Consider the following 56,378-nt stretch of genomic DNA (forward strand, 5'->3'; position numbering starts at 1 on the left):
GATCTTCTGGCGCGATTTCCCTGGCGTGTTCGGGCCGCCGACCTTGGCGCTGTTCGGTTGGTGGCTGGCACGGCGGTAAGTTCTTCTTAGCCATCACTATTAGCCAAGCCGCAATCGCCGTGCGGTAGAAGAGCGGCCATGAAATATGCGCTGCTCGTGGTGACCGTGATCGGAATCGTGATCGGCCTGGCCCTGCCGGGGGCGAAGCGCGCGCCGATCGCCGCCGCGCCGCCTGCCGCCGCGGCGCCCGCCGATCAGCCGCAGCCGACCGTGCTCGACCGCGCCGATAACGGCCATTTCTTCACCGTCGCCGACGTCAACGGCGAGCCGATCAAGTTCGTCGTCGACACCGGCGCGACCGAAGTCGCGCTGACCCAGGACGATGCGCGGCGGGCCGGGGTAAAGTTCGATCCCGGCCGGTTCGACGTCGTCGGCACCGGCGCGTCGGGCGATATCAGAGGACAGGAAGTCGAGCTCGAGGACGTCGTGCTCGACGGCAAGCGCGTCAGCGGCATTCATGCCGTGGTGCTCGATGGGTTGACCATCTCGCTGCTCGGGCAGAACTATCTCCGCCGTCTCGACAGCGTGGCGATCAGCGGCGACAAGATGACGTTGAAATAGTCTTCCTTATTCCCCTCCCATTTATAGGAGGGGTTAGGGGAGGGTATGTCCGAATAGTTGGCGGCGGGGACGAGCTAACACGCCCTCCCGCAGCCCCTCCCGCAAGCGGGAGGGGGGCTTTTCCACAAGCCCAGCTTCTCACCTCATGAGGGAAGGGGCTGGTGACGTAACGATCGCGTCCGGCTATCGCCGGGATCATGCCGCGCAGCCCCGCCTTCGTGTTTTCCGTCGCGGTGCTCGGCATCGCGGTCTTCTCGTCGATGGACGCGGTGATGAAGGTGCTGGTGATCGAGATCGGCGCCTATGACACCTTGCTGTGGCGGACCCTGGCCGGCGCGATCCTGACCGGGTTGATCTACCTGCCGCAGCGGCGTGGCTGGCCGTCGCGGGCGACGATCCGAGTCCATTTGATTCGCGGATCGGTGTCGGCGGTGATGGCGGTCACGTTCTTCTGGGGCCTGGCCCGCGTGCCGATGGCGCAGGCGATCGCGCTCACGTTCATCGCACCGTTGCTGGCGTTGTTCGGCGCGGGGTTCCTGCTCAAGGAGCATATCTCGCGCCGGGCCATCGTCGCCTCTTTGGTCGCCTTTGCCGGCGTGGGCGTGATCATGCTCGGTCAGGCGGCCTCGGCGCCGTCCCCCGACCGGTTCCGCGGTACCGTCGCCGTGCTGCTCTCCGCGGTCTGCTACGCCTATAACATCGTGCTGATGCGTCAGCAGGCCCTGGTCGCCGGGCCGCAGGAAGTCGCTTTCTTCCAGAGCGTGATCGTCCTCGTGATCCTGGCCGCCGGCGCGCCGTTCATGGCGCATGTGCCCGATATGCGGCATGCGCCCGCGATCGTCGGGGCGGCGGTGCTGGCGACGGTATCTTTGCTGCTGCTCGCCTGGGCCTATGCACGCGGCGAGGCGAACTATCTCGCGCCGACCGAATATACCGCTTTCATCTGGGCGTCGTTATGGGGCTGGGTCGTGTTCAGCGAGCAGATCGCGCTCTATACGCTGGCCGGCGCCGCGCTGATCATCGCCGGCTGCCTGATCGCCGCGCGGCGGCGGTCGATCGAAAATGTGGAGGCTGCGTTTTGACCGTCAATATTCGTCCCGCGACGCCGCAGGATGCGGCGCTGATCCTGCGCTTCATCCGTGAACTCGCGGAGTTCGAACGCGAGCCGGACGCAGTAAAGGCCACCGAGGAGAGCCTGGCGCATGCCTTGTTCGACGAGCGATCGGCCGAGGCGGTGATCGCCGAGCAGGAGGGAAAGCCGATGGGCTTTGCCCTGTTCTTTCACAATTTCTCGACCTGGACGGGGCGCAAGGGCCTTTATCTCGAAGACCTGTACGTGACGCCGGAGGCGCGCGGATCGGGTGTCGGCACAGCCTTGTTGCGGCATCTGGCGGGGATAGCGCTCGATCGCGATTGCGGACGCTTCGAATGGGCGGTGCTCGACTGGAACACGCCGGCGATCGATTTCTATACCGCCATGGGCGCCGAGAGCTTGGACGAATGGCGCATCCGGCGCGTCACTGGCGATGCGCTTGCCAAGTTGGCGGGGCGTGGCTGATGGCCTGGGCGGATTGTTCGAGGTCGGTTTCACCACCTGTCTTCGCCACGTCGACGGCTTTCGCAACTTGTGGTGGACATTGGGCTTCCTCGCTTCGGTAACCTTGTCGATGGCTCTACTGGAATATGCCTCGCGCTCGATCGCGATGGGCACGGCCTATGCCGTGTGGGGCGGGATCGACGCATTGAGGACGGTCATCGTCGGCATTGCATGGTATCAGGAGGCGGCGAGCCTGCCGCGACTCCTGTTGATCCTCGGCCTAGTCGCGTGCATCGCCGGACTGAAGATCACGGGAGCACGCTGATGGCGGCGGATGAAGGGCTGATCGACTGGGTGACCGAGGCGATGGAGCCGGTTGGCCGTGTCACCAAGCGCGCGATGATGGGCGGCGCGACGCTCTATTGCGACGGCACCATCTTCGCGATCGTCGCAAGCGGCGGCGGCCTGTGGCTCAAGGCCGACGCCCAAAGCGACGCCGTATGGGACGAAGCGGGCTGCGAGCGCTTCACCTACGAGATGAACGGCAAGACCGGCAGCATGAATTATCGCCGCGCGCCCGACGAGGTCTATGATGATGCCGACGAACTCAGGCGCTGGGCGGCGCTGGCGATCGAGGCGGGAAGGCGTGCGCCGAAGAAGGCGCCGCCGCGGAGAACGGCGAGGGCGGCGACGCGGGGCCCGCGTCCCTCGCGCAATTGAGCTAATATTCTCCCTCGCACGATGGGTGGAAATCGAACGGGGTGGGCGGCAGTCTCGGCGGTCGGCAACGCGTTAGCGGACGTTGGAACAAGGTGATCGCGCGCTTTTTCATCGCTTCGACCCCCGCGATATAATCATCCTGCGCCGCTGCTAGTCCCTGCGTGTAGGACGCGGCTTGTGCACGCGTCGTGCGCGGACATAGCCGTGTCAGCTCACGGAGCAGTTGGCCCATGCGTCGCCACAACGCGACCTCACCGAGGCGACGCTCATACCGTAAATAGGTCTGCACGCTTGAACAATCGTGGCCCGACATCTGGATCCCGAGGGTCGAGCCGTTATCGACAAGCTCCGCTTTGAAGTCGCCAGTTGGTGCTCGCCAGCGCAAGTGGAGACTGCTCCCTTCTGCCGGAATGTCGAGTATCGGCGGCGTTTGGGCATCAGCCGTGTTTTCGACGAGCGAGATCGACCCGAACGAGATGCTGCGCTCGGTCGCCATAGCAGGCGCAGCAGCACCGAGGAGTAGTATGATTGTGATGAGATGATGCAACATTACATGACTATGTAAGACATTACAGCAGTTGACAACGTAAAGTTAGACTCGCCGACGTGCGAAGACACTCGCGGCAAAGGATGCCACGATCGCCGTCACCAGGATCGCGAACCAGGCGTAGGTAAACCCCGCCATCATCATCGCATTTGGTAGTAGCCAGAACCCATCGACCGCCGCCGCACCGCCGACCGCGATGACCAGCCCGAACAGCATCGGCCACAGTTTGAACGCGCGGATCAATGCCAACCCGATCAGCGTCGTGCCGATCGCGAGCATGCCGAACTTGATGTGGACGGCCCACCACAGGCCTTGAAGCTGTGCTGGCGCCCCGGGCAGGTCGCCCATGATCCGCCACATCACCAGCCCTTCGATCTCGTCGCTGAGCGCGGCGATGAGCAGCATCGCGATGATCGCGCGTTGCACGCGACCGCGGCTCGCCGCGATCGCTGCCAGGACCAGGAACGCGGTGTAGGACGGGATGAAGCCGAGCGCGTCGAGCCACAATCCCGTATTCTGTGCGTCGATCAGGCTCGCGCGACACGCACCCGAACCGAACAACGCGGCAACATCGCCCGGCGTCCGGGCCAGCTCGAAGGCCAGAATCGGCCCCMGCTGCCCGGACCCGGCGAACGTCCCGCAGGCGACCAACCCGGGGATCTTCCCGAACGCAAAGGAACAGGCAAACGCCACCAGTCCCGCCAGCACGCACAAGCGCCAGGCGGTGCGTGGCCTCACGCCGCCTCGGTTGCCTTGGCGCGTTCGATCGCCTCGATCACGATCTGGCGGGCTTCGGCCGCATCGCCCCATTTGCCGACGCGCACCCACTTCTCGGCCTCGAGGTCCTTATAGTGGGTGAAGAAATGTTCGATCTGGGCGAGCACGATCGAGGGCAGATCCCCCCGCTCGCCGACGTCCGAATAATAAGGGAAGGTCGAATCGACCGGGACGCAGATCAGCTTCTCGTCGCCGCCATGCTCGTCTTCGAGATTGAGCACGCCGATCGGCCGCGCGCGGACGACACAGCCGGGGACGAACGGCGAGCGCGCGATCACCAGCGCATCGAGCGGATCGCCATCGGGCGACAAAGTGTGCGGAACGAAGCCGTAATTGGCCGGGTAGCGCATCGGCGTGTGCAGGATCCGGTCGACGAACAGCGCGCCCGACTTCTTGTCGAACTCGTATTTCACTGGCTCGCCGCCGACCGGCACTTCGATAACGACGTTCAGGCTCTCGGGCGGGTTGTCCCCGACCGGTATCAAATCGATCCGCATGTCATTCCCTATATGGCGTGGCGCGCCGCCCCGTCTCAGCGGGGCTGGAGCAGCAGGTCGAGACCGCTCTCCCCGGTCCCGGTCTTCACCAGATGCGGATAGCGCAGCCCGTCATGATAGTCGATGCTCACGCTGCGCACTTCTTCGCCCGCCTTGACCAAAAGGACGATGGGCGCCTTGCCGCCCTTGGCCTCGGTCACCGCCGCCTTCAGGCGATCGTCCGAATAAGCCAGGCCGTTCACGCCGACGATCGTGTCGCCGACGGTCAGCCCGGAGTCGAAGGCGGGGCTGCCCCAGCGCACTGATCCCAGGCTGGCGTCGCTGCCGATTTGGAAGCCGAGCGAATAATAGAAGTCGGTGACCTTGCGCCCGCGCTCGGCCTGCTTGCCGATCGCGGGCTGCACGTCGGTATAGACGAGCTTGTAGCCGTTGCGGTCGAACCCCCCGAGCGGTGCCGGCTCGCCGACGCCGTAGAGCCGCTTGGTCAACAGGCCGCGCCAGTCATAGGGCTGGATCTTGTCGAGCGTCGCGACGACATCGTCGAACGTATAAGTGACCTCACCCCAATCGCCGTCATTGATGCCGAAGAAAGCCCGGGCGAAATCGTCGATCGACTTGCTGCCCTTCGATTGCTGGCGAAGGATCGAATCGACCTCCATCCAGATCAGCAGGCCTTCGTTATAATAATCCTCCGACCGCTGGTTGCTGGTCCAGCCCTTGGGCCGGCGGTTGGAGATGATCGGGTCGTTGGTCGTGTCGATCATCGGGCGCCAGTTGCGGCCCGGCGTATTGTCGAGATTGGCCATGATCGCGGCATAGCCGTCGAGCGTATCCTGTTTCGACACCAGTCCCGACCGCGCCTGAAGCACATAGCCCCAGAATTGCGTCTGCCCCTCATAGACCCAGAGCAGGCTGTTGCGCATCGGATAGAGATAATCGGGCGTCCACAGATCGGCACCGCGGCGGAACTTGCCGTCCCAGCTATGGGTATATTCGTGCGGCAGCAGGTTGCGCGCGCCGGCGTTGTTCTCCCACTCGCTGAAATAGCCCATCCGCGTGCCGTTCTCGGAACTGCGATGATGCTCGAGGCCGATCCCGCCAAGCTCGTTCGAGATCGACAGCAGGAATTCGTAATGGTCGTAATGCTGCGCGCCGAAGGTGCGGACGGCCTGTTCGACCAGGCGCTTGTGCGCGTCGATCATCGCCGGGGTCGCCGAATCGAGTTCCTTTTGGGTGTCGGCATAGACGTTGAGATTGACGCGTTCGCTGAGCGGCCACTTCTTGTAATAGCGCCCGGCCAGGATCGGGCTGTCGAGCAGGATCTCGTAATTGGTCGGCTCGTAGGTGTAGGTCGACCCCGCAACCTTGGCGTTGAGCGCTGACGACGCGGTCCAGCCTTCCGGATATTTGACCGTCATGCGGATCGGGATCTGCCGCACGAAATAGCCGGCGGGGTAGAAGCTTGTGCCGATCGGCTCGAGGCTGAGCAGGTTGCGCGTGACCATCATGCGGCCCTGGTCGCCCTTGGTCGAGGTGACGTATTTGAACGTAACCTCGATCGACTTGGCGCCCTTGGGAACGTCGAGATGGAACGCATAGACCTCGGCCGGATCGCGCTTCCACGCGACCGCCTTGCCGGCGGCGGTGATATGCAGGTCGACTACCTTGTCGATCTCGTTGCGCGGCGTGTGTCCCCCCGGCACCCATTTGGGATAAAGCAGCACCATCTCGCCGCTCCCCGAAACCGGGATATTCTCCTTGATGACGTAGATGCCGCGCGCCGTGTCGGTCGCATCCACCTCAAGCGTCAGTGTTCCCGGATACGGCTTGTCGACCGCGACCGGGATCGTGTTCTCCACCGGTGTCGGCTGCGGCTTCGAATTTTCGGCGAGTGCGACGGTGGCGACAGAGGAGGCGAGCAGGACAGCAAGAGCGGCGCGACGGAGCATTGAGCAGAACCCCTTTTTGATGTGCGGCCGTCCTAGGACGGCGATACACCCGCCGTCCAGTAGCTAACGCTACGGAAACAGTAGAATTAACCGCCGCCGATCGAATTGATCGTGAAGGCCAGCACGCCCAGGTTGAAGACGAACGCGGCCAGGCAATGGCCGGTGACGACGCGGCGGACGCGGCGGCTCTTGATGTCGACGTCGCTGGTCTGGAAGGTCATGCCCAGGGTGAAGCTGAAATAGACGAAATCCCAATAATCCGGGTCGTCGCAATTGGGGAATTCGATCCCACCGCTGTCTTCGTTATCCTCTGCCGGCAGATAATAGAGATGCGCGTAGTGGAGCGCGTAGATCATGTTCGAAAAGGTCCAGGCGAGCACCAGCGACACCAGCACCAGCACGATCGTGAAGGGCGTCGCCTTTTCAAGCTTTTCGGTGACTACCGAAACCATGATGACGATCGACGTCACGACAGTGAGCAGCAACAGGAAGGAGCGATTGGCGTCATTACGCTGCGCCGCCGCGCGCATCTGATCGGCCGTCCCGCGCGCGAACAGCGGCATGATCGAGATGAGGAAGATCGCCGCCGCGATATCGAACGCGATCATCGCGCCCCGTCCATAACCCTGGGCCGGGATTGTAAAGAACAGTCCCACAACGAAGATCGCGACGAATGCAATGAAGCGGGGAGGCGCGAGCCGATGACCGAGATGCATGTTCGCCATGACGAAACGCTAGCGTAGGCGGCGTTGCTCTACTAGAGAGCGCCGCCAACATGGCGCGTATCGAGACACCCCGGCCGATCAGAGGCACCCAGGACATTTTCGGCGACGAGCAGCGGCGCTTCGCGCGCGTGCTCGAGGCGTTCGATCATGTCCGCAAATTGTACGCGTTTCAGCGTGTCGACCTGCCGGTGTTCGAGGACACCCAGGTGTTCGCGCGCTCGATCGGCGAGACCACCGACGTCGTTTCCAAGGAAATGTACACGTTCGAGGATCGCGGCGGGGACTCACTGACCCTGCGCCCCGAATTCACCGCGGGGGTGTGTCGCGCCTATCTGACGCAGGGCTGGCAGCAATATGCGCCGCTCAAGCTGGTCACCTCGGGGCCGCTGTTCCGCTACGAACGCCCGCAAAAAGGGCGCTATCGCCAGTTCCACCAGATCGACACCGAAGTGATCGGCGCGGCCGAGCCGGCGGCGGATGTCGAACTGCTCGCCTTTGCTGACCAGCTGCTCCACGAACTCGGCATTGCCGATGGCGTGACCTTGCAACTCAATACATTGGGCGATGCCGAGACGCGCGATGCCTGGCGCGCGGCATTGGTCGCGCATTTCGAGCAGCATCGCGGCGAACTGTCCGAAGACAGCCTCGTCCGGCTCGACAAGAATCCGATGCGGATCCTCGACAGCAAGGATCCGCGCGATCGCCCGATTGCCGACGCCGCGCCGGACATCGACGCGCATCTGACGAGTGAGGCGGGAGCTTTCTTCGAGAAGGTTACCAAAGGGCTCGACGCGGCTGGCGTGGCGTGGACGCGCAACGGTCGGCTGGTGCGTGGGCTGGACTATTATCGCCACACCGCGTTCGAGTTCGTCACCGACCGGCTGGGCGCGCAGGGCACCGTGCTCGCGGGCGGGCGGTATGACGGCCTGATCGAGTCGCTGGGTGGGCCGGCGACGCCGGGCGTGGGTTGGGCGGCCGGTGTCGAGCGGTTGGCGATGCTCCTTGAAGAGCAAGAGTCGGAACGCGTTGCCGTTGCGATCATTCCCTTCGGTGAGGAAGCAGAAGCCATCGCCTTATCCGTGTTGGCGGACTTTCGCCGGGCGGGCGCGTCAGCCGATATGGCGTTCAAGGGCAATCTCAAACGGCGTCTGTCGAAGGCGAACGCGCAAGGGGCGTCCCTTGCGATATTGCTCGGCGACGAAGAGGTGGCCAACCGGACATTGACGGTGAAGGTGCTGGGTACGGGCAAGCAATTGAGCATTGCGGGCAGCGATGTTGATGCTCTTCTGCATGCGGCGTTCCTCTATTCCACGGGTGTGGCGGACGCTGATGTCGAAGGCGATTCGGTGCTGGAGGAAATGCTCGAGGAGTGGCGTGAGGGGTTGTGGACAGCCGAGACGGGCGCCGCATGACCTCCATCTCTCCCGAGCGGATCGCGCAGATCGAGGCGCGGCGCGACGAATTGTCGGCGTTGATGTCGACCGGCGATTTGTCGGGCGAGCGCTTCGTCCAGGTGTCGAAGGAATATGCCGAGATCGAGCCGGTGGCCAAGGCCGCGGGCGAAGTGCGCCGGTTGCGCGCCGAACTCTCGACCTTGAGCCATATGGCCGAGGACGATGCCGCCGATGGTGAGCTGAAGGCGATGGCGCGCGAGGAGATCGAGGAGATCCGCGTCGCGCTGCCCGAGGCCGAGCGCTCGCTGGCGTTGGCGCTGTTGCCGCGCGACGCCGCCGACGAACGCGCGGCGATGCTCGAAATCCGCGCCGGGACCGGGGGTGACGAGGCGTCGCTGTTCGCGGGCGACCTGTTCCGCATGTACCAGCGTTATGCCGAAGGGCAGGGCTGGCGAGTCGAACTGATCTCCGCCTCCACCTCCGAAGCCGGTGGCTTCAAGGAAGTCGTCGCCTCGGTCGAAGGCAAGGGCGTGTTCGCCAAATTGAAGTTCGAAAGCGGCGTGCACCGCGTGCAACGCGTGCCGGTGACCGAAAGTGGCGGGCGCATCCACACCTCTGCAGCGACCGTCGCGGTGCTGCCGGAAGCCGAGGATGTCGACGTCCAGATCGACGAGGCGCGCGATCTGCGGATCGACGTCTATCGCTCGTCGGGGCCGGGCGGACAGTCGGTCAACACGACCGACAGCGCGGTGCGCATCACGCACTTGCCGACCGGTTTGGTGGTGATCCAGCAAGACGAGAAATCACAGCACAAGAACAAGGCGAAAGCGCTCAAGGTGCTGCGGACGCGCTTGTACGAAGCGGAGCGCGAGCGGCTCGCCGCCGAGCGGTCGGGCACGCGCAAGGCGATGGTCGGCTCGGGCGACCGCTCGGAACGCATTCGGACGTATAATTTCCCGCAAGGGCGGGTGACCGATCACCGCATCAACCTGACCTTGCACCGCCTGCCGGAGATTCTCGAAGGCGATATGGAGGAGTTGATCGGTGCGCTGATCGCCGAGGACGAGGCCGAGCGGCTGGCGACGCTGGATGGCTAAGTCCCCCTCCCGCTTGCGGGAGGGGCTAGGGGAGGGCATGTTTCCTCCCCGCGGGGCATGACACGTCCTCCCCCAACCCCGCACCGGGTGAACGATGCCCCGCATCGTTCAGGCCATGCCGGGGGCATGGCCGACCCGGCGCGCGCACGCGGGAGGGGAGTTAGGGCAGCGCTTGCCACTGCGACACAGCGCCTCGCGGCCGTCTCCGACACCCCTCGTCTCGATGCCGAACTGCTGATGGCGCACGCGCTCGGCACGACGCGCGAGCAATTGCTGTTGCGGCACCTGGATGACCCCACGCCCGCCACCTTCGCCGCGCTGATCGACCGGCGCCTCACGCATGAGCCAATCGCCTATATCACCGGCACGCGCGATTTCTGGACGATCAGCCTAGCGGTCGGCCCCGGCGTGCTGATCCCGCGCCCCGACAGCGAGACGCTGATCGAGGCGGCGGTCGAACACCTGCCGGATGCCGAGGCGCCGCTGAGGATATTGGACCTCGGAACAGGGCCGGGGACGTTGCTGCTCGCCGCGCTGGCGCACTGGCCCGAAGCGCATGGCCTGGGGATCGACGCGTCGCCGGAGGCGCTCGCCTACGCCCGGCGCAATGCCGAGTTACTCAATCTGGCCGATCGCACCTCCTTCCGCCAAGGCAACTGGGCCGATGGCGTCGCGGGGGATTTCGACCTGATCCTCTGCAACCCGCCCTATGTCGCCGCCGACGAATCGCTTCCGGCCGAGGTGCGCGAGCACGAGCCCGGCGCGGCGTTGTTCGCCGGTCCCGACGGTCTGGACGACTATCGTGTCATCGCTATCCAGCTCCCGCGCCTGATCGCGCCGGGCGGCATGGCGGCGATCGAGATCGGCGCGACCCAGGCCGAAGCGGTTTCCGCCTTGCTGATCGCGCAGGGCCTGAAGGTCGCGGTTCGCCGCGATCTGGCCGGGCGCGACAGGTGCGTCATCGCCACACCTTGAAAATGACACACTCCGGATACATATTTCTTCTTGGACAAACGCCCCGCACCCGCTATTGAGCGCGAAGGGGCAGACGATCTCAATCGACAAGTCGTTGAAATCGCGGGCCTGCCCAATCCATCGTCATTAGGCCGCTCGTCCGGCGGCCATGACAGGCCTTTCGCGCCTCCACCCAAGTTTCGGGTTCGGCGCGGGTGGCGCGTGGGATTTGCATCCTCTTGGAGCAAGGCCGGGTTTGTTTTGAACACAAGGACCACAGGACTTTGAACATAAATCGTCAGGCCGGCCGCCGTCGCGGCCGTGGTGGCCAGCGCCAGGGTGGCGGCGGTAATCCCAACGGAAACAACGGGAACCGCATCGACAACCGCGCGCGGGGCAATGCGAACCAGCTCTTCGAGAAGTACAAGACGCTCGCCGCTGAGGCGCAGCGTCAAGGCGACCGCGTCAACACCGAATATTATCTGCAGTTCGCGGATCACTATTTCCGCGTGCTTGCCGAGAATCGCAACCGGTTCGAGGAGCAGAATCCGAATCAGGCTCAACAGCGCCGTGGCCGCGAGGACGCGTTCGATGATGAGGATGAGGGTTACGAGGACGATGGCGCCGAGGGCGAGAGCCAGGAGCCACGCCGCGAGATCCAGGCCGAACCGCGCCGGGAGAGCCGCAACCAGGATCGCGACGATCGTGGCAATCGCGACGATCGTGGCAATCGTCAGGATCGCGGCAACCGCTACAACGGCAATGCCAATGTCAATGCTGGCGCCAACGGCAACGTGAACGGCTATGCCGAGAACGACACCGACGAGGTGAACAGTGTCGAGGTGGCTGAGGTCGCTGCACCGGTCGAGGAACGCGCCGAGCGTCCGTCGCGCCGGGGCCTGCGTCCGCGCCGCGAACCGCGCGTGGTCGAGGCGAGCGAGGGTGAGACCTTCGACGCGTCGCTGCTCCCGCCGTCGCTCGGCATTTCGGCCGGCACCGAAGGCGAGGAAGAGCCCGCTCCCAAGCCACGCCGCCGCCGCACGCCGCGTGCGACCGAACCGGCTGCCGACGCCGCCGAGTAATAGCCGTCAACCCGATGCTGGCCTCGTGCCGTATCCCGATTGCCTGAGATCCCAGCGTTCGCTGGGATGACAGAATGAAACGCCCGGTCGGACCCGTTCCGCCCGGGCGTTTTGTTTTGTGCCCTAGCCCAGCGTTGAACGGCTTCCGCAAATGACGGCTTGCGGCCCAATATCGGCCACTCGCGCCAGCCTTCGAGAAAGGCCTCTTTGTACACTTTTCTGCCGTTAGGCTTGCCCGTCTCGTGTGACCGGGATAGCTTGCGGAACAGGCTTGGCCCGCGCCTCCTCCCTCCAATTGGGGAAGTATCGCACATACGGGGCGACGAGAGTCATCGGACCATCTGTTCGAGCGTTCGCATAAGGAGGGATTGCGTTTCTGGCTCGGAATGGAGGTTTGCGATGCGCCTATCCGTACCGATCTATCAGCTAAAGCGCCGGGCCAAATTATTGGCGCGAGCCGAAAAAGTCCCCTTGCATGAAGCGCAGGATCGGATTGCCCGCAAGGAAGGCTTTCGCGCCTGGAGCGCGCTGTCCGCATGCATGACGGCGAACTCGCCAGCGTCCGCATTGCTGCCGAAGCTAGCCGACGGTGATATGCTTTTGCTTGGCGCTCGTCCGGGACAGGGCAAAACTCTGCTGGGCATACAGCTTTTGCTTGATGCTGCCCGCGACGGGAGGCGGGCTGTCCTCTTCACGCTGGAATATGCCGCTGAGGAGGCGATGCAGCTCGTCCTATCCGTAAATAATGGAGAGGTCAGGCACGCACCGGAAATCGTGACGTCGGGCGACATAAGCGCAAATCTTATCGTACAATATCTGTCCGGTTCGCCAACAGGAACCGTAGCTCTCATCGACTATCTTCAAATTTTGGATCAGCAAAGAAGCAAGCCACCGCTTTCGGAACAGATGCGCGTGTTGAGCGGATTTGCCAGGAAAAGCGGGGTCATCCTTGGCTTCATTTCGCAGATCGACCGTTCGTTCGATCCTAAGCGCGATCCTTTGCCTAGTCTTGACGACGTTCGCCTCCCTAACCCGATACCGGCAGGCATATTCTCGAAGGCCTGTTTCCTGCACGCTGGCGAAACTCGGTTTCAGCATGTCGTCTAGTGTTTCGAAGCGGCATCTTGAGCCACGCTCGGACGATAGCTCATCTCTCGATCGCTCCGGAATGGACACGACATTGCAGCTTCCACGATCTTTCAGCTTCCGTTCACCGGCCAATACGCTAGCTTTGTCTCAAACAAGACAAGGGGATGGTGATGCGCGGATTGGCGGTTTCGGTCTTGTTGCTGGTGCCGGGCGTCGCGTTGGCGCAGACGGCGCCCCAGCCCTCGGCGCAGGGTGATGTCTCGGTCACGATCTACAATAACGACCTGGCGCTGATTCAGGATACAAGGCGGTTGACCTTGGCGAACGGCGTCAACCGACAGGAATTTCCCGACGTCTCCGACCGCATCCGGCCGGAGACGGTGCGTCTGTCGGTCGACGGCGCGTCGATCGTCGAACAGAATTTCGACTATGACTTGTTGTCGCCGAGCGCGCTGATCCAGAAGGCGGTCGGCCAGACCATCACGCTGGTCCGCACCAACCCGGCGACGGGCGCCGAGACCCGTGAGCGGGCCAAGGTGCTGGCGACCAATGGCGGCGTCGTGCTCCAGATCGGCAACAATATCGAGGTGCTGCGCGACGACGGGCTGCCGGTGCGCGTGGTCTACGATTCGCTGCCGGCCAATTTGCGCGCGCGGCCGACCTTGTCGATCTCGCTCGACGCTTCGGGCGGTGGTACGCGCCCGGCGACGCTCAGCTATCTGACCACCGGACTCGGCTGGAATGCCGATTATGTCGCGCTGTTCGACGAAGCGAAGAGCACGATCGATGTCCAGGGTTGGGTGACGCTGAGGAACGACAACAATGTCGCCTTCACCAATGCCGATACAATGCTGGTCGCGGGCGCGCCGGGGCAGGGCGGCGGCAATGCCGGCATGGCGCCGGGCACGCTCCCGGGTACCGAGCGTTCGGGACGCGCCCGGCTGGGGGATTTCTATCTCTACCCGGTCGGCCACCGCATCACGATCGCGCCCAATCAGCAGAAGCAGGTCAGCTTCCTGTCGGTCGGCGGCGTGCCGGCGAAGAAGCTCTATCAATATCGCAACGCCTGGTACGGCTCGTCGAGCGATCCCGTGAGCGCCGCCACGGTGTTGAGCTTTTCGAGTTCTAGAGATGGCGGACTCGGCGATGCGCTGCCTGCGGGGACGGTCCGCGTCTATATCCGCGACGCCAAGGGCCAGCCGCAATTCATCGGCGAGAATCGCATCGATCACACGCCGATGGGGTCGACCCTGGCGATCCGCACGGGCGAGGCGTTCGACGTCAAGATCAAGCCGGCGGTCGAGAAGCGCGAAAAGATCAACAGCGGGGAATGGGAGCGAACCGAGAAATTCCGCATCTCGGTCGACGGCGGCAAGCCGACCGTCGTCGAGCGCGAGGACGAAGTCACCTATTGGCGCACGACGATGAGCTATACGGTCACCAATGCGCGGCCCGAACCGGTCACGGTCGACCTGGTCCAGGCCGGGCTCGACCGCACTTACTGGCACGACACGCGCGTTTCGAGCGAATCGATCAAGGGCGAGCAACGGTCGCTCGACGAGCGGCTGTGGCATGTGACGGTGCCGGCCAACGGATCGACCGTGCTGACCGTCGCGTTCGACACCCGGTACTGACGGCGGGATCCGCGCGATGCGCGCCGCCTTGCTGTTGCTGTTCGTGCTGGCCGGCGCCGTGCCGGCGCGCGCGCAGACCGTCATCACCTCTGCCGGCCCCGACAAGGTATCGGTGACGCTCTATCGCGACCCCAATCGCGGGGCGCAAAGCGCCATCAACCGGTCCTATCCGCAGGGCTTCGCGCTGGTCACCGAAACGCGCACGGTGACCATCCCCGCCGGGCCGGCGGTGATCCGGTTCGAAGGTGTCGCCGGCAACATCCTGCCTGAAAGTGCTTTGGTGTCGGGACTGCCCGACGGGGTCGAGGAGAAGAATCTCGACGCCAATCTATTGTCGCCGCGCTCGCTGTTCGATCGCGCGCTAGGCCGTCGCGTTCTCGTTCGCCGCACCAACCCTGCGACGGGCAAGGCGCAGTTGCTGCAGGCGACCTTGCGATCGTCGGCCGATGGGGCGGCGGTGCTCCAGTTCGGCGGTGCTTATGGCGATTTGAGATGTTCCGGCCTGCCCGAGACGATCGTCTATGACGGTGTGCCCGATGGCCTGTCGGCCAAGCCGACATTGTCGGTGAAGACGACCGCGAAAGCCGAACGCCAGGTAACGCTGACCTTGTCCTATCTGTCGGGCGGGTTCGATTGGCAGGCGGACTATGTCATCGCGATGCGCAAGGACGGACAAAGCGCCGATCTGTTCGCATGGATCACGCTGGCATCGACCGACGTCACCAGCTTCGTCGATGCCGATACCCAGGTCGTCGCGGGCAAGATCAATCGCACCGCCAACAGCAATTACGGTCCGCGCAATTTCGTCTCGTCGAGCTATCTGCCGCTGCAATGCTGGCCGCTGCCGGAATATGATCTGTCCAATGAGGAGCGCTATTCCGCCGACGCTGTGCGGGAAGCGCCCGCACCGCCGCCGCCGCCCCCACCGCCCGAACCGATGGAACTCGTGGTCTCCGCAAGCCGGGCCGGTTTTATGGCCGACGCGAAAGTGGCGACGGTCGAGGCGCTCGGCGACCTCAAACTCTATCGCTTCCCGACCCGCGTCACCGTCGCCTCGCAGTCGCAGAAGCAGGTCGGCCTGATGAACAAGCCCGGCGTCAAACTCGCGCCGGTCTATGTCAGCGATATTATGCGCGAGAACGTGCAGACCGGCTTGCTGCTGCGCGGCAAGAACACCACCGCCAACGGGCTCGGTGCCGCGATGCCGGCGGGCAAGGCCGCGGTCCTCAGCGACGTCGACGGACAGATGCTGCTGGTCGGCGAATCGGCGATCGACGACAAAGCCGTGGACGAACTGGTCGAATTCCGCATGGGCCAGCCGCAGAGCGTATCGGCGCGAGTGGTGGGCACACGCCGCCGTCCCGATGACCGCACCACCGCCTACGCGCTGACCGTCACCAACGATCAGCCCTGGCCGGTGACGTACGAGGCCAAGATCCACCTCTATGATTACGAGAAGATCGCGCGATCGAGCAGCCGTTTGGGAAGGAAGGACGGCGCGTCCTTCTGGACGAGTGTGATTCCGGCGAACGGCACGGCGACCCTAACCTATTCGGTGCGCGACGATCGCAAGCGGTAAGTCGCTCAGCCCCGTTCGAGCGTCGGCGGGCACTTAGCGCGACTTGGGGGCTGATCGTTTGAGCTTGCCGAAATGCCCGCTAAGGCGGCGGCGATGCAACGGCTCGCCATCTACGACATGGACAAGACGATCACCCGATCGCCGACCTGGATGCCGTTCCTCCGCGCCTGGGCCAGGCGGCGGCCGTGGCGGTTCGCGGCGCTAGCCGCCAGCGTTGCGCCGGCCGCGCTCTATCTCGGCAAGCGCATCGACCGCGCGCGGTTGAAGGAAATGACGCAGCGGCTGGTGATCGGACGGCGGCCGGCGATTGACCAGGTCGATCAGGCCGCGGCGCGTTTCGCAAACCGAATTGTCGGCGGCGCGGTGTGGGACGATGCGCGCGCACGGATCGCGGCCGATCGTGCGGCGGGCTATCGCGTGGTGATGGCGACCGCCTCCTATGATTTCTACGTCCGTCCGATCGCCGCCGCCTTGGGCATCACCGACGTCATCGCGACGCCGTCGACGCTCGAACACGGCCGTCTCCTGCCGCGCATCGCGGGCGAGAATTGCTATGGCGATGCCAAACTTCGCATGATCGAAGCGTGGATGGCACGCGAGGGGATCGCGCGCGCCGACGCTCATGTCCGCTTCTATTCGGATCACGTGTCCGACGCGCCGACACTCGACTGGGCGGACGAGGCCTTCGCGGTCAATCCGCACACCCCGTTATTTGCGCTGGCTACGGAGAAGGGCTGGACAGTCCTACGCTGGCGGTAGGGTTCAGGCCATTGTGGTTGGTTTTCCCCTCCCTGAAAGGGAGGGGGTTAAGGGGTGGGTTTAGCATCGAGCGAGGCTCGAAGCCTCGTTCGATGCTTTTTTGACGATCGGCCGACGAGTCTGTTGGGCGCGCAGACGCGCGCACCCACCCCCAACCCCTCCCTTGGCAGGGAGGGAGCCGAAATCCTAAAGCAATACATCCACCGCATGGATCACGAGCCCGACCAGCCCGCCGACCAGGGTACCGTTGATACGGATATATTGCAGGTCGCGACCGACCGCATTCTCCAGCCGCCGCGTGATCGTCTGCGCGTCCCAGCCGCGCACCGTTTCCGACACCAATCGCACGATCGCGTCGCCATAATCGGCCGCAGCGCCGACCGCGGCGCGGCGTGCGAAGCGGTTGATCGTGTTGGCGAGCTCGGGATCCTCCTGCAACGTCACGCCGAGCTGGTGGAGCGCCTCACCGAACCGCCCGGCCATCATCGCATCGGGATCGCGCGCGATCTTCAGCATCGCGCCGCGCATCTGTTCCCAAATGCCCTGCCACCAGTCCGACAGCGCGGGATTGTCGAGCATCTCCGCCTTGAACCCCTCGACCCGCTCGCGCATCACGGGGTCGAATTGCAGATCGTGCGCGAGCTGCGCCAGACCTTCCTCAGCCTTGGCGCGCAGCGGGTGGTCGGGCTGCGACGCCATGTCCTGGATCATGCCGTCGAGCCCGGCGATGATCTTGTTAGCCAGCGTCTCGTCGAGCCCGGTCCAGCGCATCAGCGATCCGGCGCGCTCATGCACCATCGCGCGGATCACCGGTTCGTTAGCGGAGAGCACCTTGGCCGCCCATTTGATGATGCCGTCGAGCAGGGGCACGTGGCGGTTATCGGCAATCGCGGCGTTCAGCGCGTTGCCCAGCAATGGCGAGATTTCGAGCGAGCGCAGGCGCTGCGCCAGCGTCGTCCGCACCATCCCGCCGAGCCGTTCCTGGTCGAGCGATTCGAGCATGTCGGCGGCCAAGCGCGACGCGCCGCGCCTGAGCCGGCCTTCGCTCGCGCCCTTGGGGCTGGCCAGCCAGCGGCCGGCGGCGCCGGCGACGTCGACGCCCTGCATGCGCCGGGCGACGACGCGTGGGATCAGGAAATTATCGCGCAGGAATTGCGCGAGCGTGTCGCCGATCCGGTCCTTGTTCCTCGGTACGATCGCGGTGTGCGGGATGGGCAGGCCGAGCGGGTGACGGAACAAGGCAGTCACCGCGAACCAGTCGGCCAGTCCGCCGACCATTGCCGCTTCGGCAAAGGCGCGGACGAATCCCCAAAGGGGGTGACGATCGCCCAGCGCGCGCGCGACCAGGTAGAGCGCCGCCATCGCCACCAACAGAGCCGTGGCGACCAGCCGCATCCGCCTGAGGGCAGGAGGCGCGGTAGTCGGGCCGGGAACGGACAGTCGCGCCAACTTCATGCCCGAAACAATCCCCCAAAGCCGGGATTGTTCAAGCCCTCCTTATGCAACCGGTCGTCATTCGGCCGGTTGCGGCCCCTGTTCGCCATGGTCATAGCCAATCGGCTTGGGTGCATCCGGATGGTCGAGTATCGGCCGGCTATCGTCGCCGGGACGATAGGTCAGCAGCACGCGGCGCAGCCACGGCCCGGCCCATTCCTCGATCCCGATCGCCAGGCTGAAGCTGGCCGGCACGATCAGCAATGTCAGCACGGTCGACAGGATCAACCCGCCGATCACGACGATGCCCATCGGCGCGCGCCAGGACGCATCGCCCGACAGCGATACTGCGGTCGGCACCATGCCCGCCACCATCGCGACCGTGGTCATGACGATCGGCTGCGCGCGCTTGTGACCGGCATCCTCGATCGCGGCCAGGCTGGGCACGCCTTTGCTCATCTCTTCCAACGCGAAGTCGATCAGCAGGATCGAGTTCTTGGCGACGATCCCGATCAGCATCAGCAAGCCGATATAGACCGGCATCGAGATCGGCTGACCGGCGATCCACAAGGCGATCAACCCGCCCAGCGGCGCCAGCAGCAGCGAGCCCATGTTGACGAACGGCGGCAGGACGCGGCGATAGAGCAGCACCAACACCGCGAACACCAGGAACACGCCGGCCACCACCGCGACCAGGAAGTTGTAGATCATCTCTGCCTGCCATTTGGCCTGACCGAGCGTCAGTTGCTGCACGCCATTGGGCAAATGCTGCATGATCGGCAGCGCGTTGATTTCCTTCCACGCCTGGCTCGACACCAACGGCTTGCCGGTCTTGGGATTGAGGCCCAAATCAGCGCCGATCGTCAGCTGGCGCTGCAACTGGACACGTTGAATCTTCGATGGGCTGGCGCCGAAGCTGATATCGGCAACGGTCGACAGCGGTACAGATCCGCCATTGATTGTCGATACCGGAATGTTCTGGATCGTCGCCATCCGCGAGCGCGCCGATTGTTCGAGCGCGACGGTGATCGGCACCTGGCGATCGCTGAGCGAAAATTTTGCCTTGTTCTGGTCGATATCGCCCAAGGTGGCGAGGCGCACCGCGCTCGACAGCGCCTGCGTCGTCACGCCCAGATTGGCAGCGAGATCGAATCGCGGGCTGACCACCAGTTCGGGCTGTTGCAGATCGCCCTGGATACGCGGCGCCGTGACCGATTTAAGCTTCGACAGCTGCTGCACGATCGTCTGCGCGGTCGAGGTCAGCAATTTCGGGTCGTCGCCCCCCAGCACGATGGTGATGTCGCGCCCGCTCGATCCCCAACCCTGCTGTGAGCGGAACGAGACGCGCGCGTCGGGGATCGCGGCCAGGGTCGGCGCCAGTTGGCGCTCGAACTGGACGCTCTTTAGATCCTTGTCCTTCTTGAAGATCGCGGTCACACGGCCGTTGCCGACGAACGCGCGTGAATAGACGTCCTCGACCTGCGGCTGCTTCTTGAGCAGGGCCGCGACCTTGTCGACCACCGCTTGAGTCTGGGCCAGGGTCGTACCGGGCACCATTTCGATGCTCGCCGTCGATGCGTCCTGATCCTGATCGGGCTGGAACGATTGCGGCAGGATGGCGAAGAAGACCACCGTCAACGCCAAGGCTACCGCGCCCGCCACGATCGACGACCAGCGATGGCGCAGCGTCCAGCGCAACGCCGCCATATACCAGTTCATCATCCGGCCTTCGCCATGCGAGGCATGGCCCTTGGCCTTGAGGAAATAGGCCGCGATCATCGGCGTCAGCAGACGCGCGACGGCCAGCGACATCAGCACCGAGGCGACGACGGTCAGGCCGAAATTCTTGAAGAACTGGCCCGACACGCCCGGCATCAGGCCGACCGGCAGGAACACCGCGACGATCGACATGGTCGTCGCGAGCACCGCCAGGCCGATCTCGTCGGCGGCGTCGATCGCCGCCTGATAGGCGGTCTTGCCCATGCGCATGTGCCGAACAATGTTCTCGATCTCGACGATCGCGTCGTCGACCAGCACGCCGGCGACCAGGCTCAACGCGAGCAAGGTCATCTGATTGAGCGTGAAGCCGAGTTGTTGCATCACGAAGAAGGTGGGGATCGCCGATAGCGGGATGGCCAGCGCCGAGATCGCGGTCGCGCGCCAGTCGCGCAGGAACAGGAACACGACGAGGACGGCCAGGCCCGCGCCTTCGTACATCGCTTCCATCGCCGAGTGATATTGCATCTCGGCATATTGGACGTTGTTGAAGATCAGCTTGAACTTGACCTTGGGATTCTTCTTCTCGAGGTCGGCGAGCTTCTTCTCGGCGCCATGGAACACGGTGACGTCCGACGCGCCCTTGGCGCGCTGGAAGTCGAACGAGATGACCTGCGCGCCGTTGAGCTGCGACGCCGACCTTTGTTCGGCGAACTGATCGACCACGGTGGCGATATCGGTCAGGCGCACCATGCGACCGCCACCGGCCGAAATCTGCGTCTGGCCGAGCGCATAGGCGTCCTTGGCATTGCCGAGCACGCGCACGGTCTGTTCGGAGCCCGCAATCTCGGCGCGGCCGCCCGCGGCGTTCATATTGACCTGGCGCAGCTGGGCGTTGACCTGGCTGGCGGTCAGACCAAGCGATTGCAGCTTGTCGGGGTCGAGCTTGACGCGGATCTCACGGCTGACGCCGCCATTGCGTTCGACCGTCGCCATGCCCGACACCGACTGCAATTCCTTGGTGACGGTATTGTCGATGTACCAGCTCAGCTGCTCGATCGTCATGTCGGTCGAGATCGCGGCATAATTGGCGAGATCATTGCCGGTGGTGTTGGCGCGTTCGACCTGCGGCTCGAGGATACCGTCGGGCAGGTTGCCGCGAATCTGTTGCAGCGCGCTGCGCACGTCCTCGACCGCGCGATCGATCGGCGTGCCGATATCGAGCTGGACGACGGTGACCGAACTGCCCTCGGTCACGTTCGAGTTGATCTCGTCGATTCCCGACAGACTGCGGACCGCGGCCTCGACCTTCTGCGTGACCTGATTCTCGAGTTCGGTCGGCGCGGCGCCCGGTTGGCTGACCGAAACGATCACGACCGGAAAATCGATATCCGGATCGTTGTTGACCTGCATCGTCGCGAAGCTGACCAGGCCGGCCACCGTCAGCATGAAGAACAGGACGAGGCTGGGGACCGGGTTGCGGATCGACCAGGCGGATATGTTGCGGAAGCTCATGCGAACGCCCTCTTCAAAGCTTGCGCAGCTGTGGCTTGACCTTCTGGCCGGGGCTCAGGAACGCCCCTGCCGACAACACCACGCGCTCGTTACCGACCAGGCCCTGAACGATCGCGACGCCGCGATCGGTCACTTCGCCGGTCTTGATCGCGCGGCGCTCGACCTTGTCATCCTTGTCCAGGATATAAACGAAATTGCCGGTCGCGTCGGTCTGGATCGCCGAGTTCGGCAGGATCGGCGACGTGTTCGCGCCGCCATAGATCGTCGCCGCGGCGAAGCCGCCCGGGCGCAACGTGGCGTCGAACGGGATCGCGATGCGGACGATGCCGCGGCGGGACTGCGGATCGATGACCGGGGGCAGCTGCCACACCTGGCCGGCGAACGACTGGCTGCCGCCGACCGGCGTCACTTGGGCGCGTGAGCCGACCGAGATGCCCTTGATGTCGCCCTCGGCCACTTCGGCCCTGAGCTCCATCTCGCCGCCCTTGGCCATGCGGAACAGCGTACCCGAGCCCGAGCTAACGATCTGGCCGGGCTCGACCATGCGCGCCAGCACCAGGCCGGCGGCGGGCGCCCGGATATCGAGCCGCCCGTTGCGCGCCTGCGTCTCGGCGAGCTGCGCCTGCGCGACCTTCACCCTGGCATTGGCTGCCGCGAGCGTCGCTCCCTTGCGTTCGAGATCGGCCTTGGAGATGAAACCGCGGTCGACCAGCGCCTTGGCGCGGTTATATTCGCTCAGCGCGATATCGGCGTCCGACTTGGCCACCGCGATCGACGCGGCAAGGCTGCTGGCGGTCTGCACCTGGACCGAGCGGTCGACAGTCGCGAGGGTCTGGCCGGCGGCAACCCATTGGCCCGGCTGCACCAGCACCGCGGTCACCCGGCCGCCTTCGCCGGCGACGCCGACAGGCATATCGACCCGCGCGGCGAGCGACCCCGTCGCCGACACCATGCGGTCGACCGAATTGCTCCCCGGCGACCCCACCGACACGGTCGGCATCTGGTCCTCGGGCGCGCCGCTGGCGGTCGTGCCGCCGGTCCCTGCCGCGGGCTTGGCGGCCGGACGCATCATGAAGAAGGCAGCGATCAGCACGACGATGATTGCGCCGATCCCGCCCAGGACCAGCCAGCGACGCCGCGGCGTCGCGGTTTCGTCGGTGAGCGCGTACATGCCACTCGACTCGTAATTCATGTCAGCCACGTTCCCCATGTGCCCTGTCATTGAGGCACCATCAGGGCCTCCGTTGGAACTGTATTATAGAAATAAAGCACCGACCTCAAGAGGCTCGGTGCGCTACTCCAATAATGTCCTTTTCGGCCGCGAATCGCAATCGGTAACGCCATTTCGTGTCGGAAACGGTTGCATTTGCCGGCGCTTTGGGCGGACGATGCGGAACCGCCGATTAAAAAGGCGGTAAGGAGGGAAGTTCGATGCCCGAAAGATCGATTCTAGGATGGCTGCTGATCGGCCTTGTCGCCGGCGTGTTGGGCAAGTTCGTCATGCCGGGCAAGGATCCCGGCGGGTTCATCGTCACGATCCTGATCGGTATCGCCGGCGCATTGCTGGCCGGCTTTGTCGCGCAGACGATGAACTGGACCTTGGTCGGCGGCTGGCAGAATTACGCGGCGGCAACCGCCGGCGCGATCGTGCTGCTCGCTTTGTACCGGGTGGTGGTCAGTCGTCGCGTATAGAGCGTGATGGCGTGTTCGCGTAAGGCCGCGACCTCGTTCAGGTTGGTGTAGTCCGCCCTGTGGCACGGGCGCCGAGGACGGAATGATCCGTCATGTCTGGAGGACATATGCGTTTGCTTGCCACTGCCGCCGTCATCACCCTGTCATCGATCGCGGTCGCTCCCGCGTTCGCTCAGACGATGCCCGTCGCGCCGACGGTGATCCCGGACGGGACCCTGCTCGACGTCACCGCAACCGGCAAGACCACGCGCGTTCCCGATCTGGCGACGATCCGCGCCGGTGTCGTCACCCAGGCACCCACCGCCGCGGCGGCATTGTCCGACAACGCCAATCGCATGAGCGCGGTCCTGTCGGCGCTGAAGCGCGCAGGCATCCAGCCGCGCGACATCGCGACCGCCAATGTCTCGCTGCAGCCGCAATATCGCTACGAGGACAACAAACCGCCGGTCATCACCGGCTATCAGGCGACCAACAATGTCTCGATTCGCTTCCGCGACATCGCCAAATCGGGTGCGATTCTCGACGCGCTGGTGGCGCAGGGCGCCAACCAGATCGACGGGCCCAATCTCTCGCTCGACCAGCCCGATGCCGCGCTCGACGAAGCGCGAGTCGATGCGGTCAAGCGTGCCCAGGCGCGCGCGCAGCTTTATGCCAAGGCGGCCGGCCTATCGGTGTCGCGCATCCTGACGATTGCCGAAGGCGGAGAAATCGCCGGACCGCCGCCGCCGATGCCGGTCTATCGCATGGCCGCCGCCAAGGCGGCCGACACCCAGGTGATGCCGGGCGAGAGCGACGTGACGGTGACGATCACGGTGCGCTTCCTGCTCAAATGACGAGAAAGGGGCCGCTCCCAAGATGGGAACGGCCCCTCCGTTTGTTCGCGTTGTTTGCAGCTTCGCTGAGCCGACCGGCACCGTAACCGAAACAGACTCTAGCGAAACCGCCCGCGGTTGATCAGGGCGAGGACTGCCAGCAAGATGATCGCGCCGGCTACCGAATAGATGAACGTCCTGATCGTGATCGCCTGGTTGATATCGGCGCCGAACAGCCAACCGGCGATGACCGCGCCAATGATCCCAACGACGATATTGACGATGATCCCCGATCCGCCGCCGCGCACGACCAGGCTGGCCAGCCAGCCAGCAAGCCCGCCGACGACCAGCCAGATGATGATGTTCTCAAGCATGTGCCGATCTCCCGCCGGTTACCGCGCGCGACCGCGATTGATAAGGTTGAGGACGAGCAGCAGGGCCACCGCGCCGACGAATGCGGCGACCAGCGCGCCGATCGACGGCGGCCAACTGGCGATCGATCCGCTGCCGGGGAAGAGCGGGCCCAGCAGATAATTGCCGATGAACGACCCGACGATGCCGACGACGATATTGAGAATGAGGCCCTGCTGGGCGTCGGTGCGCATGACGATGCTCGCCAGCCAGCCGATCACGCCTCCGATAACGATCAGAAGAATCCAGTACATCGCAACCCTCCTATTCGACGCGATCCGATGCGATCGGTCTTGGGGTTACGACTCTTCAGAAGGAATATATGTTCCGCCCCCGTTTTGAAACGGGGGCGGCGCGTCAGTATTTCTGCTGGCGCTCGTACAGGCTCTTGTAATGCTGGATACGCGTCACGCGCAGCCCGGGCATGCCCGAACGATCGATCGCGCGCTGCCAGCCGGCGAATTCCTCGACGGTCAGATTGTACCGGTCGCACACTTCATCGACGCTCAGCAGGCCGCCATTGACCGCCGCCACGACCTCGGCCTTGCGGCGCACGACCCAGCGCGTCGTGTCCGCCGGAGGCAGCGTCTCGAGAGTCAGCGGTTCCCCGAGGGGGCCGATCACCTTGGCAGGGCGTATTTTCTGGTTCTCAATCATTCACTACCTCGATTGGGGCGGGGGGCCCCCACTCACTTTGGCTAAAAACGACCATTAGCGGCCGGACTTGAACATCCATTGAAGCGTCTAGGTAAACACGCCCTTCATGCTTGGCCCCAATCCGCGATCCGCGCCGCGACTTGCGCGTCGAATGCGCCGGAGGGTGGGAAGAAGGCCGAGGATTCAATCACTCGCGGAAATTGGCGAGTCTGAATGAGCGCGGTCGGGCTTGCTGCCTGGCGTGCCGAGATGCCGACCATGAGCACGGCCAGGTCGGGTGGCAACACCGCGACCGACGCATCGTGATCGAATCTCAGATAACTCAGGTCCACGCTTTTACTCACCCGCGTTCAACAGAATCGAGGGTCTACCCATTTTGCCCTAAAGGTCGGTAAAGACGGTGTTCGCGGGAGCTTAACCTCGCACGGCTGCGGCTTGCCTAGGCAAAGCGGGCCGGCATCCCTATTGAGCGCCACACAGCAATGACCGAAGTCGACTTCCAACTAGGCCCCGATCTGTCGGGCAAGCGCATCGTCGTCGCCATGTCGGGCGGAGTCGATTCGTCGGTCGTGGCCGCGCTCGCCGCGCGCACGGGCGCGGAGACGATCGGCATCACGCTCCAGCTTTACGATCATGGCGAAGCGGTCGGGCGCGCGGGCAGCTGTTGCGCCGGGCGCGACATCCGCGATGCGCGCGCCGTCTGCGATCGGCTCGGCATCGCGCATTATGTCCATGATCATGAAAGCGCGTTTCGTGATGCGGTAATCGATCAGTTCGCCGATGAATATGTCGCCGGGCGCACGCCGATTCCCTGCGTCCGCTGCAATATGGGTCCCAAATTCACCGACCTGTTCCGACTCGCGCGCGATCTCGGTGCCGATTGCCTGGCGACCGGCCATTATGTCCGGCGCGTCGTCGGTCCCAAGGGTGCCGAACTCCATCGCGCCGCCGATCCGGCCCGTGACCAGAGCTATTTTCTGTTCGCGACGACGCGCGATCAGCTCGATTTCCTGCGCTTTCCCTTGGGCGGACTACCCAAGCCGCGCGTCCGCGAGCTTGCCGCCGAACTGGGTCTGGGCGTCGCCGCCAAGCCCGACAGCCAGGATATCTGCTTCGTCCCCGACGGCGATTATGCGAGCCTGGTCAAGAAGTTGCGGCCCGAAGCGGAAGCCGGCGGCGACATCGTCGACCTGGCAGGCCGCAAGCTCGGCGAGCATAAGGGGCTGATCCATTTCACCATCGGCCAGCGCCGCGGGCTCGAAATCGGCGGCAGCCCCGAGCCGCTCTATGTCGTTCGTTTAGATCCCGCGACTCGCCGCGTGATCGTCGGCCCGCGCGCCGCGCTCGGCGTCGCCTCGGCGCGGCTGTCGGACATCAACTGGCTGGGCGGCGATTATAGCGGGCCGATCACTGCCAAGGTGCGCAGCCTCGCCAAGCCGGTCCCCGCGCGGCTCGCCGGCGACCGGGTCTTGTTCGACGATCCGGAATATGGCGTCGCGCCGGGTCAGGCGGCGGTGCTCTATGCCGGCGATCGCGTGCTCGGCGGCGGCTGGATCGAGGAAACGCAAGCGGTGGAAACAGCGCTGGCGGCGTGATTGCCGCTATTCGGCTTTGGGAAAGAACCGTTCGATCACACTCGACGCCAGCCGCGCGGGGCGCAGCGTTTGGGCGTCGATGCAGCACCAGCTCGATTTGACCTCGGCCAGCACTTCTTCGCCGCGGTGGATGACCGTCTGATAGAAAGCACGGGCACCCTGGACCTTTTCGAGCAGGACGGTGGCGATCACCTCGTCGTCGAGGAAGGTCGGCTTGCGATAGGTGATCTCATGCTTGAGCGCGACCCAGAGCAGGCTCGCGACGGCTTCGGCCGGCGCGATCTTCTGCCAATGGCTCAGCACCGCGTCCTGCACCCACTTCAGATAGGAGGCATTGTTGACGTGCCCCATGAAGTCGATGTCGGCGGGATCGATGCCGATCGGGAAGTCGTGTGGGAGGGCATGGTCGGTCACGCCGGGAATATAGCGCTTGCGGCGAAAAATAGCGAACTTTCTATGGGATAAACGGACGCTACGGAAAGCGGGCGCGAGGGGTGAGGGAGCATAAATCCTCCCCGGGACGGGGAGGGGGACCGCTCGCGCAGCGAGTGGTGGAGGGGGTTCTCAACACCTACATCATCGCGTGGGGCGCACCCCCTCCACCAAGCCGCTGCGCGTCTTGGTCCCCCTCCCCGTAAACGGGGAGGATTTTTTTTGTCAGCCCAAGAGAAACGTGCCTTCGAGCACCGTCACGCAATTCCCGCCGAGAATCACCCGATCGCCCTCCAGCCGGCAGTCGAGATACCCGCCCCGGGAACTGGCCTGGTATGCGGTGAACCTGTCGCGTCCCAGACGCTTCGCCCAATAGGGTACCGCGACCGCATGCGCTGACCCCGTCACCGGATCCTCGTCGATCCCGCCGCCGGGCGCGAAGGCGCGGCTGATGATGTCGGTACCGTCGCCCGGCGCCGTCGCGATGGTGAGCAGGTCGCCGCGCGCCGCCAGCGCGCGGAAATCGGGCGCGAGCGCGCGCACCTGATCGGCGGTCTCCAGCACGATCAGCGCATAGCGATGCTCATGCCACAATGTCTCGACCGCTCTGTCGATGCCCAGCCCCGCGATGATGTCCGGCAGCGGCTTGGGCGAAGGTACCCAGGCGGGCAGCGCCAGTTCGTAGCTGCCGCCAGCCCGCGCGACCTCGAGCGTTCCAGCCTTGCGCGTGCGGAAGCGAACACGCTCGCGGTCGGGGTCCGACGACAACACGAAATGGCCGCTCGCCAGCGTTGCATGGCCGCACATCACCACTTCGACCGCGGGCGTGAACCAGCGCAGGTCGAAATCGACGCCGTCATCGTCCGACGCGACCAGGAAAGCGGTCTCGGACAGATTGTTCTCGGCGGCGATCTTCTGCAGCAATTCGTCGTCGAGCCAGTCGTTGAGCGGCATCACTGCTGCCGGATTGCCCTCAAAGGCATGACGCGCAAATGCGTCGATCTGCGCGATCGGTAACCTCACTTCCAGTCTCCTTAGACACGCTTGCCGAACCAGTGCGGCGTCACATCGGCTTCGACCAGCGGGTTGTCGGTGTCGACATGGCCCTCGGGGTCGACATGGATCAGCACTTCCACCCTGGGAAAGGCCCGATGCAGCGCGTTCTCGACGCGTTCGACCACCTCATGCGATTGCGCGACGGTCAGGTCGCGGCCGACTTCCATATGGAATTGCGCGAATTCGTGGCTGCCCGATCGCCGGGTGCGGAAATCGTGGATACCCTTCAATCCTTCCTGCCGCGCCGCGACTTCGATGAATTGCTTGCGCAAATCCTCGGGCCACTCCTTGTCCATCAACTGGTCGATGGCGTTGGACGACGCCTGGAACGCGCCCCAGGCGAGCCAGGCGGCGATGATGATGCCGAATATCGGGTCGGCGCCGCGCAAGCCCAGATATTGATCGAGCACGATCGCGGCGATTACCGACAGGTTGAGGAACAGGTCCGACTGGTAATGGACCTTGTCCGCCATGATCGCGACCGATCCGGTTTTTCGGATGATCGAGCGTTGATAAGCGAGCAAAGCAAAAGTAGCGAGGATCGCGACGATCGACACGCCAATGCCGAACTCGGCCTCAGCTGTCTGGCTATTGTCGCCGAACTTCAGGACGGCACGCCAGGCGATACCCGCGGCGGACAGCGTGATCAGCCCGACCTGAAATAGCGCGGCCAGCGCTTCCGCCTTGCCATGGCCGAAACGATGGTCGTGATCGGCGGGCTCGGCGGCGATCTTGACGCCGTAGAGCGTGACCAGGCTGGCCAGCAGGTCGAGCCCGGTATCGGCGAGGCTGCCAAGCATCGCCACCGATCCGGTCGACCAGGCCGCGTAGCTCTTGAGCGCGAGCAGGAACAGCGCCATCGCCACGCTGGCCAGCGCGGCACGGATCGCGAAGGGGATGATGCGGCGGCGTTCGCTCTCGGTCATCATGGATAGAGCAATCCTTCGGACCAGGTCCCGTCGCCAGCAAGGTCGAATACACGGCGTTCGTGCAAGCGATGCGCGCGATCCTGCCAGAATTCGATATGGGTCGGGGTCAGGCGATAACCACCCCAATGCGGCGGGCGCGGGACGTCTTGCCCCTCGAACCGGGCCTTCGCCTGCTCGTATCGCGCCTCGAACGTCTCGCGCGCGTCGAGCGGGCGCGACTGGTCGGAGGCCCAGGCGCCGAGCTGCGAATCGCGCGCGCGGCTGGCGAAATAGGCGTCGGACTCGGCATCGGTCGCAAGGCTCAGGCTGCCCTCGATCCGGATCTGGCGGCGCAGCGACTTCCAGTGGAACAGCAAGGCGGCGTGCGGATTGGCCGCCATCTCCCCTGCCTTGCGGCTTTCGCGGTTGGTGTAGAAGACGAAACCGTCGCGACCATGTCCCTTGAGCAGCACCATGCGGACTGACGGGTGGCCCGCGGCGTCCGCAGTGGCCAGCGCCATCGCGTTCGAATCGTTTGGCTCGCTCTCGCGCGCTTCGGTGAACCAGGTGTCGAACAGCATGAAGGGGTCGGTGGTCATGACCGGGCCTTTAGCCGATCCTCCCCGGGACGGGGAGTGGGCATTGCCACCGCCGCTTCGGGTCGGTGCCCTTCCCAGGCCCCGGGAGGAATGATGGTGGAACGACTTCTCGCTCCGGGAATTGAATCGGTTTCGCAACGGAGGTGACTCATGGCCGCACGGGCCTATTGGCAGGGACAGATCAGGCTGGCGCTCGTCTCGATCCCGGTCGAGATCTACACCGCGACCAAATCGGGCGCGCAGGTGGCGTTCCACCAGATCCACGAACCCTCGGGCAAGAGGATCAAATACGAGAAGACCGTGCCCGGCATCGGTGAGGTCGACCCCGACGAGATCGTCAAGGGATTCGAATATGAGAAAGGCGAATATGTCCTGCTCGACCAGGACGAGATCGATGCGGTGAAGCTCGAATCGAAAAAGACGCTCGAACTCACCCAATTCGTCGACATGGATGAGATTGATGTCCTTTATTACGAACGGCCCTATTTCGTCGTGCCTGCCGACGATCTGGCGGAGGAGGCGTTCATCGTCCTGCGCGAGGCGTTGCGCCGCGCGAAGAAAGTCGGAATCGGCCAGCTGGCGATGCGCGGGCGCGAATATGTCGTCAGCCTCAAGCCGTGCGGCCGTGGCATGGTGCTCGAGACGTTGCGCTATGCCGGCGAGGTCAACCGCGCGCAGGGCTATTTCCGCGACATCCCGGATGACGAGCCCGATCAGGATCTGCTCGACCTCGCGACCACGCTGATCGACAAGAAATCCGCCAAGTTCGATCCGGCGAAGTTCCACGACCATTATGTCGATGCGCTGAAAGACCTGATCGCGCGCAAGGCCAAGCAGAAGTCGCGGCGCAAGATCATCGAGGACAAGGATGACGAGGGCACCGGCCGGTCGGGATCCAATGTCATCGACCTGATGGCGGCGCTCAAGAAATCGATCGAGAAGCCGAGCGCCAAACCGGCGCAGAAGGAGAGCGTCACCACCACCAAGAAAACCGCGCACAAGAAGGCTCCGGCGCGGGCGGCGCCGGCCAAGAAGCGTGCCTAAACCTTGTCCGTCACCCCAGCGAAAGCTGGGGTCGCAAGAGGCTCCTGTCCTGCTCTCGCGGCAAGAGATCAATATCGGGTTGAGCATGCCCCGCATGCTCAAGGATCGTCCGGGGGACGATCCGACCCGACATTCTTACGCTGGGATGACGATGGGAGGTGAGCGTGGCTGACCGCGACCCCCTCGCCAAATATAACGCCAAGCGCGACTTCACGAAGACCGCGGAGCCCAAGGGCGAGCGCGCCGGCGATACCGGGCACCGCTTCATGGTCCAGAAGCACGACGCAACGCGGCTGCACTGGGATCTGCGGCTCGAGGTCGATGGTGTGATGAAGAGCTGGGCGGTCACGCGCGGCCCCAGCCTCAACCCCGACGACAAGCGCCTCGCGGTCCAGACCGAAGACCATCCGATCAGCTACGCCGATTTTGAAGGGACAATCCCCGCAGGCGAATATGGCGGCGGCACGGTGATGCTGTGGGACGACGGCTGGTGGGAACCGATCCCCGGCAAATCGGCCAAGGATCTGGAGGAGGGGCATCTCCACTTCATCCTCCACGGCGAGCGGATGAAGGGCGAATGGCTGCTGATCCGGCTCAAGCCGCGCGGCAAGGAGCGCAATACCAACTGGCTGTTGCGCAAGATCGACGACGACTATGCCGGCGGTTCGGACGATCTGGTCGAAAATGCCGTGACCAGCGTCAAGACCGGCCGCTCGATGGCCGAGATCGCCAGCGGCAAGAAGGCGAAAGAGCTGGCCAGTTGGAAGAAGCTGCGTTCCGCCAGTACGTCGCCCCGGCGGAGGCCGGGGCCGCCGGGTGGCTCGGATTCCACCGCGCAACGCAGCGGCCCCGGCCTGCGCCGGGGCGACGCCAAGATGCCCAAATTCCGCGAACCGCAACTCTGCACCCTGGTCGACTCCGTCCCCACCGGTGCCGGCTGGATCCACGAAGTCAAATATGACGGCTATCGCGCGCTGATCGCGATCGGCGGCGGTAAGGCCAAGGTCTATACGCGTAACGGCCTCGACTGGACCGACAAGTTCCACGCCATCGCCGATGCGGCAGCCAAGCTGCCGGTCGGATCGGCGCTGATCGATGGCGAGATCGTCGCGTTCAAGGACGGCCACCCCGATTTCTCGACCCTGAAGGACGCCATCTCCAACGACGGCGAGATGACCTTGTTCGCGTTCGACCTGCTCGAACTCGACGGCGAAAACCTCGCCAAATTGCCCCAGGTCCAGCGCAAGGAACGCTTGCGCCCGCTGCTCGAGGGTGCCGATGCGCGGCTGCAATATGCCGAGCATATCGTCGGCGAAGGCGAGAAATTGTTCGAGGCGATGTGCCGCGAAGGCTATGAAGGGATCGTCTGCAAACGCGCCGACGCGCCCTATTCCGGCCGGCGCACCCAAAGCTGGCTCAAGGTCAAATGCCTGCACCGCCAGGAATTCGTCATCGTCGGCTGGACCGAGAGCGACAAGTCGCGCGGCTTTCGCGCGCTGCTGCTCGGGGTGAACGAAGACGGCAAACTGCGCTATGCGGGTAAGGTCGGCACCGGCTTTTCGGTCGAGACGATGAACGATCTCCGCGCCAAGCTCGATCGCCTCGCGCGCAAAACGCCGACGGTCGAAGCGCCGCGCGCGGCGACCCGGCGCGTGCATTGGGTCACGCCCAAGCTCGTCGCCGAAATTGCCTATACCGAAACGACGCCCGACAAGGTCCTGCGGCATCCGAGCTTCCTGGGGCTGCGCGGCGACAAGGAGGCCGAAGAGGTGGTCGAGGAAAAAGCCAAGCCTGCGCCCAAGCCGAAAGCGTCGAGCGTCAAGATCACGCATCCCGACCGGCTGATCTTTCCCGATTCGACGGTGACCAAAGGCGATCTCGCCGCTTTCTACGAAGCGATGGCGCCGGTCGCGCTGCAATGGATCGCGAACCGGCCGATCAGCCTGGTTCGCTGCCCGCAAGGGCGCGGCAAGCATTGCTTCTTCCAGAAGCATGACGCCGGGTCGTTCGGTGAGCACGTCAAGCACGTGAAGATCAAGGAGAAGGATGGGTCGGTCGAACCCTATCTTTATGTCGATGACGCTGACGGGCTGCTGCAATGCGTCCAGATGGGAACGATCGAGTTCCACGGCTGGGGATCGTCGGTCGCCGATGTCGAAAAGCCCGATCGCCTGGTGTTCGACCTCGACCCCGACGAGGGGCTGGGGTTCGCCGAGGTCAAGAAGTCGGCGGCCGAGATCAAGGCGCATCTCGCCGAGATCGGGCTGGTCAGTTTCGCGATGGTGTCGGGGGGCAAGGGCGTTCATGTCGTCGTGCCGCTGACGCCCGAGGCCGAATGGCCGGCGGTCAAGGATTTCGCCGATCGCTTCTGCCAAGCGATGGCCCAGGCCGAGCCCGATCGCTTCACCGCGACCATGTCCAAGGCCAAGCGCAAGGGGAAGATCTTCCTCGACTGGCTGCGCAACCAGCGCGGCGCGACGGCGGTGATGCCGTATACGGCGCGGGCGCGCGCCAAGGCACCGGTCGCGGTGCCGGTGACCTGGGCGGAGCTAGGCGATCTCGACACGCCGGCAAAGTGGCATGTCGGCGATCAGGACGAGTTGCTGAAGCGTGCCTCGTCGAAGGATTTGGCGGGGTGGGGAATCGCCAGGCAGGTGCTGCCCGACCTTTGACCCGCCCCCAACCGTCACCCCGGCCTTGTGCCGGGGTCCAACGGGCGGCAAGCGCAAGATAAGCGGGTCGAGCTTCTCGCTAACCTGCACATTGGATGCCGGGACGAGCCCGGCATAACGAATTAGAGGTCTGCGCAATCTCAATCCATGTTGCCACGCAGCATGGTTTGTGGTGGTTAGCCTTTCCCAAGGGGAGGCCCCATTGGCCAGTCACGCACTCAGCGAAGGTTTGTTCGACGCCGCGGCGCATGCCGCGCGCTGGTTGGCGGACTATCGCGGGCGGGTCGGCGATGGCGCGGGCGATGTCGTCGCCAGCGGGGATCAGAGCGCCTGGACCGCGGCGTTCGAGGAACTCGCTGTCGCTGCGGGCGACGACCTCGCGCACGCCCAGGAACGAGTCCAGCGCCACGCCGAGGACATCGGTACGGGGTTTCGTGTCGCCGGCGACTCGGACGAGCGGCCCTGGCCGGTCTCGCCGGTCCCGCTGCTGATTGCCGAAGGCGAATGGAAAGCGATCGCCGAAGGCGTCGCGCAGCGCGCCGGGCTGATCGAAACCATCCTCGCCGATATCTATGGCGAAGGCGCCCTGATCGCCGACGGTGCGATTCCCGCCGCCTTGGTCAACGGCAGTCCGCTGTTCCTGCGACCGATGGTCGGGCTGACTCTGCCCGGCGGCTATCAGCTCCAGTTCGCCGCGTTCGATCTCGGACGAGGTCCCGATGGCGAATGGCGCGTGCTCGCCGATCACCTGCGCGCGCCGGCCGGCGCTGGCTATGCACTAGAAAACCGCCTCGCGACGTCGCGGACTCTCGGCGGGTTGCAGGGGCGCCTCAACATCCTTCGCCACGCGCCGTTCTTCACCGCGTTCCGCGACGGCCTCGCCGCTTTGTGCAAGCGCGCCGAGCCCCGCATCGGCCTGCTCACCCCCGGCCGCTGGAACGCCAGCTATGCCGAACAGGCGCATCTCGCGCGCTATCTCGGTTTCCTGCTGGTCGAAGGCGCCGACTTGGCGGTGGCCGAGGATCGGCTCTATGTCCGCACCATTGCCGGGCTCAAACGCGTCGATGCGCTGTGGCAGCGTGCCGATCCGCGCATGCTCGATCCGCTCGCGTTCGATTCGCATTCGACGATCGGCGTCGCCGGGCTGATCGATGCGTTTGCCGCGCATAATGTGCTGATCTCCAATGCGCCAGGCGCCGGCGTGCTCGAGGCGCCGGCGCTGCAGGCGTTCCTGCCGGCATTGGCCGAGCGGATTATCGGCGAGAAGCTCAAGCTGCCCAATATCGCGACCTGGTGGTGCGGCGATGCAGTCGCGCGCGCGACGGTGGAGGCGCGGCTCGACAGTTTGATGATCGCGCCGGCGTTCGGCGTGAACCCGCTCGGCCTGCCCGATGGTGCGGTCCAGGGATCCGAACTGTCGGCCGAGGCGCGCCAGGCGCTGCTCGACGACATGGCGCGGCGACCGCAGGATTATGTCGGTCAGGAACTGGTCCGGCTGTCGACCATGCCGGTGGTGGCCGATCACGAACTGGCAGCGCGGCCCTTTACCTTGCGCGTATTCGCGGCGCGCGGCGTCGACGGCGACTGGACGGTGATGCCCGGCGGTTTTGCGCGGATCGGCGAGCATCCCGATATCCGGGCCGCGGTGATGGGCGAGGGGATCTGGTCGGCCGATGTCGCGATCTACAGCCCCGATCCGGTGCCACCCACCTCGCTGCTGCCGGCGCCCGACAGTACCCAAATCCGGCGCAATCCTGGGACGTTGCCCAGTCGGGTGGCGGACAATTTCTACTGGCTAGGCCGCTATCTCGAACGCGGTGAGGCCTTGCTGGCGATCGTCCGCGCGATGCTCGGCAATTCGATCGATGCCGATGCCGGTGCCGCGCTCGACCACGACACGGTCGGACGGATGGCGGGATTGGTGGTCGCCGCCGGCGCCGCGGCGCATCCCGCGCACCTCAAGCGCCCCGACCTCGTCCAGCTCGCACGGACCGCGCTCGACGCGCTCGACGGCTGGAACAACATCCCGGCGATCAACCGCATGGCGCGGACCATCGCCCAGGTGTCTCGCGACCGGCTGTCGGCCGATGTCGTGCGCCTGCTCGACGCGCCGCATCCGACCAAGGGATCGATGCTCGATCGCTGCGGCTCATTGCAGCGGCGCTATGCCGCTTTGTCGGGCCTGTCGGCCGAGCATATGGGCCGTACCGCGGCATGGCGCTTCCACGATCTCGGCCGCCGCGTCGAACGCGGGCTGGCAGTGGCGCGGCTGGTCCGCACTTTCGGCATGACCGGGGCTTCGAGCGACGATCTCACCACCTTGCTCGACCTCGCCGACAGCCAGATAGGTTACCGCCAGCGTTATCTGACCGGGATCGCGCGCGTGCCGGTGATCGACCTGGTCGCGCTCGATCCGGGCAATCCGCGCAGCCTCGCCTATCAGGCCGACCGCATCGCCGAGCATCTCGCCGAGCTCCCGGTGCTCAATGACGACGGCGTGCCCGAAGAGCAGCAGGCCGAGGCCCGCGCGCTGTGCGCTTTGCTGTCGACGGCGAGCGCCACGCGGCTCGACAAGGGTCAGCTCGACGACGCCGAACGCCAGCTCGCGCAATTGTCCGACGCCATTGCACGCCGGTATTTCCTGCAAGGCGCGGAACCGTTGCGCGCGGGCGGGCTTATCCTGGCGTGAGATTTGGGGCGTGATCTACGATATCCGGCACGTCACGCGGTTCGATTATGGTCGGCCGGTCGCTTTCGCGCGCTGCAACTTGCGACTCAAGCCGATCCTGTGGTCGGGGCAACAGGTCGAGCATTACGAATTGGCGGTGACACCGGCCGGTGAGACGCGACCGGCGCTGGCCGAAGCCGGCCTCGCCAACGTGACCCGGCTGGTCGTCACTGAACGCGTCCGCAATTTGACGATCGAAAGCGTCTCGCGCGTCACGGTCGACCGCATGGTGCCGATGCCGCAGCCCGACGACCCGATGCTGGCCGAGGTCGCGGCGCTGGCGCGGGCGAATCGCGATCTTTCGGCTGCTGGCCCCTCGGCCTATCTCTACCCGTCGCCGCTGATCCCGCTCGATGCCGATATCGCGGCGTGGTGCGCGCAGGATCTCGACCCCGACCGCAACGCGCTGGAAGCGGGGATCGCCTTGGCGCAACGCATCCAGCGCGATTTCGCGTTCGATCCGACCGCGACCCTGGTCGATACCCCGCCGCGCGAGGCATTCCTGAAACGCCGCGGCGTGTGCCAGGATCTGACCCAGATCATGATCACCGGCCTGCGTGCCGCCGGCCTGCCGGCCGCCTATGTCAGCGGCTATATCCGCACGATCCCGCCGCCCGGACAGGAGCGGCTGATCGGCGCCGATGCGACGCATGCCTGGGTGATGCTGTGGTGCGGTCCGGCGCGCGGCTGGGTCGGAGTCGATCCGACCAACGGCATCTGGATGGCGAGCGACCATGTCATCATGGCGATCGGCCGCGACTATGCCGAGATCGCACCGATCGACGGCATCGTGCTGGGATCGGGCGCGCAGAAGATGGACGTGTCGGTCGACGTCGCGCCGGTCGGCTGATGCGGTGATGGCATCTACGGCAAAGCCCGCGTTGCGCTCCGCTGCGCAATCCCCCAAATAGCGCCGCAAGATGGCAGCCGATCCCTATACCTTGCTGGGCGTGTCCCGCACCGCGACTGAAGCGGATATCAAGAAAGCCTATCGCAAGCTTGCGAAGGAACTGCATCCCGACCGCAATACCGACAATCCCAAGGCGGCGGAGAAGTTCAGTCAGGTGACGTCGGCCTATGACCTGCTGAGCGACAAGGACAAGCGCGCGCGCTTCGACCGCGGTGAGATCGACGGTGACGGCAATCCGGCCGCGCCGTTCGGTTTCGGCGGCGGTGGCGGCGGACCGCAGGGCGGTTTCCGCGCCGATTTCGGCGGCGAGCAAGCGGGGGATTTCAGCGACCTGTTCGAAGGGCTGTTCGGCGGTCGCGGCCGAGCCGGTGGCGCCGGCGGTGGCTTTGCCGGCGGATTCGGACGTCGACCGCAGCCGAAGGGCGCCAATGTCGCCTATCGCCTGACCGTGCCGTTCACCGACGCCGCGACGCTGGCGCCGCAGCGGATCACGCTCGCCGACGGCAAGACGATCGATCTCAAGCTGCCGGCCGGAGTCGAATCCGGAACCCAGATGCGGCTGAGCGGCAAGGGACAGCCCGGCCCTGGCGGCAATGGCGATGCGATCGTCACGATCGAGATCCAGCCGCACCGGTTCTTCAACCGCGACGGCGATGACATCCGGATAGACCTGCCGATCAGCCTGTCCGAGGCGGTACTCGGTGCGAGCGTCCGTGTGCCGACCGCGGACGGCGCGGTCATGTTGACGGTCCCCAAGGGGTCGAGCTCAGGCAAGACGCTGCGGCTGAAGGGCAAGGGTTTCCACCGGAAAGGTGGCGGGCGCGGCGACCAGCTCGTCACCCTGATGGTCGACCTGCCGGTCGATGACGACGCGCTGGTCGAGTTCGTCCAGGGCTGGAAGGACAATGACAGGAATCCGCGCGGCAACCTCGGCGTCTGACGTCGGTTACGGTCCTGTATGTCGCATCTTTCCCCTCTTTCGCCCGAAGCGCGCGGGCTTCGCGGCTATCGCGAGCGAGAGGGAAAACCGCTACCGGTCCGCGCCTGGATCATCACCAAGCGCGTGTTTGTCGGCATCTTCGCCAATGGCTTCATGTATGCGGGCAACATCGCCTATCTGGCGCTGCTGACGCTTTTTCCCTTCTTCATCCTCGCGGCGGCGATCGGTTCGCTATTCGGACAGAGCGCGGAGGCACTTCGTGCGGTGGACTCGTTCCTGTCGACGCTTCCCGGCAGCGTCGCCGATCTGCTGCGCAAGCCGATCGCCGACGTGCTGGCGGCGCGGACCGGCTCGCTCCTCATCCTGGGCGGGCTGGTCGCCTTGTGGTCGGTCGGCAGTTTCGTCGAGACGATCCGCGACATCTTCCGCAGGGCCTATGGCGTGACCTTTGAAAAACCGTTCTGGCATTACCGGCTGGGATCGATGGCGGTGATCGTCGGGTCGGTCATCCTCGCTTTGCTCGCCTTCCTGATCCAGGGCGTGCTGACCGTGACCCAGCAGTTCATCTATCGGTTGGTCCCCTGGGCCGCCGAGGTCGCCCAATGGGTTGGCTGGTCGCGGATCATCCCCGGTCTCATCATGTACTTCGCGCTCTACATGCTGTTCTTCTCGGTGACGCCGGGCAAATATCGCAAAAAGGGCTGTCCGCGCTGGCCGGGCGCCGCATTCACCACCGTGTGGTGGATCAGCGCGACCGCGTTGCTGCCGGTATTCCTGGCGAAGCTCAGTAATTACGACCTGACTTATGGCAGCCTGGCAGGGGTGATCGTCACCTTGCTCTTCTTCTGGATCGTCGGCCTCGGCATTTCGATCGGCGCGCATTTAAACGCAGCACTAGCCGAAACGCCGTTGGAGGACGTAAGGGGGAGCCCGACAACAGAAACGGAGTTTGAAGCGGCATGACCGGACTGATGCAGGGCAAGCGCGGACTCATCATGGGTCTCGCCAACGACCGCTCGCTGGCCTGGGGTATCGCCAAGAAATTGCGCGAGGCGGGCGCCGAGATGGCGTTCAGCTATCAGGGCGAGGCGCTCGAGCGGCGCGTGCGTCCGCTCGCGGCGGAACTTGGCTCCGACTTCCTGATCGATTGCGACGTCAGCGACATGACGGCGCTCGACCAGACCTTCGCGACGCTCACCGAGCGCTGGCCGACGATCGACTTCGTCGTCCATGCGATTGGCTTTTCCGACAAGAACGAGCTGCGCGGACGCTATGCCGACACGACGCTCGAAAACTTCCTGATGACGATGAACATCAGCGTCTATTCGTTCACCGCGGTGGCGCAGCGTGCGGCGGCGATGATGCCCAATGGCGGATCGCTGCTGACCCTCAGCTATTACGGCGCCGAGAAGGTCGTGCCGCATTACAATGTGATGGGTCTCGCCAAGTCGGCGCTGGAAACCAGCGTGCAATATCTCGCGGTTGACCTCGGCCGCGACAATATCCGCGTCAATGCGATCTCGGCCGGGCCGATCAAGACGCTGGCGGCGAGCGGGATCGGCGATTTCCGTCTGATCCTGAAGTGGAACGAATTGAACTCGCCGCTCAAGCGCAACGTCACGATCGAGGACGTGGGCGGATCGGCGCTCTATTTCCTCAGCGACTTGTCGTCGGGCGTCACCGGCGAAGTTCACCATGTCGATGCCGGCTATCACGTCATCGGCATGAAGGCCGAAGACGCGCCGGATATCGCATTGGTGTGATGCAATCTCCCTCTCCCCTCGGGGAGAGGGTCGGGGAGAGGGGCAGTCGGGGACGCTCCTATGCCGTACTCCCCCTCTCCCAACCCTCTCCCCGGAGGGAAGAGGGCTTTTCGGTTGAGCTACAACACCTTCGGTCACGTCTTCCGCTTCTCGACCTGGGGGGAGAGTCATGGTCCAGCGATCGGGGCCATGGTCGATGGCTGCCCGCCGGGGCTGAGCCTGAGCGAGGACGATATCCAGCCATTCCTCGACCAGCGTCGTCCGGGCCAGTCGCGTTTCACCACGCAGCGTCAGGAGCCGGACCGTGTCCGCATCCTGTCGGGCGTGTTCGAAGGACGCACGACGGGCACGCCGATCAGCCTGATGATCGAGAATGTCGACCAGCGATCGAAGGATTATTCGGAAGTCGCTTTGGCCTATCGCCCGGGTCATGCCGATTACGCTTATGACGCCAAATATGGTTTCCGCGATTATCGCGGCGGCGGGCGCTCGTCGGCGCGCGAGACCGCCAGCAGGGTCGCGGCGGGGGCGGTGGCGCGGCTGGTTATTCCGGACGTCTCGATCCTCGCCTGGGTCGAAGCGATCGGCGGCGACGCGATCGATTATACGCGGTTCGATCCGGCCGAGATCGGCAATAATCCGTTCTTCTGTCCTGACCCCCAGGCCGCTGGGCGCTGGGAGCAATTGGTCGATGACGCGCGCAAGGCCGGGTCGTCATTGGGTGCGGTGATCGCCTGCGAGGCGACCGGCGTGCCGCCGGGCTGGGGGGCGCCGCTCTACGCCAAGCTCGATGCCGAGCTCGCACATGCCTGTATGGGGATCAACGCGGTCAAGGGCGTCGAGATTGGCGACGGCTTCGCTGCCGCGACATTGACCGGCGAGGAAAATGCCGATGCGATGCGGCCGGGCAGCAACCAGACCGGCGGGCCACATTTCCTGTCCAACCATGCCGGCGGGATTGCCGGGGGGATTTCGACCGGACAGCCGGTCCGCGTCCGCGTCGCGTTCAAGCCCACCAGTTCGATCCTGACCCCGGTCGAGACGATCACGCGCGAGGGCGAGCCTACCGACATCCGCACCAAGGGTCGCCACGATCCGTGCGTCGGCATTCGCGGCGTACCCGTGGTCGAAGCGATGGTGGCGCTGGTTCTGGCCGACCAAAAGCTGTTGCATCGCGCACAAAACGGCTGAGTTTCCGTCAGTTAATCTCGCGATAGGCTCAATCTCCGGTAAGCCGTTCGATTCCGTGGACGTGACGATCCATTGCCATGGAGCCTTTTGGTTACTGAGCCTTTTCCTCTTCGGTCCATTCAGGACAGGAGAGTATCGAATGAAGCTTGTCATGCTTGCGGGCGCCTTGATCATCGGCGTCTCGGGAGTTGCGGTGGCGCAAACCACCCCGGCGACCCCCGCAACGCCGGCTACGCCGGCAACGCCTGGCTCTATGGGCACCCCGGCGGAACCTGCAACGCCCGCCACCCCTGCCACCCCGGCTACGCCAGACGCGGCGGCGCCGAGTTCGACCCCCGATTCCGCCACCACACCGTCGACTACGACGGATTCGACGGCGACGACCGACACGTCAGCGTCGGCGGATACGGGCAAGAAGAAAAAGAAGCACTGATAGCCCCAGCCCACCCCATGCAATCGGCTCGTGCCTGATCATGCGCGAGCCGTCGGGGCTAATGGGCCTGTCCTCGCGGTCGGTGCTGGCGTGCACCGGCTGCGGGGGCAGGCCCTACCTTTTTCAGCTTTTCTCGTTGCGTGCCTGAAGCAGATCAGTCCGCGAACGGATCGCGCACCAGGATCGTGTCGTTGCGCTCGGGGCTGGTCGACACCAATGCCACCGGGCAGCGGATCAGTTCTTCGATGCGGCGGATATATTTGATCGCCGCGGCAGGCAGTTCCGCCCAGCTGCGCGCGCCGGCGGTCGATTCGGACCAGCCGGGTACCGTCTCGTAGATCGGCTCGACTGCCGCCTGGTCGAGCGGATGCGGCGGCAGATAGTCGTAGGTCTTGTCGCCCAGGCGATAGCCGGTGCAAATCTTGATCTCGTCGAGCCCGTCGAGAATGTCGAGCTTGGTCAGCGCGATGCCGGTAATGCCGCTGACCGCCGCAGATTGCCGCACCAGCACCGCATCGAACCAGCCGCAACGCCGTTTGCGCCCGGTATTGACCCCGAATTCGCGCCCGCGCGTGCCGAGATACTCGCCGATCTCGTTATCCTGCTCGGTCGGGAAGGGACCCGATCCGACGCGCGTCGTATAGGCCTTGACGATCCCCAGCACGAACCCGACCCGCGACGGACCCAGGCCCGATCCCGCCGAGGCGGTGCCGGCGACGGTGTTGGACGAGGTGACGAACGGATAGGTGCCGTGGTCGACATCGAGCAGCACGCCCTGCGCGCCCTCGAACAGGATGCGCTTGCCGCGCTCGCCCGCCGCGTTGAGCGTGACCCAGACCGGCTTGGCATAAGGCAATACGAAGTCGGCGATCTCCCTGAGCTCGGCCAGCAAGGCCTCGCGGTCGACCGGCGGCTTGCCGAACCCGGCAAGCAAGGCGTCGTGATGCGCGCAGAGCCGATCGATCTGCGGCCCCAATTGGTCGAGATGGGCGAGGTCGCAGATACGGATCGCGCGGCGGCCGACCTTGTCCTCGTACGCCGGGCCGATGCCGCGGCGGGTAGTGCCGATCTTCTGCCCAGAATTGCCGGCGTCGAGCGCGTCCTCGCGCAGGGCGTCGAGATCGCGGTGGAGCGGCAGGATCAGCGGTGCGGTCTCGGCGACGTGGAGCAGTTCGGGTGTGACCTTGACGCCCTGTTCGGCGATCCGGGTGACCTCGTCGCGGAAATGCCAGGGGTCGAACACGACGCCATTGCCGATCACGCTCAACGTGCCCCGCACCACGCCCGAGGGCAGCAACGCGAGCTTATAGGTCTTGCCGTCGATGACGAGCGTGTGGCCGGCATTGTGCCCGCCCTGAAAGCGCACGACGACGTCGGCGCGCTCCGACAGCCAGTCGACGATCTTGCCTTTGCCTTCGTCGCCCCATTGGGCGCCGATCACCGCTACGTTGGCCACCGTACATTCCTTCGTTCAAGTTCGTCATGCCGGCCTTGTGCCGGCATCCACTCCTCCACGCGCCGTTCGGCAGCGCGGCACGGTGGACCCCGGCACAAGGCCGGGGTGACGACGGGTTATGTGGCGAGCGTGCGAACCTCACCATCGATCAAAACATGCGTGCACAATTGCGCCTCTGGCGTGTCGCCGGCCTCGAGCGCCGCAACGGTCACCCAGCCTTCGCCGCGCAGCTTGCCGGCGAGCGCGGGATCGGTCCCGAGCGGTACGAACAGCCTGCGCCGCTCGTCCTGCGCCAGACCCGCGCCGACGATCGCGTCGATATAGAGCGTGAAGCCGATCGCGGTTTCCTCGCTGCCGTCCTCATGCACAATCGTATAACTGCCGCCGCGCCCGATTTCGCCGCGCGCGCCGTCGGCGAACAGCGAGTAACCGAGCCAGGTTTGATATTCGAAACCGTGCCGCTCGGTCGGATCGAGCGTCAGCGCGACGCGCCCCTTCACTGCTTCGGCGACCTTCCACAGCCCATCGAGCCGCGACCGCAGCGCACCCCCGACATCGAAGCGGCAGAGACGGTCATGCGCGGTTTCGAATGGTCCGGCTGCCTCGATCATCGGCAGATAGTTCGGCGCCAGCGCCGCGACTGCTCCGGCATCCTTGGCATCGAGTCGGTCGGCGAGCTCATCGAGCGATACGCCGTCGAGCGGCAGCGGCCCGGCGGCGAGCGTCGCCAGCAGATCGGGCAGGGTGAAGTCGATCGAGATGCCGGTGACCCCGGCGGCCTCGAGCGCCTCGACCGCGACGGTGACGACTTCCTGCGCGGCGGCGATCGTATCGAGCCCGATCAATTCGCAGCCGGCCTGGCGCCGCTCGCGCTCCGGTGACAGTTCCGACGCGCGGAGCCGCAGCACCGATCCGGCATAGCTCAGCCGCAGCGGGCGCGGATGATGCCCCATCCGCGTCGCGGCGATGCGCCCGACCTGTGCGGTGATGTCCGGCCGGATCGCCAAGGTACGCTGGCTGATCGGATCGACGAAGCGCACCGCATCCTGCGCGCGCGCGGCTTTCAGCCGATGCGCCAGCGCATCCTCGAATTCGGCGAGCGGCGGATCGACGCGTTCATAGCCATAAGCATGCGCCGCATCGAGCACACGCCGCTCCAACCGCGCCGCCGCATCGGCGTCGGGCGGCAACCGATCGTGAAAGCCGGAAGGGAGCAGCGCGTGAGTCACGTCCGCCCCCTTAGCGTGCCCTGCTCAGAACGACAGCCCCATCACCGTCTTCACGCCCGCCAATTGGCGCACGCGGGCGATCAAATCGGCGTCGACTGCCTCGTCGACCGATAGCAACAGGATCGCTTCGCCGCCGGCGGAGCGGCGGCCGAGGTGGAAGGTGCCGATATTGACGCCCGATTCGCCCAGCAACGTGCCGAGTCGGCCGATGAAGCCCGGCGCGTCCTCGTTGACGACGTAGAGCATGTGGCCGGCGAGGTCGGCCTCGACCTTGATGCCGAACAATTCGACCAGGCGCGGAGCCTGATCGCCGAACAAGGTGCCGGCGACCGAGCGCTCGCCTGCCTCGGTCTTGACCGAGACGCGCAGCAGCGTGTGGTAATCGGCCTCGCGCTCGGTGCGGACCTCGCGCACCTCGATCCCGCGCTCCTTGGCGAGCAACGGCGCGTTGACCATGTTCACCGTGTCGGTCTGGGTGCGCAGGAATCCGGCCAGCACGGCAGAGACGATCGGCTTCTGGTTGAGCTCGGCGGCGGCGCCCTCGCTATGGATCGAAATGCGGCCGATCGCGCCATGCGTCAGCTGGCCGACCAGCGAGCCGAGCTTTTCGGCCAGCGCCATGTACGGCTTGAGCCGCGGCGCTTCCTCGGCCGACAGCGACGGCATGTTTAGTGCGTTTGTGACGCCGCCCGAGACCAGGTAATCGGCCATCTGTTCGGCGACCTGGATCGCGACATTGACCTGCGCTTCGGTCGTGGACGCGCCCAAATGCGGGGTCGAGACGAAATTGGGCGTGCCGAACAACGGGCTGGCCTTGGCCGGCTCCTCGACGAACACGTCGAGCGCGGCGCCGGCGATGTGACCCGAATCGAGCCCTTCCTTGAGCGCGGCCTCATCGATCAACCCGCCGCGCGCGCAATTGATGATCCGCACGCCTTTCTTGGTGCGGAGCAGATTGTCGCGGCTCAGGATGTTGCGCGTCTGATCGGTCAGCGGCGTGTGCAAGGTGATGAAATCGGCGCGCGCGAGCAGGTCGTCGAGATCGACCTTTTCGACACCCAGTTCGACCGCCCGCTCGGGGCTGAGGAACGGATCGAACGCGATCACCTTCATCCGCAGGCCGTGCGCGCGGTCGGCGACGATCGAGCCGATATTGCCCGCGCCGATCAGGCCGAGCGTCTTCGAGGTCAGCTCGACCCCCATGAAGCGGTTCTTCTCCCACTTGCCGGCCTGGGTCGACAGATCGGCCTCGGGCAACTGGCGGGCGAGCGCGAACATCAACGCGATAGCGTGTTCGGCAGTGGTGATCGAGTTGCCGAACGGGGTGTTCATCACCACTACGCCCTTGGCGCTGGCGGCGGGGATGTCGACATTGTCGACGCCGATCCCGGCGCGGCCGACGACCTTGAGGTTGGTCGCCGCGTCGAGGATGTCCTTGGTCACTTTGGTCGAACTGCGGATGGCGAGGCCATCATAATCGCCGATGATCGCCTTCAATTCCTCGGGCGTCTTGCCGGTGATCTCGTCCACCTCGACCCCGCGTTCGCGGAAGATCTGGGCGGCTTTGGGGTCCATTTTGTCGCTGATCAGTACTTTGGGCATGGTGAGTCTCCATCGCCCCGGCGCAGGCCGGGGCCGTTGGATTGGGAATGAAACATAGCGGCCCCGGCCTCCGCCGGGGCGACGAGTCAGGCCGCCTTGGCGGTCGCGTAAGCCCAGTCGAGCCAGGGGCCGAGCGCCTCGATATCGGCGGTGTCGACGGTCGCGCCGCACCAGATGCGCAGGCCCGGCGGCGCGTCGCGATAGCCGGCGACGTCGAACGCGGCGCCTTCCTTTTCGAGCGCGGCGGCCATCGCCTTGATCAGCGCTTCATCGGCGCCGCCAACCGTCAGGCAGACGCTGGTCTTCGACCGCGACGCTTCGTCGATGGCAAGATGGCCGAGCCAGTCGCGTTCCGCCACGATCTTGTCGAGCGCGGCGGCATTGGCGTCCGACCGCGCGATCAGGCCTTGAGCACCGCCGACCGATTTCGCCCATTCGAGCGCGAAGATCGCATCCTCGACCGCGAGCATCGACGGCGTGTTGATCGTCTCGCCCTTGAACACGCCTTCGGTCAGCGCGCCCTTGGAGACGAGGCGGAACACTTTCGGCAGCGGCCAGGCGGGGGTGTATTCGGTCAGTCGTTCGACGGCGCGCGGGCCGAGGATCAGGACACCGTGACCGCCTTCGCCGCCCAGCACCTTTTGCCAGCTGAAGGTCGCGACATCGATCTTGTCCCACGGCAGGTCATAGGCGAACACCGCGCTGGTCGCGTCGGCGAAGCTCAGCCCTTCGCGGTCGGCCGGGATCCAGTCGCCATTGGGCACGCGCACGCCGCTGGTGGTGCCGTTCCAGGTGAACAGCACGTCGTTCGACCAGTCGATCTGATCGAGATCGGGCAACTGGCCGTAATCGGCGCGCACCACGGTCGGTTCGATCTTGAGCTGCTTGACGGCGTCGGTCACCCAGCCTTCGCCGAAGCTTTCCCAGGCGAGCGCAGTGACCTCACGCGCGCCGAGCATCGTCCACATCGCCATCTCGAATGCGCCGGTGTCGGAGCCGGGGACGATGCCGATGCGGTGGGTATCGGGGAGTTTGAGCAGTTCGCGCATCAGGTCGATGGCATATTGCAGCCGCGCCTTGCCGAGCTTCGAGCGGTGCGACCGGCCGAGTACCTCGACCGCGAGCTTCGACGCGTCCCAGCCCGGAGGCTTGGCGCAGGGACCGGAGGAAAAATGGGGGCGGGCCGGCTTGGTGGCGGGCTTCGCAATGGACGCAATGGTGGCGTCGGCAACGGTAGTTTCAGTCATATAGTCTCTCCTCGCAGAGAGCGCGCGCGGCGTTGGGACCGCGTGGCCCGTCGGCCGCCCTAAAGATATTGTGCGCTGCGTCAAGGAGCTTGCGGTGGACGGCAAAGCGAACATGCGGCAGTCTGCGCCAGAGCAGGGGGAGCGGGCGAATGTATGAATTTCGCGATCCGAACGGGCGTGGACGCGTAGCGATCATCGCCGTTCTGGTTTGGTTGGCGGCGGATTTTGCCTTTACGATCAGCAGCGGACTGATGATTGCCACGCTGAACTCGCTGGGATCGGGAACAGGGCCCGCGCCCGAAACCGCCGACGCCGTCGCGGGTATCACCAGCATCGCCATGCTGGTGGCAATGCTGATCTCGATCGTCTTCGTTTCCCGCTGGATCATGCGCGTCAACGCAAATGCGCATTCGCTGTCCGATTCGATGACCATCACGCCCGGATGGAATGTCGGCTGGTTCTTCGTCCCGGTGGCGACCCTGTGGAAGCCGTTCCAGGGGCTGCGCGAAGCATGGCAAGCGAGCGTCAGTCCTCATGATCCAGGGTCGGTCCCGGTACCGGCATTGATGCGCTGGTGGTGGGGATTGTGGCTGGCGACCAGCATCATCGGCAACATTTCCTTCCGGCTCTCGCTCAACGCCAATGACGTCGGGACGCTGATTGCAGCGAGTTGGTTGGACGTGGCATCGTTCTTCGTCGACGTACCGCTGACCGTCGCATTGATCATGATGATCCGCCGCTTCAACGAGCTCCAGAAGCACGGGCCGGGCTACGCCGAAACCTTCGCCTGACTGACAGCACGCGCCGTCGCAGGATTAGCGATTCGTTAACCATGTTCGCGCACATCGATGCGCGTGAAGCGCCTCGTTCCCTTGCTCGGCTTTGTCCTGTCGGGTTGCCTGTTTGGCGGAGGGGGCAATGACCGTTTGCCGCCGCCGCCGCACCGTCCGGCCGGTTCGCCGCCGATCACGCTCAACTTGCCGACCAGCCGCGAAACGCAGCAATGTTATGCCGATCTGTCGCGCGAGGAAGTGCGCTATTCGCCGCTGCCCGACCGCGATTATGGCGGCGGGTGCACCGTCATCGGCACGGTGCAGCTGATCGATATCGGCGTTCCGGTCACCGGGTTGAAGGCAATGCGCTGCGGCCTCGCCGAGGAATTCATCGGCTGGACGCGCAACGCGGTCGCGCCCGCAGCCTTTCAGATACTGGGCAGCCGGCTGGTCAAGATCGAGACGTTCGGCACCTATGCCTGCCGCAATACGATCGGTGCTCCGACCGAGCGACTGTCGGGCCATGCGCTGGCGAACGCGGTCGACGTCTCGGCGTTCATGCTGGCGGATGGGCGTCGCATCTCGATCGAGGGTGACTGGCGATCGGACAATGACGACGTGCGGCACTTTCTCGAGGTGATCCATACCTCGGCCTGCAAGCGGTTCGGGACGGTACTCAGCCCGGATTATAATTCCGCGCACCATAACCACCTCCATCTGGAGGACGACCACAAAAGCTTCTGCCGCTGACGCTATAGCCCTCTCCCGTTTACGGGAGAGGGTTGGGCGAGGGTCTTCTTTCTTCTTCCAAGCGGCTGGTGCCAAAAAGAAGAAAGAAGACCCTCACCCTCCCACCGCCTTCGGCGGCGGGCCCCTCCCTCTCCCGCAAGCGGGAGAGGGCTAGAAGCGCCGCCGCGGAAGAACATCCCCTTCAATCCGTCACAACTTTGCTCTAACGCGCTGGGATGACTGATACCCGAGTACCGTCGCGCGTCTTTCCGCGCGCGAAACAGGAAGCCGACCGCGCCAAGGGCGGCGTTTCTACCCCGCAGACCCAGGATCCGGCCTATCGGCTTGCTTTCCAGGACATGGACTTCCTGCTCCGCGAGGATCTGCGTCCGGTCCGCTTCCAGCTGGAATTGCTCAAGCCGGAATTGGTGATCGACGAAGCGGGGATTGCCTCAACCTTCGTGATGTATGGATCGGCGCGCATCCCGGCGCCCGACAAAGCGCAAGCCTTGCTGGAGGCGGCGACCGATGGCGCCTCGCGCAAGATCGCCGAACGGCTGGTCGCCAAGTCCAAATATTACGAGGTCGCGCGCGAACTCGGTCGGCTGGCATCGAGCTTCCCGGTTGATACCGACGGGCGCCGCCACTTCGTCGTCTGTTCGGGCGGCGGTCCGTCGATCATGGAAGCGGCCAATCGCGGCGCGTGCGATGTCGGCGCCGAATCGATCGGGCTCAACATCGTGCTTCCCCACGAACAGGCGCCGAACCCGTACGTAACACCGCGGCTCAGCCTGCAATTCCACTATTTCGCGCTGCGCAAGATGCACTTCCTGCTTCACGCGCGCGCGCTCGCTGCGTTTCCGGGCGGTTTTGGCACGTTCGACGAATTGTTCGAACTGCTGACCTTGATCCAGACCGGCAAGATCCAACCGATCCCGGTGCTGCTCTACGGCAGGGAATTCTGGCAGCGCGTGGTCAATTTCGAGGCTTTGGTCGAAGAAGGCGTGGTCAGCGCCAAGGACCTCGACATCTTCACCTATTGCGAGACGGCGGAAGAGGGCTGGGAGTGCGTCCAGCGCTTCTACCAGAACCGTTCGCTGGATGCCGGTCTCGCCGAAGCGGAGCAGCACGCCGCGGAAGAGATCGCCGCACAGGCCGACACGTCGCGGTAATCTCTAAAATCCTCCCGCTATCGGGGAGGGTAATCGCATATGGAGCGGGAGGGTATAATCAACGGCCCGAACCGTCATGCCGGCTTCGTGCCGGCATCCACCAAGCCTGTTGGCGCGAAGCTTGAGCATCGAGCCCTCAGCCTGCCTCCCGGTGGACCCCGGCACAAGGCCGGGGTGACGTAGGGTAAAATGGCTTAAAGTCCCTCAGGCGCGGTATTTGCTGGCCAGTCGCGGCAATGGGACGAAGAGCGCACCGCTCCCCTCCTGACCAAACATCTCATAGGCGATTGCCCTGCCGGAAATGGGGAGGAATTAATCTTGAAGCTTACTTCTTGGCAGCCGGCGCGGCGGTGTTGCCCGCGGCAGGCGCCGCGGCATTGCCCGTAGCCGGCGCCGCGCTGTTACCCTCGGCTGCCTTGGCATCCTTGCCCGCCGGGGCAGCGGCCGGTGCAGCCGGCAGCGGCAGGTTCGAGCCCTGCTGGTTGAGGTACAGGATCACGTCGGCACGATCCTTGGGGTTCGACAGGCCGGCGAAGGTCATCTTGGTACCCGGCGCAAACTTACGCGGGCTGGTCAGCCAGGCGTTGAGCGAATCGAAATCCCACTTGCCGCCCTTGGCCTTCAGCGCATCGGAGAAAGCGAAGCCGCCCTTGCCCTGGGCTACCGCTTCGCCGACCGTGGCGTAGAGATTCGGACCGATGCCGTTGGCGCCGCCCTGGTTGACCGTGTGGCACGCCGCGCACTTCTTGAAGACCTCGGCGCCCTTGGCGGCATCGGCGGTCGGGAGCAGAGACGCGATCGGCACTTCGGCCGCGGCGCCGCTGTCGCCGCCTTCGTCCACGGCCTCGACCGGATAGCCTTCCTTCTTGGGTTCGCCGCTGTGGAACATCATCCCGCCAACGATCGTGGCGCCAAGCGCGACAAAGCACCCTGCGAGGGTCCAGCCAGCGATCGTGTTGGTCTTGTCGGACATGATTTTTCGCGTACGCCCCTGAATTGAGTAGCAGCCCTTTAGTAAGCGTATTCGCAGGGGGCAAGGTGGCTGTTGTTTGGCGACCTGCGGTCGCGAGCGGCACCAGCCCACTCCCCCACCCGACCGCCCAATCAGGATATGCTATGGGTGGTCGGGTGGGGGAGTGGGCTGGTGCCGTACACGCGCGTGAGCGCGTCAAACAAAGCTCGGGTTGCTACAGATGATGCCCGCCTCTAATCGCCGCCGCCATGGAGAACTTCGCCGCCCCCGCCCAGCCCATCGTTGCCGCGATGACCGAAGCCGCTGCCCGCGAGCCCGAGCGCGCGGTGGCGTTCCAGGGCGCGCCGGGCGCCAACAGCCATGTCGCGGTCGAAGAGACGTTTCCCGACGGACTGCCGCTACCCTGCTTCAGCTTCGACGACGCGATCGATGCGGTGAAGGAAGGGCGCGCCGATTGCGCAGTCATTCCGATCGAAAATTCGCTCCATGGCCGCGTCGCCGACATCCATTTCCTGCTGCCCGAATCGGGGCTGGTGATCACCGGCGAGCATTTCCTGCCGATCCGCTACGCCTTGATGGGCGTCGGCCCGCTCGACGGCGTCAAGGAAGCGATGAGCCATCCCCAGGCGCTGGGCCAATGCCGCCATTGGCTGAAGGCGCACGGCATCACCCCGATCGCCTATCCCGACACCGCCGGTGCCGCCGCCTTGGTCGCCGAAATCAACGATCCCAAGGTCGCCGCGCTCGCGCCGCCGCCCGCGGCCAAGATCTACGGGTTGGAGACGCTGGCGAGCGACATCGCCGATGCCGAGCATAATACCACGCGCTTCGTGACCCTGGCGCGGGGCAGCCGTCCGCTGACGGGTGAGGGGCCGTTCATGACGACGATCATCTTCGAGGTGAAGAACGTCCCCGCCGCGCTCTACAAGGCGATGGGCGGGTTCGCGACTAACGGCGTCAACATGACCAAGCTCGAAAGCTATCAGCGCGGCGGCAGCTTTGCCGCGACCGACTTCTTCGCCGATGTCGAGGGCCGGCCGGGGGATGAGAATCTGGATCGCGCGTTGGAAGAACTGGGCTTCCACTCAAAATGGATGCGGGTGCTGGGCAGCTATCCGCAGGCGCGGAAACGGGGATGACCCCGCGCGTCCTGATCATCGCCGGATCCGATTCGGGCGGCGGCGCCGGGATCCAGGCCGATATCAAGACGGTGACGATGCTCGGCGGCCACGCCATGACCGCGATCACCGCGATCACCGCGCAGAATACGCTCGGTGTCCAGGCGGTGTTGCCGGTGCCGACCGACATGGTGATCGCGCAGATCAACTCGGTGGTCACCGACATCGGCGTCGACGCGGTGAAGATCGGGATGATCGGCTCGGCTGCGACCGCGCATGCGGTAGCGGATGTGCTCGAGCATTTGTCGGTGCCGATCGTGTTCGATCCGGTGATGGTCGCGACCAGTGGGTCGGTCCTGGCGGACGACGAGACGATCGCTGCCTTCGAGCGATTGATGCGTGTTTCCGAGGTAACGACGCCCAATCTTCCGGAGCTGAAAGCGCTGTCCGGCATGCCCGTCGACGACAGCGAGGCGGTCTATGCGGCGGCGCAGACGATCGCCGTTCGGCACCGTTGCGCAGTGCTGGCCAAGGGCGGGCACGGTCGTGGTCGAGAGATCGTCGATCGCCTTGTCTATGTCGACCCGATGGACGGGCGGCCGACGGAATGGCGCAGCGAGCGCATCGACAGCAACGCTACTCATGGCACCGGGTGCACCTTGGCATCGGCGATCGCGACGATGCTGGCGGCGGGGCATTCGCTTGAAACCGCGATCGAACGCGCCCGCCAATTCGTCAGGCTCGCGATCAAGGGAGCGCCGCAACTCGGTGATGGTCACGGCCCGATGGGCCATCAAGCGGTTCGGCTCGATGTTTCGATCGGCCCGGGTGCTTGCCTCAATCAGGTGACGATTGCGGCAACCGACTATGCCGAGACCTGCTCATTCTACGAGCGATTGGGGTTGCGGCAGATCGTCGGCACTGACGATGCGCATTATGCCCGTTTCGAAGCGCCGGGCGGGATGACCTTGTCGATCGAAACCGGTGCGCAGCCGACCGTATTTCTCGAAGTCGACGATCTCGACGGAACAGTCGAATGGCTGCAAAAAGACGGCATCGTGTTCGACCGGTTGCCAACTGATCAGCCCTGGCTTTGGCGTGAAGCGCGCCTGACCGATCCGTCGGGTAATGCCCTATGCCTGTACCAAGCCGGCGAGAACCGGCGCTATCCGCCTTGGCGGCTTAGCTGATGCCCGGCCTCAAACACGAAAAGCTCTGCCTCGCCCCGGTCGCGGGGGTCGACGAAGCCGGCCGCGGGCCGCTCGCGGGACCGGTGGTGGCTGCGGCAGTGATCCTGCCGGCCAAGGGTATCCCGCGCGGGCTCGACGATTCGAAAAAGCTGAGCGCCACCGAGCGTGCGCGCCTGCACGGGCGGCTGATGGACTGCGCGATGGTCGGCATCGGCATTTGCGAGGCCGAAGAGATCGACACGCTCAATATCTATTGGGCGACGATGAAGGCGATGACGCTCGCGGTGGAAGCATTGGGCTGCCCGCCCGGACACGTACTGGTCGACGGCAATCGCCTGCCGCGCTGGACATATCAGGCGAGCGCGATCGTCGGTGGCGACGGGATCAGCATGTCAATCGCCGCCGCGTCGATCGTCGCCAAGCACACCCGCGACACGATCATGATCGCCCATGCCGAATCATATCCGCATTACGGCTGGCACTCGAACAAGGGCTATGGCGCGCCCGAACATCTGCGCGCGTTGCGCGAGCACGGGCCGTGTCCGCTGCATCGCCGGAGCTTCGCACCGGTCGCCCAAGCGGTTCTGCCGTTTTAAGAGTCTTTTGTGCCACACCCCATAAATTGGGGCTGTGGATAACTTCGGACTCAATATCCGGTAAGGGTCGTAAAATGTTCCGCTCGCTTAACCATTTGCTAACCCAAGTCGTTAACTAAACTTCGCTTGACCGGAGTCCGCGCGCTCGGTTTTCGTGCGCGTGTCATTGCGGGGAGTGGTTGCCGATGGGGGTCATCGAGAAGGTCAGTGCGCGTATCGCGCCGTCGGTGCTCGTGCCGGGCGAACTCCCGCTCGACCGCATCGTCATGGGCGATTGCATCGAGACGATGCGCGCGCTGCCGGCCAAGTCGGTCGACCTGATCTTCGCCGATCCGCCCTACAACCTTCAGCTCGGCGGTGACCTGTCGCGTCCCGACGGCAGCCATGTCGATGCGGTGACCGACGACTGGGACAAGTTCGACAGCCTGGCGATCTATGACCGCTTCACTCGCGAATGGCTGGGCGAGGCGAAACGCATCCTCAAGGATAACGGCACGATCTGGGTGATCGGCAGCTATCACAACATCTTCAAGGTCGGGTCGGCGATCCAGGATCTGGGCTATTGGATCCTTAACGACATCGTCTGGCGCAAGGCCAATCCGATGCCCAATTTCAAGGGCACGCGCTTCACCAACGCGCACGAGACGCTGATCTGGGCATCGACCGGCGAGGGCGCGAAATACACGTTCAACTATCGCAGCATGAAGACGCTCAACGACGAGCTGCAGATGCGCTCGGACTGGGAATTCCCGATCTGCGGCGGTCCGGAGCGGCTCAAGAAGAACGGCGTCAAGGTTCACCCGACCCAGAAGCCCGAGGCGTTGCTCTACCGCATCCTGCTCGCCTGCTCGAAGCCAGGCGATGTCGTGCTCGATCCGTTCTTCGGCACCGGCACCACTGGAGCGGTCGCCAAGCGGCTCGGCCGGCACTGGATCGGGATCGAGCGCGAGCCGGTCTATATCGAGGCGGCAGAGGAACGCATCGCCGCCGCCTTGCCGCTCGACGAATCGGCGCTGACGACGATGCAAAGCCCCAAGGCGGCGCCGCGCGTCGCCTTCGGTGCGCTGATCGAGAACGGCATGCTGGCGCCGGGCACAATGCTGACCGACACCAAGCGGCGCTGGAAAGCGACCGTCGGCGCCGACGGTTCGCTCAAGAGCGATTGCGGTCAGGCCGGGTCGATCCACAAGCTGGGTGCGACCTTGCAGAACGCGCCGGCCTGCAACGGCTGGACTTTCTGGCATTATGAGGCGGTGGACGGGTTGAAGCCGATCGACGCGCTGCGCCAGAATTACCTGCTCGCGACGCAGCCTTAAGGCCCAATTCCGGAAATGCGTCACCCGGGCTTGTCCCGGGGTCCACTGTGCAGCAAACCCGGGACGCGGGGTTCTCGCCGCACGGTGGATGCCGGGACGAGCCCGGCATGACGAAGGAGAGCTGATGCCCGCGCCACTCCACCTCCGCCCCGTCCAGTTCGTAGACACCCCGATCGGCCGCGACGGCGAGGTCGCGCGGCTGGCCGGCGGAATGCAGTGGTTCGCCGCCTATGAAGTGATCGAGGGCGATACCAAGCGGACCGTGTCGATCGCCGAATTCGGCCGCACTTTGTGCGTCAGCGACGAACGCGCCGCCGAACTCCACGCGACGATGACCCGGCCCCGCCCACCGCTGACGCTTGGCGAGCGCATCCTGCGTTTCGATCAGCCGGCGGTCGCCGGCATCCTCAACGTCACGCCCGACAGCTTTTCCGATGGCGGCGAGCAGGACGATCCGGTCGCCGCCGGCGTGGCAATGGCCGCGGCCGGCGCGGCGCTGATCGATGTCGGCGGCGAATCGACCCGACCCGGCGCCGAGCTCGTCTGGGAAGAGGATGAGAAGAAACGCGTCGAGCCGGTCGTGCGCGGGCTGGTGCGCGCGGGGACGCTGGTTTCGGTCGACACGCGCAAGGCGATGGTGATGGAGGCCGCGCTCGCCGCCGGCGCGAGCATCGTCAACGACGTCGCGGCGCTGTTATGGGATGATCGCGCGCTGGACGTGGTGGCAAAGGCAGGCTGCCCCGTCATCCTCATGCACTCGCCCGATCCCGCCAAAGGGCCGCATGGCGGCAGCGGCTATGGCAACGCGCTGATCGAGGTTTATGACTGGCTAGAGGCGCGGATCGCGGCAGTCGTCGCGGGCGGAGTCGATCGCGCCAAGATCATCGTCGATCCCGGCATCGGCTTCGGCAAGTCGCTCCAGGACAATCTCTCGCTGCTCAACGGACTCGCCATGTTCCATGGCTTCGGCTGCCCGATCATGCTCGGCGCCAGCCGCAAGCGGATGATCGGCGCGTTGTCGAACGAAGCACCCGCCGACGAACGCCTAGGCGGCTCGATCACGCTCGCGCTCAAAGGGGCGGAAGCCGGCGTTCAATTGCTCCGCGTCCATGACGTGCCGGAGACGGTGCAGGCGCTGAAAGTCTGGCGCGGCCTGCGCGATCAGGCGCTGGTCGGCGGCTGACCGGATATTGCCGTTGCGACGCGCGTTGCAGACGGCAAGCTAGCGGTCGCCAAAAGGAACGGACGCCATGGACATCAAGCGCAGCGGGTCGCAGCCATCGGGCAAGGGCCCGACGGACTGGTTCACCGGCACGGTCAGGATCGACCCGCTAATCACGGCGCCAGATCCCGCGCGCATCGCCAGTGCCAGCGTGACGTTCGAGCCCGGCGCGCGCACCGCCTGGCACACCCATCCCCTCGGCCAGACACTGATTGTCACTTCCGGCCTTGGTTGGGTCCAGCGCGACGGCGGTCCGGTGGAGGAAATCCGTCCCGGTGACGTGATC

At 64.9% G+C, this 56,378-nt stretch carries 56 protein-coding genes (2 of these 56 running past the window's edge); 35 read left to right on the forward strand and 21 right to left on the reverse strand.

Features of this window, described 5'->3' with window-relative positions; all coding sequences use genetic code 11:
- The 6 genes from AC1DSD_RS09625 to AC1DSD_RS09650 all read left to right on the forward strand — a co-directional run.
- Nucleotides 1–79: the 3' portion of a hypothetical protein gene (locus AC1DSD_RS09625; RefSeq protein ID WP_478029809.1), read on the forward strand. Its footprint begins 317 nt before the window's first position; only the last 79 of its 396 coding nucleotides appear in the window; its start codon lies beyond the left edge, outside the window; the stop codon is at nt 77–79.
- 59 nt (nt 80–138) lie between these two features.
- Complete coding sequence (locus AC1DSD_RS09630; RefSeq protein ID WP_478029810.1) at nt 139–621, forward strand: retropepsin-like aspartic protease family protein; 483 nt, start codon at nt 139–141, stop codon at nt 619–621.
- A gap of 197 nt (nt 622–818) precedes the next feature.
- Nucleotides 819–1,703: a DMT family transporter gene (locus AC1DSD_RS09635; protein WP_478029811.1), complete on the forward strand. Its 885-nt coding sequence runs from the start codon at nt 819–821 to the stop codon at nt 1,701–1,703.
- Nucleotides 1,700–2,179, forward strand: coding sequence for an N-acetyltransferase family protein (locus tag AC1DSD_RS09640; RefSeq protein ID WP_478029812.1), 480 nt, complete (start codon nt 1,700–1,702; stop codon nt 2,177–2,179). Before AC1DSD_RS09635 ends, AC1DSD_RS09640 begins: the two co-directional genes overlap by 4 nt.
- The gene (locus AC1DSD_RS09645; protein ID WP_478029813.1) at nt 2,172–2,483 is read left to right on the forward strand and encodes a DMT family transporter; all 312 of its coding nucleotides are present in this window, start codon (nt 2,172–2,174) and stop codon (nt 2,481–2,483) included. The genes AC1DSD_RS09640 and AC1DSD_RS09645 overlap by 8 nt, the downstream gene beginning before the upstream one ends.
- Nucleotides 2,483–2,878, forward strand: coding sequence for a TfoX/Sxy family protein (locus tag AC1DSD_RS09650; RefSeq protein WP_478029814.1), 396 nt, complete (start codon nt 2,483–2,485; stop codon nt 2,876–2,878). Before AC1DSD_RS09645 ends, AC1DSD_RS09650 begins: the two co-directional genes overlap by 1 nt.
- A 1-nt stretch (nt 2,879) precedes the next feature.
- Here AC1DSD_RS09650 and AC1DSD_RS09655 read toward each other — a convergent pair whose 3' ends face one another.
- The 5 genes from AC1DSD_RS09655 to AC1DSD_RS09675 all read right to left on the reverse strand — a co-directional run bounded on the left by AC1DSD_RS09655 (nt 2,880) and on the right by AC1DSD_RS09675 (nt 7,373).
- Entirely contained in the window at nt 2,880–3,374 is a 495-nt protein-coding gene (locus AC1DSD_RS09655; RefSeq protein WP_478029815.1) for a hypothetical protein, read from the reverse strand.
- 96 nt (nt 3,375–3,470) lie between these two features.
- A complete protein-coding gene (locus AC1DSD_RS09660; RefSeq protein ID WP_478029816.1) occupies nt 3,471–4,163 on the reverse strand; it encodes a hypothetical protein in 693 nt (230 codons plus the stop codon).
- Nucleotides 4,160–4,699, reverse strand: coding sequence for an inorganic diphosphatase (ppa, locus tag AC1DSD_RS09665; RefSeq protein ID WP_478029817.1), 540 nt, complete (start codon nt 4,697–4,699; stop codon nt 4,160–4,162). The genes AC1DSD_RS09660 and ppa overlap by 4 nt, the downstream gene beginning before the upstream one ends.
- 35 nt (nt 4,700–4,734) lie before the next feature.
- The gene (locus tag AC1DSD_RS09670) at nt 4,735–6,648 is read right to left on the reverse strand and encodes a M61 family metallopeptidase (RefSeq protein WP_478029818.1); all 1,914 of its coding nucleotides are present in this window, start codon (nt 6,646–6,648) and stop codon (nt 4,735–4,737) included.
- Between the two features lie 86 nt (nt 6,649–6,734).
- Nucleotides 6,735–7,373 carry a DUF1345 domain-containing protein gene (locus AC1DSD_RS09675; protein ID WP_478029819.1) on the reverse strand — a complete coding sequence of 213 codons (639 nt, stop codon included), beginning with the start codon at nt 7,371–7,373 and terminating at the stop codon, nt 6,735–6,737.
- A 50-nt stretch (nt 7,374–7,423) separates the two neighbouring features.
- Between AC1DSD_RS09675 and hisS the strand changes: the two genes are divergently transcribed.
- From hisS to AC1DSD_RS09715, 8 genes are all read left to right on the forward strand, one after another.
- Entirely contained in the window at nt 7,424–8,785 is a 1,362-nt protein-coding gene (gene hisS, locus AC1DSD_RS09680; RefSeq protein ID WP_478029820.1) for a histidine--tRNA ligase, read from the forward strand.
- Nucleotides 8,782–9,864 carry a peptide chain release factor 1 gene (prfA, locus tag AC1DSD_RS09685; RefSeq protein WP_478029821.1) on the forward strand — a complete coding sequence of 361 codons (1,083 nt, stop codon included), beginning with the start codon at nt 8,782–8,784 and terminating at the stop codon, nt 9,862–9,864. The genes hisS and prfA overlap by 4 nt, the downstream gene beginning before the upstream one ends.
- A 126-nt stretch (nt 9,865–9,990) precedes the next feature.
- Nucleotides 9,991–10,839, forward strand: a complete 849-nt coding sequence (gene prmC, locus AC1DSD_RS09690; protein ID WP_478029822.1) for a peptide chain release factor N(5)-glutamine methyltransferase — start codon at nt 9,991–9,993, stop codon at nt 10,837–10,839.
- A 263-nt stretch (nt 10,840–11,102) separates the two neighbouring features.
- Nucleotides 11,103–11,900: a DUF4167 domain-containing protein gene (locus tag AC1DSD_RS09695; RefSeq protein WP_478029823.1), complete on the forward strand. Its 798-nt coding sequence runs from the start codon at nt 11,103–11,105 to the stop codon at nt 11,898–11,900.
- A gap of 399 nt (nt 11,901–12,299) precedes the next feature.
- A complete protein-coding gene (locus AC1DSD_RS09700; protein ID WP_478029824.1) occupies nt 12,300–13,007 on the forward strand; it encodes a DNA helicase in 708 nt (235 codons plus the stop codon).
- A 146-nt stretch (nt 13,008–13,153) separates the two neighbouring features.
- Nucleotides 13,154–14,623, forward strand: coding sequence for a DUF4139 domain-containing protein (locus AC1DSD_RS09705; RefSeq protein ID WP_478029825.1), 1,470 nt, complete (start codon nt 13,154–13,156; stop codon nt 14,621–14,623).
- A gap of 16 nt (nt 14,624–14,639) precedes the next feature.
- Nucleotides 14,640–16,202, forward strand: coding sequence for a DUF4139 domain-containing protein (locus AC1DSD_RS09710; RefSeq protein WP_478029826.1), 1,563 nt, complete (start codon nt 14,640–14,642; stop codon nt 16,200–16,202).
- 93 nt (nt 16,203–16,295) lie between these two features.
- Nucleotides 16,296–16,961: an HAD family hydrolase gene (locus AC1DSD_RS09715; RefSeq protein ID WP_478029827.1), complete on the forward strand. Its 666-nt coding sequence runs from the start codon at nt 16,296–16,298 to the stop codon at nt 16,959–16,961.
- A 186-nt stretch (nt 16,962–17,147) separates the two neighbouring features.
- Here AC1DSD_RS09715 and AC1DSD_RS09720 read toward each other — a convergent pair whose 3' ends face one another.
- The 3 genes from AC1DSD_RS09720 to AC1DSD_RS09730 are packed head-to-tail and all read right to left on the reverse strand — an operon-like array spanning nt 17,148 to nt 22,818.
- A complete protein-coding gene (locus tag AC1DSD_RS09720) occupies nt 17,148–18,416 on the reverse strand; it encodes a DUF445 domain-containing protein (RefSeq protein WP_478029828.1) in 1,269 nt (422 codons plus the stop codon).
- A 57-nt stretch (nt 18,417–18,473) separates the two neighbouring features.
- Nucleotides 18,474–21,626, reverse strand: a complete 3,153-nt coding sequence (locus AC1DSD_RS09725) for an efflux RND transporter permease subunit (RefSeq protein ID WP_478029829.1) — start codon at nt 21,624–21,626, stop codon at nt 18,474–18,476.
- A 13-nt stretch (nt 21,627–21,639) separates the two neighbouring features.
- Nucleotides 21,640–22,818: an efflux RND transporter periplasmic adaptor subunit gene (locus tag AC1DSD_RS09730; RefSeq protein ID WP_478029895.1), complete on the reverse strand. Its 1,179-nt coding sequence runs from the start codon at nt 22,816–22,818 to the stop codon at nt 21,640–21,642.
- Nucleotides 22,819–23,057: 239 nt separating this feature from the next.
- Between AC1DSD_RS09730 and AC1DSD_RS09735 the strand changes: the two genes are divergently transcribed.
- Nucleotides 23,058–23,318 carry a GlsB/YeaQ/YmgE family stress response membrane protein gene (locus tag AC1DSD_RS09735; protein WP_478029830.1) on the forward strand — a complete coding sequence of 87 codons (261 nt, stop codon included), beginning with the start codon at nt 23,058–23,060 and terminating at the stop codon, nt 23,316–23,318.
- Nucleotides 23,319–23,425: 107 nt separating this feature from the next.
- A complete protein-coding gene (locus tag AC1DSD_RS09740; RefSeq protein ID WP_478029831.1) occupies nt 23,426–24,151 on the forward strand; it encodes an SIMPL domain-containing protein in 726 nt (241 codons plus the stop codon).
- A 98-nt stretch (nt 24,152–24,249) separates the two neighbouring features.
- Here the strand turns inward: AC1DSD_RS09740 and AC1DSD_RS09745 are convergent, their stop codons facing one another.
- From AC1DSD_RS09745 to AC1DSD_RS09760, 4 genes are all read right to left on the reverse strand, one after another.
- Nucleotides 24,250–24,504 (reverse strand): GlsB/YeaQ/YmgE family stress response membrane protein, encoded by a 255-nt coding sequence (locus AC1DSD_RS09745; protein ID WP_066811332.1) that lies wholly within the window; start codon nt 24,502–24,504, stop codon nt 24,250–24,252.
- A gap of 18 nt (nt 24,505–24,522) precedes the next feature.
- Nucleotides 24,523–24,795 carry a GlsB/YeaQ/YmgE family stress response membrane protein gene (locus AC1DSD_RS09750; RefSeq protein WP_478029832.1) on the reverse strand — a complete coding sequence of 91 codons (273 nt, stop codon included), beginning with the start codon at nt 24,793–24,795 and terminating at the stop codon, nt 24,523–24,525.
- A 103-nt stretch (nt 24,796–24,898) separates the two neighbouring features.
- Nucleotides 24,899–25,198: a CtrA inhibitor SciP gene (gene sciP / locus AC1DSD_RS09755; protein WP_066588249.1), complete on the reverse strand. Its 300-nt coding sequence runs from the start codon at nt 25,196–25,198 to the stop codon at nt 24,899–24,901.
- Nucleotides 25,199–25,302: 104 nt separating this feature from the next.
- Nucleotides 25,303–25,530 (reverse strand): hypothetical protein, encoded by a 228-nt coding sequence (locus AC1DSD_RS09760; protein WP_478029833.1) that lies wholly within the window; start codon nt 25,528–25,530, stop codon nt 25,303–25,305.
- 150 nt (nt 25,531–25,680) lie between these two features.
- On the opposite strand from AC1DSD_RS09760, the gene mnmA reads away from it, so the two are divergent.
- Nucleotides 25,681–26,793 (forward strand): tRNA 2-thiouridine(34) synthase MnmA, encoded by a 1,113-nt coding sequence (gene mnmA, locus AC1DSD_RS09765; RefSeq protein ID WP_478029834.1) that lies wholly within the window; start codon nt 25,681–25,683, stop codon nt 26,791–26,793.
- 6 nt (nt 26,794–26,799) lie between these two features.
- Here mnmA and AC1DSD_RS09770 read toward each other — a convergent pair whose 3' ends face one another.
- The 4 genes from AC1DSD_RS09770 to pdxH form a co-directional block, all read right to left on the reverse strand.
- Nucleotides 26,800–27,207 (reverse strand): acyl-CoA thioesterase, encoded by a 408-nt coding sequence (locus tag AC1DSD_RS09770; protein ID WP_478029835.1) that lies wholly within the window; start codon nt 27,205–27,207, stop codon nt 26,800–26,802.
- Between the two features lie 243 nt (nt 27,208–27,450).
- Nucleotides 27,451–28,248 (reverse strand): PhzF family phenazine biosynthesis protein, encoded by a 798-nt coding sequence (locus AC1DSD_RS09775; RefSeq protein WP_478029836.1) that lies wholly within the window; start codon nt 28,246–28,248, stop codon nt 27,451–27,453.
- A gap of 11 nt (nt 28,249–28,259) precedes the next feature.
- The gene (locus tag AC1DSD_RS09780) at nt 28,260–29,207 is read right to left on the reverse strand and encodes a cation diffusion facilitator family transporter (RefSeq protein ID WP_478029896.1); all 948 of its coding nucleotides are present in this window, start codon (nt 29,205–29,207) and stop codon (nt 28,260–28,262) included.
- The gene (pdxH, locus tag AC1DSD_RS09785; protein WP_478029837.1) at nt 29,207–29,788 is read right to left on the reverse strand and encodes a pyridoxamine 5'-phosphate oxidase; all 582 of its coding nucleotides are present in this window, start codon (nt 29,786–29,788) and stop codon (nt 29,207–29,209) included. The genes AC1DSD_RS09780 and pdxH overlap by 1 nt, the downstream gene beginning before the upstream one ends.
- Nucleotides 29,789–29,938: 150 nt before the next feature.
- Here pdxH and ku point away from each other — a divergent pair, with 150 nt between their 5' ends.
- From ku to AC1DSD_RS09830, 9 genes are all read left to right on the forward strand, one after another.
- Nucleotides 29,939–30,832 carry a non-homologous end joining protein Ku gene (gene ku / locus AC1DSD_RS09790; RefSeq protein ID WP_478029838.1) on the forward strand — a complete coding sequence of 298 codons (894 nt, stop codon included), beginning with the start codon at nt 29,939–29,941 and terminating at the stop codon, nt 30,830–30,832.
- 164 nt (nt 30,833–30,996) lie between these two features.
- The gene (gene ligD, locus AC1DSD_RS09795) at nt 30,997–33,504 is read left to right on the forward strand and encodes a DNA ligase D (protein ID WP_478029839.1); all 2,508 of its coding nucleotides are present in this window, start codon (nt 30,997–30,999) and stop codon (nt 33,502–33,504) included.
- Nucleotides 33,505–33,706: 202 nt separating this feature from the next.
- Entirely contained in the window at nt 33,707–36,193 is a 2,487-nt protein-coding gene (locus AC1DSD_RS09800) for a circularly permuted type 2 ATP-grasp protein (protein WP_478029840.1), read from the forward strand.
- A gap of 10 nt (nt 36,194–36,203) precedes the next feature.
- Nucleotides 36,204–37,082: a transglutaminase family protein gene (locus AC1DSD_RS09805; RefSeq protein ID WP_478029841.1), complete on the forward strand. Its 879-nt coding sequence runs from the start codon at nt 36,204–36,206 to the stop codon at nt 37,080–37,082.
- A gap of 70 nt (nt 37,083–37,152) precedes the next feature.
- Entirely contained in the window at nt 37,153–38,082 is a 930-nt protein-coding gene (locus tag AC1DSD_RS09810; RefSeq protein ID WP_478029842.1) for a DnaJ C-terminal domain-containing protein, read from the forward strand.
- Nucleotides 38,083–38,100: 18 nt separating this feature from the next.
- Nucleotides 38,101–39,045: a YihY/virulence factor BrkB family protein gene (locus tag AC1DSD_RS09815; RefSeq protein WP_478029843.1), complete on the forward strand. Its 945-nt coding sequence runs from the start codon at nt 38,101–38,103 to the stop codon at nt 39,043–39,045.
- Nucleotides 39,042–39,845, forward strand: coding sequence for an enoyl-ACP reductase FabI (gene fabI / locus AC1DSD_RS09820; protein WP_478029844.1), 804 nt, complete (start codon nt 39,042–39,044; stop codon nt 39,843–39,845). Before AC1DSD_RS09815 ends, fabI begins: the two co-directional genes overlap by 4 nt.
- Before the next feature lie 114 nt (nt 39,846–39,959).
- Nucleotides 39,960–41,036 carry a chorismate synthase gene (gene aroC, locus AC1DSD_RS09825; protein ID WP_478029845.1) on the forward strand — a complete coding sequence of 359 codons (1,077 nt, stop codon included), beginning with the start codon at nt 39,960–39,962 and terminating at the stop codon, nt 41,034–41,036.
- 139 nt (nt 41,037–41,175) lie between these two features.
- Entirely contained in the window at nt 41,176–41,469 is a 294-nt protein-coding gene (locus tag AC1DSD_RS09830; RefSeq protein ID WP_478029846.1) for a hypothetical protein, read from the forward strand.
- A 154-nt stretch (nt 41,470–41,623) separates the two neighbouring features.
- On the opposite strand, the gene AC1DSD_RS09835 is transcribed toward AC1DSD_RS09830, so the two are convergent.
- The 4 genes from AC1DSD_RS09835 to AC1DSD_RS09850 all read right to left on the reverse strand — a co-directional run bounded on the left by AC1DSD_RS09835 (nt 41,624) and on the right by AC1DSD_RS09850 (nt 47,003).
- A complete protein-coding gene (locus AC1DSD_RS09835) occupies nt 41,624–42,925 on the reverse strand; it encodes an adenylosuccinate synthase (RefSeq protein ID WP_066825003.1) in 1,302 nt (433 codons plus the stop codon).
- Nucleotides 42,926–43,041: 116 nt separating this feature from the next.
- The gene (locus AC1DSD_RS09840; protein WP_478029847.1) at nt 43,042–44,154 is read right to left on the reverse strand and encodes an ATP phosphoribosyltransferase regulatory subunit; all 1,113 of its coding nucleotides are present in this window, start codon (nt 44,152–44,154) and stop codon (nt 43,042–43,044) included.
- A gap of 24 nt (nt 44,155–44,178) precedes the next feature.
- Nucleotides 44,179–45,756 (reverse strand): phosphoglycerate dehydrogenase, encoded by a 1,578-nt coding sequence (gene serA, locus AC1DSD_RS09845; RefSeq protein WP_478029848.1) that lies wholly within the window; start codon nt 45,754–45,756, stop codon nt 44,179–44,181.
- A gap of 86 nt (nt 45,757–45,842) precedes the next feature.
- Nucleotides 45,843–47,003: a phosphoserine transaminase gene (locus AC1DSD_RS09850; RefSeq protein WP_478029849.1), complete on the reverse strand. Its 1,161-nt coding sequence runs from the start codon at nt 47,001–47,003 to the stop codon at nt 45,843–45,845.
- Between the two features lie 149 nt (nt 47,004–47,152).
- Between AC1DSD_RS09850 and AC1DSD_RS09855 the strand changes: the two genes are divergently transcribed.
- The 3 genes from AC1DSD_RS09855 (at nt 47,153) to AC1DSD_RS09865 (ending at nt 49,677) form a co-directional block, all read left to right on the forward strand.
- Nucleotides 47,153–47,794 carry a DUF4328 domain-containing protein gene (locus tag AC1DSD_RS09855; protein WP_478029850.1) on the forward strand — a complete coding sequence of 214 codons (642 nt, stop codon included), beginning with the start codon at nt 47,153–47,155 and terminating at the stop codon, nt 47,792–47,794.
- A 57-nt stretch (nt 47,795–47,851) separates the two neighbouring features.
- On the forward strand, nt 47,852–48,526 hold the full coding sequence (locus AC1DSD_RS09860; RefSeq protein WP_478029851.1) for an extensin family protein: 675 nt from the start codon (nt 47,852–47,854) through the stop codon (nt 48,524–48,526).
- A 215-nt stretch (nt 48,527–48,741) separates the two neighbouring features.
- Complete coding sequence (locus AC1DSD_RS09865; protein ID WP_478029852.1) at nt 48,742–49,677, forward strand: LOG family protein; 936 nt, start codon at nt 48,742–48,744, stop codon at nt 49,675–49,677.
- A gap of 325 nt (nt 49,678–50,002) precedes the next feature.
- Here the strand turns inward: AC1DSD_RS09865 and AC1DSD_RS09870 are convergent, their stop codons facing one another.
- Entirely contained in the window at nt 50,003–50,650 is a 648-nt protein-coding gene (locus AC1DSD_RS09870; protein WP_478029853.1) for a c-type cytochrome, read from the reverse strand.
- A 248-nt stretch (nt 50,651–50,898) separates the two neighbouring features.
- Between AC1DSD_RS09870 and AC1DSD_RS09875 the strand changes: the two genes are divergently transcribed.
- The 6 genes from AC1DSD_RS09875 to AC1DSD_RS09900 all read left to right on the forward strand — a co-directional run.
- Nucleotides 50,899–51,789, forward strand: coding sequence for a prephenate dehydratase (locus tag AC1DSD_RS09875; RefSeq protein WP_478029854.1), 891 nt, complete (start codon nt 50,899–50,901; stop codon nt 51,787–51,789).
- Nucleotides 51,786–52,958, forward strand: a complete 1,173-nt coding sequence (thiD, locus tag AC1DSD_RS09880; RefSeq protein ID WP_478029855.1) for a bifunctional hydroxymethylpyrimidine kinase/phosphomethylpyrimidine kinase — start codon at nt 51,786–51,788, stop codon at nt 52,956–52,958. Before AC1DSD_RS09875 ends, thiD begins: the two co-directional genes overlap by 4 nt.
- Nucleotides 52,958–53,554 carry a ribonuclease HII gene (locus tag AC1DSD_RS09885; RefSeq protein WP_478029856.1) on the forward strand — a complete coding sequence of 199 codons (597 nt, stop codon included), beginning with the start codon at nt 52,958–52,960 and terminating at the stop codon, nt 53,552–53,554. The genes thiD and AC1DSD_RS09885 overlap by 1 nt, the downstream gene beginning before the upstream one ends.
- A 185-nt stretch (nt 53,555–53,739) precedes the next feature.
- Nucleotides 53,740–54,870 carry a DNA methyltransferase gene (locus tag AC1DSD_RS09890; RefSeq protein ID WP_478029857.1) on the forward strand — a complete coding sequence of 377 codons (1,131 nt, stop codon included), beginning with the start codon at nt 53,740–53,742 and terminating at the stop codon, nt 54,868–54,870.
- A 124-nt stretch (nt 54,871–54,994) separates the two neighbouring features.
- The gene (folP, locus tag AC1DSD_RS09895; RefSeq protein ID WP_478029858.1) at nt 54,995–56,053 is read left to right on the forward strand and encodes a dihydropteroate synthase; all 1,059 of its coding nucleotides are present in this window, start codon (nt 54,995–54,997) and stop codon (nt 56,051–56,053) included.
- Nucleotides 56,054–56,120: 67 nt separating this feature from the next.
- Nucleotides 56,121–56,378, forward strand: partial view of a (R)-mandelonitrile lyase gene (locus tag AC1DSD_RS09900; RefSeq protein WP_478029859.1) — the 5' portion only. Its footprint extends 141 nt past the window's final position; the window shows 258 of its 399 coding nt (coding positions 1–258); its start codon is at nt 56,121–56,123; the stop codon falls past the right edge of the window.

The sequence above is a fragment of the Sphingomonas sp. P4_D12 genome (genome assembly GCF_056401895.1).

Coding starts and splice junctions, on each gene's coding strand:
- AC1DSD_RS09630 (WP_478029810.1), top strand. CDS start 139: ATGAAATATGCGCTGCTCGTGGTGACCGTGATCGGAATCGTGATCGGC.
- AC1DSD_RS09635 (WP_478029811.1), top strand. CDS start 819: ATGCCGCGCAGCCCCGCCTTCGTGTTTTCCGTCGCGGTGCTCGGCATC.
- AC1DSD_RS09650 (WP_478029814.1), top strand. CDS start 2,483: ATGGCGGCGGATGAAGGGCTGATCGACTGGGTGACCGAGGCGATGGAG.
- AC1DSD_RS09655 (WP_478029815.1), bottom strand. CDS start 3,374: ATGGCGACCGAGCGCAGCATCTCGTTCGGGTCGATCTCGCTCGTCGAA.
- ppa (WP_478029817.1), bottom strand. CDS start 4,699: ATGCGGATCGATTTGATACCGGTCGGGGACAACCCGCCCGAGAGCCTG.
- AC1DSD_RS09670 (WP_478029818.1), bottom strand. CDS start 6,648: ATGCTCCGTCGCGCCGCTCTTGCTGTCCTGCTCGCCTCCTCTGTCGCC.
- AC1DSD_RS09675 (WP_478029819.1), bottom strand. CDS start 7,373: ATGGCGAACATGCATCTCGGTCATCGGCTCGCGCCTCCCCGCTTCATT.
- hisS (WP_478029820.1), top strand. CDS start 7,424: ATGGCGCGTATCGAGACACCCCGGCCGATCAGAGGCACCCAGGACATT.
- prfA (WP_478029821.1), top strand. CDS start 8,782: ATGACCTCCATCTCTCCCGAGCGGATCGCGCAGATCGAGGCGCGGCGC.
- prmC (WP_478029822.1), top strand. CDS start 9,991: ATGGCCGACCCGGCGCGCGCACGCGGGAGGGGAGTTAGGGCAGCGCTT.
- AC1DSD_RS09700 (WP_478029824.1), top strand. CDS start 12,300: ATGCGCCTATCCGTACCGATCTATCAGCTAAAGCGCCGGGCCAAATTA.
- AC1DSD_RS09705 (WP_478029825.1), top strand. CDS start 13,154: ATGGTGATGCGCGGATTGGCGGTTTCGGTCTTGTTGCTGGTGCCGGGC.
- AC1DSD_RS09710 (WP_478029826.1), top strand. CDS start 14,640: ATGCGCGCCGCCTTGCTGTTGCTGTTCGTGCTGGCCGGCGCCGTGCCG.
- AC1DSD_RS09715 (WP_478029827.1), top strand. CDS start 16,296: ATGCAACGGCTCGCCATCTACGACATGGACAAGACGATCACCCGATCG.
- AC1DSD_RS09720 (WP_478029828.1), bottom strand. CDS start 18,416: ATGAAGTTGGCGCGACTGTCCGTTCCCGGCCCGACTACCGCGCCTCCT.
- AC1DSD_RS09725 (WP_478029829.1), bottom strand. CDS start 21,626: ATGAGCTTCCGCAACATATCCGCCTGGTCGATCCGCAACCCGGTCCCC.
- AC1DSD_RS09730 (WP_478029895.1), bottom strand. CDS start 22,818: ATGAATTACGAGTCGAGTGGCATGTACGCGCTCACCGACGAAACCGCG.
- AC1DSD_RS09735 (WP_478029830.1), top strand. CDS start 23,058: ATGCCCGAAAGATCGATTCTAGGATGGCTGCTGATCGGCCTTGTCGCC.
- AC1DSD_RS09740 (WP_478029831.1), top strand. CDS start 23,426: ATGCGTTTGCTTGCCACTGCCGCCGTCATCACCCTGTCATCGATCGCG.
- AC1DSD_RS09745 (WP_066811332.1), bottom strand. CDS start 24,504: ATGCTTGAGAACATCATCATCTGGCTGGTCGTCGGCGGGCTTGCTGGC.
- AC1DSD_RS09750 (WP_478029832.1), bottom strand. CDS start 24,795: ATGTACTGGATTCTTCTGATCGTTATCGGAGGCGTGATCGGCTGGCTG.
- sciP (WP_066588249.1), bottom strand. CDS start 25,198: ATGATTGAGAACCAGAAAATACGCCCTGCCAAGGTGATCGGCCCCCTC.
- mnmA (WP_478029834.1), top strand. CDS start 25,681: ATGACCGAAGTCGACTTCCAACTAGGCCCCGATCTGTCGGGCAAGCGC.
- AC1DSD_RS09780 (WP_478029896.1), bottom strand. CDS start 29,207: ATGACCGAGAGCGAACGCCGCCGCATCATCCCCTTCGCGATCCGTGCC.
- pdxH (WP_478029837.1), bottom strand. CDS start 29,788: ATGACCACCGACCCCTTCATGCTGTTCGACACCTGGTTCACCGAAGCG.
- ku (WP_478029838.1), top strand. CDS start 29,939: ATGGCCGCACGGGCCTATTGGCAGGGACAGATCAGGCTGGCGCTCGTC.
- AC1DSD_RS09810 (WP_478029842.1), top strand. CDS start 37,153: ATGGCAGCCGATCCCTATACCTTGCTGGGCGTGTCCCGCACCGCGACT.
- AC1DSD_RS09815 (WP_478029843.1), top strand. CDS start 38,101: ATGTCGCATCTTTCCCCTCTTTCGCCCGAAGCGCGCGGGCTTCGCGGC.
- fabI (WP_478029844.1), top strand. CDS start 39,042: ATGACCGGACTGATGCAGGGCAAGCGCGGACTCATCATGGGTCTCGCC.
- AC1DSD_RS09830 (WP_478029846.1), top strand. CDS start 41,176: ATGAAGCTTGTCATGCTTGCGGGCGCCTTGATCATCGGCGTCTCGGGA.
- serA (WP_478029848.1), bottom strand. CDS start 45,756: ATGCCCAAAGTACTGATCAGCGACAAAATGGACCCCAAAGCCGCCCAG.
- AC1DSD_RS09850 (WP_478029849.1), bottom strand. CDS start 47,003: ATGACTGAAACTACCGTTGCCGACGCCACCATTGCGTCCATTGCGAAG.
- AC1DSD_RS09855 (WP_478029850.1), top strand. CDS start 47,153: ATGTATGAATTTCGCGATCCGAACGGGCGTGGACGCGTAGCGATCATC.
- AC1DSD_RS09860 (WP_478029851.1), top strand. CDS start 47,852: ATGCGCGTGAAGCGCCTCGTTCCCTTGCTCGGCTTTGTCCTGTCGGGT.
- AC1DSD_RS09865 (WP_478029852.1), top strand. CDS start 48,742: ATGACTGATACCCGAGTACCGTCGCGCGTCTTTCCGCGCGCGAAACAG.
- AC1DSD_RS09870 (WP_478029853.1), bottom strand. CDS start 50,650: ATGTCCGACAAGACCAACACGATCGCTGGCTGGACCCTCGCAGGGTGC.
- AC1DSD_RS09875 (WP_478029854.1), top strand. CDS start 50,899: ATGGAGAACTTCGCCGCCCCCGCCCAGCCCATCGTTGCCGCGATGACC.
- thiD (WP_478029855.1), top strand. CDS start 51,786: ATGACCCCGCGCGTCCTGATCATCGCCGGATCCGATTCGGGCGGCGGC.
- AC1DSD_RS09885 (WP_478029856.1), top strand. CDS start 52,958: ATGCCCGGCCTCAAACACGAAAAGCTCTGCCTCGCCCCGGTCGCGGGG.
- AC1DSD_RS09890 (WP_478029857.1), top strand. CDS start 53,740: ATGGGGGTCATCGAGAAGGTCAGTGCGCGTATCGCGCCGTCGGTGCTC.
- folP (WP_478029858.1), top strand. CDS start 54,995: ATGCCCGCGCCACTCCACCTCCGCCCCGTCCAGTTCGTAGACACCCCG.